Annotated in this window: 51 protein-coding genes, 1 tRNA gene, 2 pseudogenes and 1 riboswitch (1 of these 55 cut by a window edge); of the genes and pseudogenes, 16 read left to right on the top strand and 38 right to left on the bottom strand. The window is 40.5% G+C overall.

Annotation, left to right across the window (positions count from 1 at the left end; genetic code table 11):
* A protein-coding gene (locus V7201_RS11370; RefSeq protein WP_335376847.1) for a hemolysin family protein crosses the window boundary here: on the bottom strand, positions 1 to 749 show its 5' portion. It extends 556 nt beyond the left edge of the window; 749 of the gene's 1305 nt are visible here — the first part of the coding sequence; the start codon lies at positions 747 to 749; its stop codon lies off the left edge, out of view.
* A gap of 295 nt (positions 750 to 1044) precedes the next feature.
* Positions 1045 to 1830, bottom strand: coding sequence for a TerC family protein (locus V7201_RS11365; protein ID WP_335376846.1), 786 nt, complete (start codon positions 1828 to 1830; stop codon positions 1045 to 1047).
* A gap of 397 nt (positions 1831 to 2227) precedes the next feature.
* On the opposite strand from V7201_RS11365, the pseudogene V7201_RS23210 reads away from it, so the two are divergent.
* A pseudogene (locus tag V7201_RS23210) lies at positions 2228 to 3064 on the top strand (HAMP domain-containing protein); the annotation flags it as partial.
* The gene (locus V7201_RS23205; protein ID WP_438825044.1) at positions 3059 to 4006 is read left to right on the top strand and encodes a methyl-accepting chemotaxis protein; all 948 of its coding nucleotides are present in this window, start codon (positions 3059 to 3061) and stop codon (positions 4004 to 4006) included. The pseudogene V7201_RS23210 and the gene V7201_RS23205, both read left to right, overlap by 6 nt.
* A 58-nt stretch (positions 4007 to 4064) precedes the next feature.
* Here the strand turns inward: V7201_RS23205 and V7201_RS11355 are convergent, their stop codons facing one another.
* Positions 4065 to 4535, bottom strand: a complete 471-nt coding sequence (locus tag V7201_RS11355) for a hypothetical protein (protein WP_335376844.1) — start codon at positions 4533 to 4535, stop codon at positions 4065 to 4067.
* Between the two features lie 143 nt (positions 4536 to 4678).
* Here V7201_RS11355 and V7201_RS11350 point away from each other — a divergent pair, with 143 nt between their 5' ends.
* Together V7201_RS11350 and V7201_RS11345 are read left to right on the top strand one after the other, a co-directional pair.
* Positions 4679 to 5233: a tyrosine-type recombinase/integrase gene (locus tag V7201_RS11350; RefSeq protein ID WP_335376843.1), complete on the top strand. Its 555-nt coding sequence runs from the start codon at positions 4679 to 4681 to the stop codon at positions 5231 to 5233.
* A gap of 13 nt (positions 5234 to 5246) precedes the next feature.
* The gene (locus V7201_RS11345) at positions 5247 to 6749 is read left to right on the top strand and encodes a potassium/proton antiporter (protein ID WP_335376842.1); all 1503 of its coding nucleotides are present in this window, start codon (positions 5247 to 5249) and stop codon (positions 6747 to 6749) included.
* Between the two features lie 43 nt (positions 6750 to 6792).
* Here V7201_RS11345 and V7201_RS11340 read toward each other — a convergent pair whose 3' ends face one another.
* Both V7201_RS11340 and V7201_RS11335 read right to left on the bottom strand, forming a co-directional pair.
* Entirely contained in the window at positions 6793 to 7404 is a 612-nt protein-coding gene (locus V7201_RS11340) for a TetR/AcrR family transcriptional regulator (RefSeq protein WP_335376841.1), read from the bottom strand.
* Between the two features lie 42 nt (positions 7405 to 7446).
* Positions 7447 to 8979 carry a carboxypeptidase M32 gene (locus tag V7201_RS11335; RefSeq protein WP_335376840.1) on the bottom strand — a complete coding sequence of 511 codons (1533 nt, stop codon included), beginning with the start codon at positions 8977 to 8979 and terminating at the stop codon, positions 7447 to 7449.
* Positions 8980 to 9160: 181 nt separating this feature from the next.
* On the opposite strand from V7201_RS11335, the gene V7201_RS11330 reads away from it, so the two are divergent.
* Both V7201_RS11330 and V7201_RS11325 read left to right on the top strand, forming a co-directional pair.
* A complete protein-coding gene (locus V7201_RS11330; RefSeq protein ID WP_335376839.1) occupies positions 9161 to 10048 on the top strand; it encodes a hypothetical protein in 888 nt (295 codons plus the stop codon).
* Positions 10045 to 12804 carry a M1 family aminopeptidase gene (locus tag V7201_RS11325; protein WP_335376838.1) on the top strand — a complete coding sequence of 920 codons (2760 nt, stop codon included), beginning with the start codon at positions 10045 to 10047 and terminating at the stop codon, positions 12802 to 12804. Before V7201_RS11330 ends, V7201_RS11325 begins: the two co-directional genes overlap by 4 nt.
* A gap of 218 nt (positions 12805 to 13022) precedes the next feature.
* On the opposite strand, the gene V7201_RS11320 is transcribed toward V7201_RS11325, so the two are convergent.
* The 10 genes from V7201_RS11320 to fdhD all read right to left on the bottom strand — a co-directional run bounded on the left by V7201_RS11320 (position 13023) and on the right by fdhD (position 23552).
* Positions 13023 to 14558, bottom strand: coding sequence for a flotillin family protein (locus V7201_RS11320; protein ID WP_335376837.1), 1536 nt, complete (start codon positions 14556 to 14558; stop codon positions 13023 to 13025).
* A gap of 11 nt (positions 14559 to 14569) precedes the next feature.
* Positions 14570 to 15106 (bottom strand): hypothetical protein, encoded by a 537-nt coding sequence (locus tag V7201_RS11315; RefSeq protein ID WP_335376836.1) that lies wholly within the window; start codon positions 15104 to 15106, stop codon positions 14570 to 14572.
* Positions 15107 to 15295: 189 nt separating this feature from the next.
* Positions 15296 to 15907, bottom strand: coding sequence for a sterol desaturase family protein (locus V7201_RS11310; RefSeq protein WP_335376835.1), 612 nt, complete (start codon positions 15905 to 15907; stop codon positions 15296 to 15298).
* Between the two features lie 123 nt (positions 15908 to 16030).
* Positions 16031 to 16609, bottom strand: a complete 579-nt coding sequence (locus V7201_RS11305) for a DinB family protein (RefSeq protein WP_335376834.1) — start codon at positions 16607 to 16609, stop codon at positions 16031 to 16033.
* Positions 16610 to 16747: 138 nt separating this feature from the next.
* Positions 16748 to 17437 carry a DUF975 family protein gene (locus tag V7201_RS11300; protein ID WP_335376833.1) on the bottom strand — a complete coding sequence of 230 codons (690 nt, stop codon included), beginning with the start codon at positions 17435 to 17437 and terminating at the stop codon, positions 16748 to 16750.
* Positions 17438 to 17530: 93 nt separating this feature from the next.
* Positions 17531 to 19573, bottom strand: a complete 2043-nt coding sequence (locus V7201_RS11295; RefSeq protein ID WP_335376832.1) for a bifunctional diguanylate cyclase/phosphodiesterase — start codon at positions 19571 to 19573, stop codon at positions 17531 to 17533.
* A gap of 343 nt (positions 19574 to 19916) precedes the next feature.
* Positions 19917 to 20639, bottom strand: coding sequence for an amino acid ABC transporter ATP-binding protein (locus V7201_RS11290; RefSeq protein WP_438825043.1), 723 nt, complete (start codon positions 20637 to 20639; stop codon positions 19917 to 19919).
* Positions 20640 to 20667: 28 nt separating this feature from the next.
* Complete coding sequence (locus tag V7201_RS11285) at positions 20668 to 21327, bottom strand: amino acid ABC transporter permease (protein WP_335376830.1); 660 nt, start codon at positions 21325 to 21327, stop codon at positions 20668 to 20670.
* A gap of 84 nt (positions 21328 to 21411) precedes the next feature.
* Complete coding sequence (locus V7201_RS11280) at positions 21412 to 22161, bottom strand: transporter substrate-binding domain-containing protein (protein ID WP_438825042.1); 750 nt, start codon at positions 22159 to 22161, stop codon at positions 21412 to 21414.
* Between the two features lie 602 nt (positions 22162 to 22763).
* Positions 22764 to 23552 (bottom strand): formate dehydrogenase accessory sulfurtransferase FdhD, encoded by a 789-nt coding sequence (gene fdhD / locus V7201_RS11275; protein WP_335376828.1) that lies wholly within the window; start codon positions 23550 to 23552, stop codon positions 22764 to 22766.
* A gap of 470 nt (positions 23553 to 24022) precedes the next feature.
* Here fdhD and V7201_RS11270 point away from each other — a divergent pair, with 470 nt between their 5' ends.
* From V7201_RS11270 to V7201_RS11260, 3 genes are all read left to right on the top strand, one after another.
* A complete protein-coding gene (locus tag V7201_RS11270; RefSeq protein WP_335376827.1) occupies positions 24023 to 25285 on the top strand; it encodes an L-lactate MFS transporter in 1263 nt (420 codons plus the stop codon).
* 73 nt (positions 25286 to 25358) lie between these two features.
* Complete coding sequence (locus V7201_RS11265) at positions 25359 to 25715, top strand: DUF2294 domain-containing protein (RefSeq protein ID WP_335376826.1); 357 nt, start codon at positions 25359 to 25361, stop codon at positions 25713 to 25715.
* A gap of 157 nt (positions 25716 to 25872) precedes the next feature.
* Positions 25873 to 28233, top strand: a complete 2361-nt coding sequence (locus V7201_RS11260) for an FdhF/YdeP family oxidoreductase (protein WP_335376825.1) — start codon at positions 25873 to 25875, stop codon at positions 28231 to 28233.
* Between the two features lie 130 nt (positions 28234 to 28363).
* On the opposite strand, the gene V7201_RS11255 is transcribed toward V7201_RS11260, so the two are convergent.
* Positions 28364 to 28594: a hypothetical protein gene (locus V7201_RS11255; RefSeq protein WP_335376824.1), complete on the bottom strand. Its 231-nt coding sequence runs from the start codon at positions 28592 to 28594 to the stop codon at positions 28364 to 28366.
* A gap of 222 nt (positions 28595 to 28816) precedes the next feature.
* Here V7201_RS11255 and V7201_RS11250 point away from each other — a divergent pair, with 222 nt between their 5' ends.
* Positions 28817 to 29401, top strand: coding sequence for a hypothetical protein (locus V7201_RS11250; protein WP_335376823.1), 585 nt, complete (start codon positions 28817 to 28819; stop codon positions 29399 to 29401).
* A 644-nt stretch (positions 29402 to 30045) separates the two neighbouring features.
* Here V7201_RS11250 and V7201_RS11245 read toward each other — a convergent pair.
* The 8 genes from V7201_RS11245 to V7201_RS11210 form a co-directional block, all read right to left on the bottom strand.
* Entirely contained in the window at positions 30046 to 31830 is a 1785-nt protein-coding gene (locus V7201_RS11245) for an L-lactate permease (RefSeq protein ID WP_335376822.1), read from the bottom strand.
* A gap of 383 nt (positions 31831 to 32213) precedes the next feature.
* Entirely contained in the window at positions 32214 to 32990 is a 777-nt protein-coding gene (locus V7201_RS11240) for an IclR family transcriptional regulator (protein WP_335376821.1), read from the bottom strand.
* A gap of 81 nt (positions 32991 to 33071) precedes the next feature.
* Positions 33072 to 33854, bottom strand: coding sequence for a fumarylacetoacetate hydrolase family protein (locus V7201_RS11235; RefSeq protein ID WP_335376820.1), 783 nt, complete (start codon positions 33852 to 33854; stop codon positions 33072 to 33074).
* Positions 33855 to 33989: 135 nt separating this feature from the next.
* On the bottom strand, positions 33990 to 36170 hold the full coding sequence (locus V7201_RS11230) for a malate synthase G (protein ID WP_335376819.1): 2181 nt from the start codon (positions 36168 to 36170) through the stop codon (positions 33990 to 33992).
* Positions 36171 to 36329: 159 nt separating this feature from the next.
* Complete coding sequence (locus tag V7201_RS11225; RefSeq protein ID WP_335376818.1) at positions 36330 to 37799, bottom strand: FAD-linked oxidase C-terminal domain-containing protein; 1470 nt, start codon at positions 37797 to 37799, stop codon at positions 36330 to 36332.
* Complete coding sequence (locus V7201_RS11220) at positions 37799 to 39157, bottom strand: (Fe-S)-binding protein (RefSeq protein ID WP_335376817.1); 1359 nt, start codon at positions 39155 to 39157, stop codon at positions 37799 to 37801. The genes V7201_RS11225 and V7201_RS11220 overlap by 1 nt, the downstream gene beginning before the upstream one ends.
* 2 nt (positions 39158 to 39159) lie before the next feature.
* On the bottom strand, positions 39160 to 40485 hold the full coding sequence (locus tag V7201_RS11215) for an FAD-binding oxidoreductase (protein ID WP_335376816.1): 1326 nt from the start codon (positions 40483 to 40485) through the stop codon (positions 39160 to 39162).
* 47 nt (positions 40486 to 40532) lie between these two features.
* Entirely contained in the window at positions 40533 to 41225 is a 693-nt protein-coding gene (locus V7201_RS11210; RefSeq protein WP_335376815.1) for a FadR/GntR family transcriptional regulator, read from the bottom strand.
* 364 nt (positions 41226 to 41589) lie between these two features.
* Here V7201_RS11210 and V7201_RS11205 point away from each other — a divergent pair.
* Positions 41590 to 42483 (top strand): annotated as a pseudogene (locus tag V7201_RS11205) (glycerophosphodiester phosphodiesterase).
* A 40-nt stretch (positions 42484 to 42523) separates the two neighbouring features.
* On the opposite strand, the gene V7201_RS11200 reads toward V7201_RS11205, so the two are convergent.
* From V7201_RS11200 to V7201_RS11190, 3 genes are all read right to left on the bottom strand, one after another.
* Entirely contained in the window at positions 42524 to 43108 is a 585-nt protein-coding gene (locus tag V7201_RS11200) for a YitT family protein (protein ID WP_335376814.1), read from the bottom strand.
* Positions 43109 to 43334: 226 nt separating this feature from the next.
* A complete protein-coding gene (locus tag V7201_RS11195) occupies positions 43335 to 43646 on the bottom strand; it encodes a hypothetical protein (RefSeq protein WP_335376813.1) in 312 nt (103 codons plus the stop codon).
* A gap of 148 nt (positions 43647 to 43794) precedes the next feature.
* Positions 43795 to 45009 carry an NAD(P)-dependent malic enzyme gene (locus tag V7201_RS11190; protein ID WP_335376812.1) on the bottom strand — a complete coding sequence of 405 codons (1215 nt, stop codon included), beginning with the start codon at positions 45007 to 45009 and terminating at the stop codon, positions 43795 to 43797.
* Between the two features lie 274 nt (positions 45010 to 45283).
* On the opposite strand from V7201_RS11190, the gene V7201_RS11185 reads away from it, so the two are divergent.
* On the top strand, positions 45284 to 46171 hold the full coding sequence (locus V7201_RS11185; RefSeq protein ID WP_335376811.1) for a LysR family transcriptional regulator: 888 nt from the start codon (positions 45284 to 45286) through the stop codon (positions 46169 to 46171).
* Positions 46172 to 46270: 99 nt separating this feature from the next.
* Here the strand turns inward: V7201_RS11185 and V7201_RS11180 are convergent, their stop codons facing one another.
* The 8 genes from V7201_RS11180 to V7201_RS11145 all read right to left on the bottom strand — a co-directional run bounded on the left by V7201_RS11180 (position 46271) and on the right by V7201_RS11145 (position 51572).
* Positions 46271 to 47047 carry a TatD family hydrolase gene (locus V7201_RS11180; RefSeq protein WP_335376810.1) on the bottom strand — a complete coding sequence of 259 codons (777 nt, stop codon included), beginning with the start codon at positions 47045 to 47047 and terminating at the stop codon, positions 46271 to 46273.
* Positions 47034 to 47792, bottom strand: a complete 759-nt coding sequence (locus tag V7201_RS11175) for an ABC transporter ATP-binding protein (protein WP_335376809.1) — start codon at positions 47790 to 47792, stop codon at positions 47034 to 47036. The genes V7201_RS11180 and V7201_RS11175 overlap by 14 nt, the downstream gene beginning before the upstream one ends.
* On the bottom strand, positions 47792 to 48553 hold the full coding sequence (locus tag V7201_RS11170; protein WP_335376808.1) for an ABC transporter permease: 762 nt from the start codon (positions 48551 to 48553) through the stop codon (positions 47792 to 47794). Before V7201_RS11170 ends, V7201_RS11175 begins: the two co-directional genes overlap by 1 nt.
* Positions 48553 to 48843, bottom strand: coding sequence for a thiamine-binding protein (locus V7201_RS11165; RefSeq protein WP_335376807.1), 291 nt, complete (start codon positions 48841 to 48843; stop codon positions 48553 to 48555). The genes V7201_RS11170 and V7201_RS11165 overlap by 1 nt, the downstream gene beginning before the upstream one ends.
* 14 nt (positions 48844 to 48857) lie before the next feature.
* On the bottom strand, positions 48858 to 49850 hold the full coding sequence (locus tag V7201_RS11160) for an ABC transporter substrate-binding protein (RefSeq protein ID WP_335376806.1): 993 nt from the start codon (positions 49848 to 49850) through the stop codon (positions 48858 to 48860).
* Between the two features lie 117 nt (positions 49851 to 49967).
* Positions 49968 to 50075, bottom strand: a riboswitch (TPP riboswitch).
* 149 nt (positions 50076 to 50224) lie between these two features.
* Positions 50225 to 50297 (bottom strand) — tRNA-Val (locus V7201_RS11155).
* Positions 50298 to 50455: 158 nt separating this feature from the next.
* Positions 50456 to 50941, bottom strand: coding sequence for a DinB family protein (locus V7201_RS11150; RefSeq protein WP_335376805.1), 486 nt, complete (start codon positions 50939 to 50941; stop codon positions 50456 to 50458).
* A gap of 13 nt (positions 50942 to 50954) precedes the next feature.
* Positions 50955 to 51572: an NUDIX hydrolase gene (locus tag V7201_RS11145; RefSeq protein ID WP_335376804.1), complete on the bottom strand. Its 618-nt coding sequence runs from the start codon at positions 51570 to 51572 to the stop codon at positions 50955 to 50957.
* A 131-nt stretch (positions 51573 to 51703) separates the two neighbouring features.
* On the opposite strand from V7201_RS11145, the gene V7201_RS11140 reads away from it, so the two are divergent.
* Complete coding sequence (locus V7201_RS11140) at positions 51704 to 51925, top strand: hypothetical protein (RefSeq protein WP_335376803.1); 222 nt, start codon at positions 51704 to 51706, stop codon at positions 51923 to 51925.
* A gap of 37 nt (positions 51926 to 51962) precedes the next feature.
* Here the strand turns inward: V7201_RS11140 and V7201_RS11135 are convergent, their stop codons facing one another.
* From V7201_RS11135 to V7201_RS11125, 3 genes are all read right to left on the bottom strand, one after another.
* Positions 51963 to 53921, bottom strand: a complete 1959-nt coding sequence (locus V7201_RS11135; protein WP_335376802.1) for a TRAP transporter permease — start codon at positions 53919 to 53921, stop codon at positions 51963 to 51965.
* Entirely contained in the window at positions 53905 to 54435 is a 531-nt protein-coding gene (locus V7201_RS11130; RefSeq protein ID WP_335376801.1) for a DUF1850 domain-containing protein, read from the bottom strand. The genes V7201_RS11135 and V7201_RS11130 overlap by 17 nt, the downstream gene beginning before the upstream one ends.
* A 196-nt stretch (positions 54436 to 54631) precedes the next feature.
* Positions 54632 to 55624 (bottom strand): TAXI family TRAP transporter solute-binding subunit, encoded by a 993-nt coding sequence (locus tag V7201_RS11125; RefSeq protein ID WP_335376800.1) that lies wholly within the window; start codon positions 55622 to 55624, stop codon positions 54632 to 54634.
* A gap of 212 nt (positions 55625 to 55836) precedes the next feature.
* Between V7201_RS11125 and V7201_RS11120 the strand changes: the two genes are divergently transcribed.
* From V7201_RS11120 to V7201_RS11110, 3 genes are all read left to right on the top strand, one after another.
* Positions 55837 to 56562, top strand: a complete 726-nt coding sequence (locus V7201_RS11120) for an alpha/beta hydrolase (RefSeq protein ID WP_335376799.1) — start codon at positions 55837 to 55839, stop codon at positions 56560 to 56562.
* A gap of 136 nt (positions 56563 to 56698) precedes the next feature.
* The gene (locus V7201_RS11115) at positions 56699 to 57208 is read left to right on the top strand and encodes a YjcG family protein (protein ID WP_335376798.1); all 510 of its coding nucleotides are present in this window, start codon (positions 56699 to 56701) and stop codon (positions 57206 to 57208) included.
* Between the two features lie 6 nt (positions 57209 to 57214).
* Complete coding sequence (locus V7201_RS11110) at positions 57215 to 57637, top strand: GNAT family N-acetyltransferase (protein WP_335376797.1); 423 nt, start codon at positions 57215 to 57217, stop codon at positions 57635 to 57637.
* Positions 57638 to 57671: the final 34 nt, after the last annotated feature.

The following is a 57671-nucleotide window of genomic DNA, read 5'->3' as shown; positions in this document are numbered from 1 at the left end:
TAGCGGGTATATTTTTCCTGTTGGATAACATCAATAATCGTGTCTATAGTATCAGTAATATCCAAAGTGACGATTTCTGTCCTTGGTACCATGATTTCCTTAGCTATACGCTCATCAAACTCAAAAATATTATTTACATATTTCAATTCATTCTGGTTGATTTCCCCGCTTTCATAACTCTCTGAAAGCAGAATCCGCAATTCCTCTTCAGAAAGTGCCAATTCCTGCTCTGAAGCTGGTTTAAGACCAAACAACCCAGCCAGCAGACGTGCTGAATTATTTAAAACCCAAATAAAAGGATACATGATCTTATAGAATAAAATAATCGGCTTTGAAAAGGTCAGTGTGATTGTTTCTGCTTTCTGGATCGCAACTGTTTTCGGCGCTAGTTCCCCCACAACCACATGCAAGAAGGTTACAGAAGCAAAAGCAATCCCAAATGACAAAATATGTGACAGTGAAGGATTCAGGTCCCATTTTTCAAAAAGTGGATGGAGCATTGCTTCAACAGTCGGTTCACCCAGCCAGCCCAATCCTAGTGAGGTAATGGTGATTCCAAGCTGGCATGCAGAAAGGTACTCGTCCAGATGTGAGATAACATGCTTTGCAGACTCTGCACCCTTCTTCCCTTCTGAAACTAACTGGTCTATCCTCGAAGTTCTAACTTTTACAATGGCAAATTCAGTCGCCACGAAAAAGCCAGTTAATGCAATTAAAAGTGCAACTAAAAGCAAGTTTGTAATAATCACTGGGCAAGCCTTACTTATGTAAGGCGAACACCTCCTATAACAAAAAATAAGTTCATGAATAAAATGGATAGTGATTTAATTATTTTTTTAATATACCCCTATAAGAACCAACTAACGCATATTCGCTAAAAATCACATTTTTCTTCTTCTTTAGGAAATAACAATTAACAATCTCTACTTTGGAAACAATAATTCTAAAAGATGAGCGGCTAATGTAAAAAAGAAACCCCAAATTGCAGCTTACCTTTTATAGGGTCGCTGCAATTCAGGGATTCTTTTAGCTAATCTAATTGTTTCAGGATGCCTTTCGTGCTCCTTCGGCAGTCTTTTCATTCGATAAGAACCAGCCTGTTGCAGCAATACCGACTAACACTGCATAAAAAGTAAGCTTCCATTCAGTTGAGTGTGCAAAGCTTCCGCTTAAGACACCAATTGCAGGATGCGCAAGTGTAAGCACAGCAAGCTTGACTCCTACCCAGCCGACGATGCCGAATGCCGCAATTTCAAGTCCAGGTCTTTTTTCAAGTAATGTAACGAACATATTTGCAGCAAATCTCATGATGATCAATCCGATCATTCCCCCGGCAAAAATGACGAGAAACTGGCCGCCATCCATTCCGCCAATTTCCGGAAGTGGAGTTTCGGGAAGCACCACAGCCAACGCAACTGCTGCAAGAATTGAATCTACTGCAAACGCAATATCTGCTACTTCAACCTTTAGAACTGTCATCCAGAAACCGCTCTTTTTCGCTTTTTCTTTTACAGGTTTTTCTTCGGATTGCTCCATTTTCTTAAAAATTGTTTTACGGAGAATATGGTTCACTGACATAAACAATAGGTAAAGGGCGCCGATAGCCTGAACCTGCCATACATCCACAAGGAACGAAATAATGAAAAGTGATGCAAATCGGAACACAAAAGCCCCTGCTAATCCATAAAATAAAGCCTTTTTCCTTTTTTCCTCCGGCAGGTGTTTCACCATGATAGCGAGGACGAGTGCATTGTCTGCTGCTAACAGCCCTTCCATAACGATGAGTACAAGGAGTACCCAGCTATATTCGAGCAAAATTGAGATGTCCATTAAAAATCCTCCTAGTTCATTTTTTAACCAAATATTCTCCTGCCAATAGAAAAGGCCTTTACCATTATGGTAAAGGCCTAAAAATGCATAGAAAAAGACCTTTACCAAAATAGTAAAGGTCTTGCTAACAACGTCCATGTTGCCAATAAAGCCGGAGATGCAATCTCGTAATGACGACTTTATTGTAGCAGCTACTCCCCTTTAAAAAGAGAATATTTAATTACTTATAATTATATAAGAGAATAGCAGAATAGTCAATTTAGAAACAAATTGTTCATTTTTTGCCTCAAATTCCTTAACTTAGCCCAAATCTTGCCGAAAATAAATATAACTATTGAACTATCAATAACCATTCGTACGATGCATTGACAGGGGAGTGAAAGAATTGCTTTTAAAAATGAAAAACAAAGCGATTAAAAGTACCAGCAAGAAGAAACCTGACAAAAAACGGGTAAAGAAGAATATGAGCTTGAAATTGAAAGTTGTTTCCTTAAGTGTAATCTCCATGCTGATCATGGCATTGGCTACCTCGGCTTTAGCTTATTATGTCATCAAAAAGAGCAATGTTCAATCAATGGAAGCTGAATTAAATACGATATCCAGTTTATTATCAGATCAAATCACTCCAGGGAAAGCCCAGACAATCATCAACAACCCATCCAAGAACAATCCTGGTGTGACAACCATGCAGAAACAAATGGACAAGATTTTAAAAGATAATCCATTAATACATAATCTCTACTTGGTCACTTTGGATGGTGAAAAATTGACCATCCCTACTATGAGTTCCGTCATGCTCACTAAGGAGTTCACTTATGGCTCCCAGTATTCAGGCGGTAAGGCTTTCGATGAAGCTGCCCAAACAGCTGTGAAAAGTAATAAGCGAACAACGACAGATGTATATAAATCTGAAACAGGCGAAAAAGTAACTGGTTTCGCACCAATTACGGATATGAGCGGGAAAGTCATCGCTCTTTACGGAGTCGACTTTGATGTTACGCAGGTCAATAAAAAGATAAATGAAGAAGTAACACGTATATGGATTCTGGCACTTGTCATCCTGGCGATTTCAAGTATCGCCATGTATCTGCTTATTTCAATGCTGATCAGACCGCTCAACAAGATTAAGGATTTAACAGCAAATATTGCAAATGGGGATTTATCTCAGAACGACATTTTTGTAAAATCGAAAGACGAAATCGGTGCATTGGCTGAAAGCATCAATACAATGACAGCTTCACTTAGAAATGTTGTATCACAGGTACAAACTAGCTCAAAAGAAGTGACTAGCGAAACCCTTGCATTATCTAATGTTGCTTCCAGCTCAGTAGATGCAATCAAAGAGTTGACTGCAGCCAATCAGCAGGCAGCTGCCAGTACCCAGGAACAGAACGCTAACATTGAAGAAATGCAAGCAACTCTTGAAGAGATTAACGCAGGAATCGAAGAAATCAATGCTTCTGCCCAGCAGGCAAGCTACATCGCCAAGAACTCCACTGTTACGTCTAAAGAAGGAACAGTCCGAATCGATGAGATGCTTGCAGGTCTTGAACTTGTTGAAGACAATACAAATCAGCTAGCTGACATTATCATCACACTTGAAAAGCAATCAGATAAGATAACGCAATTCGTTAAAATCATAAATACTATTTCAGACCAAACAAATTTATTAGCATTAAATGCTGCCATAGAGGCAGCAAGAGCAGGCGATCATGGGAAAGGTTTTGCAGTTGTAGCGAATGAAGTCAGGAAACTGGCAGAGGAAAGCGCCAAATCAGCCTCTACCATCATTACCATCGTGAATGAGAATGTTAACAGCACTCGTGACGCAGTTGACTACATTTCTAAAACACGAGAAGCTGTTCAATACAACAAAGACCTTTCAACCAATGCCAAAAATACGCTTCATGAAATATTTGAAACTACGCTTGAGATTGAGGATAACTCCAATAACATCGCCTCTGCCATCGAGCAGCAGGTCATTGCGATCGAGCAAATCACAAACTCTCTTGACACGGTTTCCCAAGCTTCACAACAGATCGCTGCCGGCACGAGCCAAACAGATCAATCAACTCAAGAACAGTTAAGAATCGCTGAAAATGTTAATGAAACAACGAAAATTCTTCAGCAGACAGCGATGGAATTAGAAAAACTGACAGGGAACTTTAAGTTATAAGAAAAAAGGATGCCAATGCGGCATCCTTTTTTGATTAATAAGTTCCAACTGTTCGATATTACCTTTTTCTAAAGCCTTCTTCTTCTAAATATTGCTTGGCTTCATTATACGAAAGGAATGTTCCATCAAGATTCAATCCAGCGTAAACATTCCACATATCATCTTCATTCACAAGAATCAGAGTATGATTTTCTGAATTAATCCAGCGTTCTTCCTCATTGTCCTCAATAATCGCAGATTCTGCATCTGTGTTTGGGGAAAGAGATTGAATAGATTGAGTGATAATCGTTTTAAGTTCTTCTGCTGAAAAGTCCCTGATATTTACCATGCCTTTAGGATCCATATCATATCCGCCTAAAAATTCTCCATATACGAATCCATTGCCATTTGGATGCAAATGATAAACGACATTTTTCTTTTCATAAATACTTCCCTCAAAATGGAAATTAACACGCCCTAATGATACATTTTTGCGCTCAAGCTCTGGAAAAGTTTCAATGATTGCAATTTTTTCTTCAAAAGTCAGCATATTGCCTCCTGCTAATAACAAATTTTCATTACTGTTCATTATAACATTTGTTCAATGTTGTTCAAAACTCCATAGTATAAGCATAAAATTATGTTACACAAGTTAAAATAATATATAATTAAGTTACATAAGGAGGTGGCTTTTTGAAAAGCGTTGGCGCTATAAAAGAAAAGAGGCAAATCAGCAAAATGAAAGAGTATTTAGAGAAACATTCTGCCAGGGATTATAGCTTATTTTTACTTGGGATCAATACCGGAATAAAGCTGCAAGAATTACTGCACCTTCGTGTTCACGAAATCAGAAGTTCCAACGGTGATATTACAGAAATTCTACCCCTTCCCCAATACAACAGTCCTCCTGTTTACCTAAATCTCACAATAAGAAATATCCTGAAAAAATATGTAATCGAAAACGCTCTAATTGATGCAGATTATCTCTTTAGGTCCCGAAAAACAGGTGAGCCAATAACCAGGCAGCAGGCTTATCGAATCATTAACACTGCAGCAAAAGAAGCTGGAATCGAAGAGGCTGTTGGCATGACCACACTCCGCAAAACTTTTGGATACCATGCTTACATTCAAGGCATCGCCATTTCACTCATTCAAAAGCGGCTGCACCATGCCTCTCCATCCGAAACGCTTCATTTTATTGGAATTGACAGCCATTCAGAAAAAATTAAATTAAATGTAGATCTTTAAGGGGGAGTTTTTATTGCAGGAACCAATATTAAGCACGGATACATTCATTTTATTATCAGCCATATTATTTATCGTCGGAGTTTTGACCACAAGGTTTTCCTCCAGGCTGGGCGTACCATCACTAATCCTATTCATGTTGGTTGGAATGGTAATGGGGAGCGATGTGCTGGGGATTATTTATTTTGATAACGCAGCCCTGACTCAGTTGATTGGCGTCATTGCCCTTGTGATTATTTTGTTCGAAGGTGGGCTTCAAACCAACTGGAAGGATGTCCGTCCAGTAATCGTTCCCTCTTTATCACTTGCTACCATCGGTGTCTTGCTAACCTCCGGTATTGTTGCTGTTGCGGCAAAAATGATTTTAGGATTAGATTGGCTGGAATCGATCTTATTTGGAGCAATCGTCGGTTCTACAGATGCAGCAGCCGTATTTGCTGTCCTTAAAGGACAAAATATATCCACAAAGCTCGGTTCTACATTAGAAGCAGAGTCGGGGTCAAATGATCCGATGGCTGTCTTCTTGACTGTGGCGATGATTGAGCTAATCACTGTTCCTGAAGCAAGCATCACGACCTTAGTCGGCGATTTCTTCTTGCAAATGGGACTAGGTGTCTTACTGGGGGTAATATTCGGTAAAATAGCGATTGCCTCACTTAATTCCATTAATCTTGATTCTAGTGGACTTTATCCCGTTTTTGCGACTGCTTTTGCCTTGCTAACCTATGGTATTACTGCATTTTTAAACGGGAGCGGACTATTGGCGGTCTATATTGCAGCCATCCTGATTGGCAACGCTGAGATTGCATACAGGCATTCTATCTTCCGTTTTTCAGAAGGATTTGCCTGGATGATGCAGATCCTCATGTTTGTCATTCTGGGCCTCCTTGTATTCCCTTCCGAACTTTTCACTCCTGCCATTCTTATACAAGGAATCCTTTTGTCAGCGATTCTTATGTTAGTGGCTAGGCCGGTGGCAGTATATCTGTCCACAATAAATATGAATTTCACAAACAAAGAACGAATTTTCCTTTCCTGGGCAGGACTGAAAGGTGCTGTTCCCGTTGTCCTTGCTACCTTTCCTTTGCTGGCCGGAATAGAGGGCAGCCATCAAATCTTTAATGTCGTATTCTTCGTTGTTTTGACGAGTGCCCTAATTCAGGGGGCAACCATTCCATATGCTGCTGCTAAGCTCGGGTTGAACGGACCTAAGAAAACTACTCCTATGCAGTCGCTTGAACTCATTTCGCTTGGAAAAGCAGATGCAGAAATGATTGAGTATGAAATAGAAAGTGACAGCGCCATTATCGGAAAAACTTTAGCACATATCCCCTTTCCTGAAGGCTCGCTCGTCAACGCAATCATTCGTAAGGGAGAACTCATAGCACCTACAGGAAATACAAGCATCATGGCAGGTGATTTTCTTTATATTCTATCAGCCAGAAAAAATAAGGCACAACTAAAAAAGCTTTTGAAAGAAAAAGCTTTTTATAAACAAAATGTTATGGATTTAAAATAATAAAAAACCAGTGAGCAGTCTTTTCTCACTGGTTTTTAATTTATTATGCTTTAAGTTTTTCAATGAACATTGTCTGCATTTCTTTGAGGATTGCTTTGTAGTGATATTCATTCAGTATGGTTGCCTGCAAAGTAACTCCATTTACCATTGCCCAAAAGATATCAGCGTACCTTTTTGGAATGATTCCTTTATTGAACTCACCTGTTGCCTGCCCTTCTTCAATGATGCTAGTCAACAAGTTAACAAAGAAACCCTGGTAGCGGTCCGTCAGCGCTTTTTTCAATTCTGGTTTCCTTGTGGAATACAGCCTAAATTCGAAATGCACAAGCGCCTGATCTTTGTTCTCTTCGTCGTTTGGATCATTGTTTAAATAAGCATCAATCAAGAAATTCAGCTTATCCAAAGCAGATTTACATTTTGCAATCTCCCTGGTGAATTTGGTACCCGATTCATTTGTTTGCCTCTCCATGAGTGCAAGGTAAATCTCATCTTTACTTTTAAAGTAATTATAGATTGCACCCTTGCTGATTCCTGAATGAGAGACGATATCATCCACGGTCGAAGCTTCGAATCCTTTTTTAGCAAAACAGGCATGGGCGCTTTGCAATATCTCTTGTCGTTTCATTTCTTTATATTCTTCTGAAACAATTGGCATTTGTAAAACCTCTTTTTCTGACTGATTATCTGACTTCGAGATTTATAGTTTATATACCTTGCTGTACTTATTTTCTAGATATTGTACAAGATAATCCGCATTAAGCTCTTCTCCCGTAACCTTAACAATTAATTCATTGGGTGTATACAGCATGCCGTGCTGGTGGATATTTTCCTTCAGCCATTGCTGAATCACACTGAAGTTCCCATTTTCTATGCTCTCATAAAATTCAGGAACATCCTGCTGGATCTTATGCAGAATTTGTGCGGCATAGAGATTGCCAAGGGAATAAGAAGGGAAATATCCGAAGCCTCCGAACGACCAGTGAATATCCTGAAGGACACCTTCCCTGTTGCTGGCAGGTGTAATACCAAGATACTCATTCATCTTCTCATTCCAGATCGCTGGAAGGTCGCGTGCCTCGATTTCGCCGGCTATTAACGCCTTTTCAATCTCATATCGAACCATAATATGCAGGTTATATGTCAGCTCATCTGCTTCCACTCTAATAAATGATGGCTGGACTGCATTAACAGCCCGATAGAACTCATCTAACTCTACCCTGCCAAGCTGCTCAGGGAAATACTCCTGAAGCGCTGGGTAAAAATACATCCAGAACTGTTCGCTGCGTCCAACCATATTTTCAAGGAAGCGGGATTGTGATTCATGGATTCCGAAAGAAGCTCCCTCCTGAATGACAGTGCCTTCATATTCCGGATTGATGTTTTGTTCGTAAATGCCATGTCCGGCTTCATGGATCGTTCCGAAGATCGCGGAACGGACATTATTCGCCAGATACCTGGTCGTAATCCTTACATCACCGGTGTTTACAGTCTGTGCAAAAGGATGAACAGTTTCATCCAGTCTGCCAGCTTCCATATCGAAACCTATGAGCGGGAGGATATAGCGATTAAATTCTTTTTGCCTCTCCACGGAGAATGGCTGATCAAAGATCTCAGCAGAAGGTTTATTAGAAGATTGTTGTATCCTTCTTAGTAAATCAGCGCTCGACTCTCTTAATTTCACAAATAACGGATCTAACTTTTCAACTGTCAGTCCTGGCTCGTATTCACTTAACAGCGCATCATACGGGTGTTTCTCATAACCATAAATTTCTATGGCTTTTCTTTTAAATTCCACAATCTTCTCTAGATACGGCAGGAATTTTTCAAAATCATCATTCTCTCTTGCATCCTCCCAGGCATCGTTAGCCTGCGATGTCAGCACAGAAAAATCCTTGATCATTTCAGCAGGAATCCTTTTGGACCGGTTATAAAAATCTATTCGCTCCCTAACCTGTGCTTTTGTCACGTCGTCGAGGTAAGTTTCAGCTTCTGGCGTGGAAAGTGTGCCAAGCAGTTCACCCATTTCATCAGATACAGTCAGCTTGAATGCTTCTGTCCTCAGCGTACCGCTGGCCTTTGCAAATGCTGATCTTCCCTTTTTTGGAGCAATTACTTTTTGGTCCCAGCTCAACAAGCCGGAAATACTATTAAAATGCGAGATTTTTTCATCGAGCTTACGAAACTTATCAAGAGCAGAGACAATCGTTTGATTCATAACCTTCTGTTCCATATTCGTTCCCCCACAATTATTTATATTTTTAAATAAACTTTCCAGTCGGTTTATTATAATCTATATTACATTATTTTTGCAATTATCACAAAATTATTAAAAAATATTTCATAGAAAATGCAACCTTTCATAAATATACTACGTCAAATCAAAATAAAGAAAAATTTTCCAAGGGGGAACTATGAAAAAGATTATCCATTATCCATTTTTAATTTTGACCTCTGCAGCAGGTCTGTTATTTTTCATGTCATTTCCTAAACTTTTTAATTTCCGTCCAAACGGAAGCGAGCACTTAGGCTTTAAGCTAATGGACTTCTTTAAAGCTTTTATTGCTACAACCTTGCAATTTTTTGAAGCTGACAGCTGGCTTTTTTTTGAAAAATGGAACCAGGAAACAGTCATTGAAAGATATACGTACTCTTTAGAGATTATTTTGGTGAGCTTGGTTTTCACTATTTTTATAGGAAGCTGCATTGCATACATATTAATGAGCATTTCTTTTAAAAAGCGATCTAAGCTAAAACATGTTTTAAACTTTTTTGAAGGATTACCTGATTTATTGATCATCTTTATTATTCAAATGTCCCTTTTTGCTTTGTATCGTGATTTTGGAATTCGATTAGTCACAATGTATGGACTTGCAGGAAAAGAGCCTTTGATTTTCCCAATGATCATTAATTCCTTGCTGCCTTCGATGTTTTTTGCGCAATACCTATTAAAGATCATGGAAGAAGAGTATGAAAAGCATTACATCCTTTTGGGCCAGGCAAAAGGTTTGTCGAACCTGCATATCCTTTTCGTCCATCTAACAAGAAACATCGTCCCAGTAATGTCAATTCACATTAAAACGATTATTTTTATGATTACGACCAATCTTGTACTCGTTGAGCAAATGTTTGTACTTAATGGCTACACAAAAGAACTATATAATTTGCTGATCACTCGAGGGGGGTCTCCGGTGCAGGTTTTCTTTTATGTCGGAGTGTTCCTGGTACCGTTGATGCTGCTTGAACGGGTTGTCACCCTCTCTGGTAAGAAAGCCGCAAATGCACGGGGGTTGAATATATGAGAAAGCTGTTTGTTAGCAAACTTGTAAATGTCCTAGCTATGTTCGTTTTTGTGTTCAAGTATATTCATCACTTAAAACATCGGAATATGATCGTGGGCTTTGCGCTCCTGTTCATTTTCTTTTTATTGAGCTGGAATACAGAGCTGATGCCAGAAAGCAATGAACCGTTAATATTTGATGAGAATGGTAAATTTGTTGCCGCTCCTCCTGCCCCCCCATCCTTCGTTTTCCCTCTTGGTACCGATTTGGGGGCGCGAAGCATGGTGAATCTGGTCCTTGTCGGAATAAAGTACACATTGGGTGCCATTATTGGCATCACCTTGGCACGCTTAACCCTTGGAGGACTGCTGGCATTATTGACTGCCATATGGATGCCAGGATTCAAACGGTATTTCAGTGCCTTTTTCTGGCCATTCAGGTACATACCTGCTTTGCTCGCTTGTATCATTTTTATGCTTCCGATTGCAGCAGCACCACAGGGTTATTCAGCAAAAGTCATTTTGGAGTATCAGGTACTTGTACTGATTTTAATCGGTCTGCCAGGAGTTTTTTACTTTATCACCGATATGGTGGACGAAATTAAGAAGGAGTCCTTTGTCTTAAGCTCAACGCTCATGGGAGGAGGAAAACTCCATATTTTAGTTAGACATGTATGGCCGAACATTAAGTCCCATTTTTTATTGCTCACTGCACAACAAATGCTGCAATTGCTGCAGCTGCTGACTTTTATGGGCATTTTCTCGATCTATTTGGGCGGACCACACCCGACTGCACTTACTGATTCACCACGGTTAATATACAGGTCGATATCAAATGAATTAGCGGGAATGGCTGGCCAGAATTATTGGCTGATCAGGCGTGCTCCATGGATGGCTTATAGCCCAATCCTATTTATTACGGTAATTGCCCTCATTATTAATTGGATAAAAAGAGGTATCGAAGATCAAATTGCCGGTGTCATCCCTGTAAAGCAAAAGTCAGTCCAAGCAGTAGAGAGTGTAAGCAGGCCTTCATTGGTAAGGGAATCCAAGAGTTTTGTTTTGATTGGCTGCCAACACGAGACGGCAAGGGATTATAAGAGAAAAATTTATTTCAGCGATATTATTCGAAACAAGCTATTAACCCTGAGAAGATACTTTCTTAAATTCAGAGTTTATGAAGCACTTGAGAAATTCCTGTTGATAATGACTTCGTTCATCGGCAGAAAACCTAAGCCTATGCTTACTGCTCTATTAACATTGCCGTTAATCTTATGGGCTGGAGTATATGGATATGCGCAATATGCAGACAGTACAAAAGAACAGACTGCTAAACAGTCATCTGTCCAAGTTTCTTCAAAATTAGATCGAAAAGAAATCTATTACTCGGATTTTACTAATGAAGAGGTTGTCCCAACGGATTATAAAGCATACTTGACCTATAACGAAGCTGAAGGTTCACTGCAAGGTACTCTGAATGTGACAACGACCAACACTACCGGAAAGGAACAGGATAAATTATATTTCCACCTGTACCCGAACCAATTCCAGGAATCACTGGAGGGTATCGATTGGGAAATGATTCTTGGCCCTTCACCAGAACCGGGCTGGATTGAAATCAAGGATTTATATGTGAATAGCAAGAGAACAGATTTTAAAGTGGATAAAACGATTCTTGAAATTGACATGCCTAATTGGACAGACAAGCAAAAAGCCGAGGTCGCATTTAAATTCACTTTGAAACTGCCAAAAAACTATAGCAATACTAGTTTTGATTACGCAGCAGTCTGGCTTGGGAATTTTTTGCCGACCCAGGCTGTTTACGACAAAAATGGGTGGAACCTGGATCCCTTTACACCTTTCGGAAATCCATTTTACAGGGAAATAGCGAATTATGATATTACGCTGACCGCACCTGCTAAATATGAAATTGTATCTAATGCACCGGAGCCATCTGCAAAAATTGAAGCTCAGGGTGATACCGTTAAGTATGCAGTCAAGCTTGAGAATGTAAGGGATCTGTCATTGGTTCTGTTGGATAAGCAATATTACTCAAGAGAGATCTTCATGACTGATGACACGATGATCAATATCTGGTCACGCCCAACAACCGATGGCCAGGAAGCTGCACAACGTAATAATATGGCTGCAGGTCAATCAATGAAGTATTTCGAGGAGTATTTTGGTACCTATCCATACAAAGAGCTGGACATTATCCGTACTGCTGAAAGTAGCCCACAAATGTCTTATCAAGGAATGATTTTTACACCAGGGTATAATTTTTCAAATCACTTAGGCAGCATCAGTATGGCCGACGGCGTTCTCCGCCAATGGTTGTCAGGTGCTGTAGGAAGCAATGGATATAAAGAACCGTGGGTGAACGAAGCAATTACAAGCTATTTATTAAAAAAAGCCATGGTTGAAAGAGGGTACGCAGCAAGCAATTCATCCGAGCAGATTGCCCAGGTGCAGTCCGAAATTGCAAGAATTCAAGGACAGGGCCTATCCCTGAGCAGCCCGCTCGGAGATTTTAAAGAGATGAATGATTACAATATGTTAATCGCAGGAAAAGGATCAACGATGTATGAGGAGCTTGAGAAGCTCATGGGAACAGGGAAGTTCAAGAATGCATTAAAGCAATTTGCCAAGGAAAATACAAATAAAAACGCTTCTGGATTTGACCTCATTAAAACATTTGAAGAAGCCGGGGGTGTGGAAACTTCGGGATATTTTGAAAGCTGGCTAAAGTCAGCTAATGAGGAGAAGGAAAAACAATAGCTAGATATAGAGCCTGGCCATTCCGTGACCAGGCTTTTTTGTTTTCTTTTTCTTATAAAAGAAATTAAGAGATGAAAATAACATATCTCAAACTTATCAAAGAAACGTCCCATCTCATGAAAATTAGAAGCCATTATCTTTCAACTAGAAGGAAAAAGCCGGCTTGGAATTTAGCTTCCATAGCCGGCTTCATAGCTTTACGCAGAATCAAAGCAAAATTATTCAGCTGCTTTCTCAACTTCACTTTTCTTCTGGTCCCTAATTTCAGTAGCGAGTGCATCAATGCTATGTCTTACATTTGCTTTTCCCGAGAAATTCTCAATCAGGTCTTTCACATCGATTCCAGAAGATGCCTTTAAAGATTCCTGGAGTGTGGCCATTAAGTTGGTTGCATAGCCTGTAACCTTGTTCGCTCCGCCGTTTGCACCGCTTCCGCCAGTATCGACAACGGTGATCTTATCGATATTGCCAAGTGGGGCTGCAACCTGCTTCGCATATTCAGGAAGCATTTTCACGATCATGTCGAGGATTGCTGCCTGGCCGAACTGTTCGAACGCTTCGGCGATCTTTTCCTTCGCTTCGGCTTCCGCAAGCCCTTTTAAACGAATGATTTCTGCTTCAGTTTCTCCCTGTGCTCGCTCTGCTTCAGCTTTTGCAAGACCATCCATACGGATTCTTTCTGCTTCAGCACGTGCCATAGCTTCAATCCGATACTTGTTTGCATCAGCTTCAGCAATCTGCTTCGCTTTGTCTGCTGCTGCTGATTGCTCGACAGCATAGCGGTCAGCGTCTGCTTTTTTCTTAACTTCAGAATCATATTGACGCTCACGGCGCAAAATCTCTTTTTCTTCAAGCTCGATCTGCTTTTGACGTTCGATGATTTTGACCTGCATTTCCTGTTCAGTTACCTCTTGCTGTGCGCGGGCATTTTCCAGATCGTATGCCTGGTCGGCACGAGCCTTGGCGATATCCTGCTCGCGGCGGAATTCTGCCATTTTCAAACCATTAATTTTCTCAGCTTCAGCAATTTCTGTCGCTCTTTCAAACTCTGCCTTTTTCGCTTCCTTATCTGCTTCCGCTTTCTTGATGCGAGTTTCTTTTTCCGCATCGGCTGTCGCGATATCGGCATCACGCTTCACCTGTGCGATCCGCGGCTTACCGAGCGAATCGAGATAACCATTCTTATCACGAACATCCTTGATCGTGAATGATACAATCACCAGTCCCATTTTTGCCAGGTCCTGAGAAGCGACGCGCTGTACTTCCTGGGAGAACTTATCACGATTCTTATAGATTTCTTCAACCGTCATGGAACCGAGGATAGAGCGAAGATGACCTTCCAAAACTTCCTTCGCTTCATTTTCTCTGTCTTCCTTTGTTTTTCCAAGGAACTGCTCAGCAGCGGTGGCAATTTCACTGATCGACCCGCCAATCTTGATAATTGCAGTGCCGTCTGCCATTACTGGTACACCCTGTTCTGTATACACTTCAGGCGTCGTAACTTCCAGCTTACTTGATAGCAGGCTCAGCGGGCGGGACTGCTGGAATACTGGAAAAATGAAGGTACCGCCGCCGCGGATAATCTTGATTTTGTTATTTGATTCATCCATATGAACATTTCGGCTGCCTAGAAAACTTCCAGTTACGATCAAAGCTTCATCTGGTCCTGCCGTCTTATATTTCGTAATAAAAACAGCAATCAAGGCAATAATCAAGAAAACGACAAAACCAATCACAATAAACATTAAATCCATTCTATCTCCCCCTAAATGAAGTTCTCTAACTCATCGTATACTTTTACCTGAAGTACACCCTTTTCAATATCAATAATTAACACTTTTTTACCATAAGGTATCTCCGTCTTAGAGAAGCTGGTTGCCGGCTTAGATATTCGGCCGCTAATACTTTCGATCAATACCTCTCCATAACCATCAACCGGAACAGCTGTGATGACCGTTCCGACTCTCCCTCTTAAATCACTTTCCTTATACACAAGCGACTCCTCAGCATTGGATAAGGGAATAAGGACAAAAACATTCAATAAAGTCACAAGAATAAGAGCAATAAGTGCAGAAAATCCTGCGATCAGGCCACTATTCAAAGCTGTAAAAACCTCAGCTAAATAGCTGCCTGCTGAAAAAATGGTTATAAATGAAAAAATCAATGTCGGATTGATCAGTGGAATGCTTTCCATTACACCGTCTAAAAAATCACTAAAAAATAAATAAAGAATCGTGATTGCTCCAGAGATGACCAAACCATATAAATAAACTGTTTCTAGTGGCAATCCAAATAGCTCCATTCTTCTCACCCTTTTTCAAAATCTATTACTTAAAACCTATACAAGCACCTCCCCTTCTCTAATTATTTCTTACTATGTAATACGGATAAATTGGAAATTAGTTTCAATTTTTTAAAAAATTAGTCAAAAAAAAGATATCTGATCTCCCACTGAAAGGAAATTTTCAGTTAGGAAACCAGATACCTATATTTAAGCTCTTTTTTCAAGATCTCTTGCCGTCTTGCTCGTTTCGACTTCTTTTTCATCTTTGAAGGTTCCGAATAGATAATCAGCGAAGGGGGTGCTTACTCCATACCAGTAATTCTCGTTTTTAAAGTGATGGAGGATATGGACCTTTTTTACCCACCTGCCGAAACTGGTCTTGGGCTTGATCGGGCGATGTGCAACATAATGCTTCCATTCATAAATTAATAGCATCGCCAATAACCCGGTTCCAAACGCAATAGTATAATTGAAACTCTTAGAAAAGTAATAAAAGATCAATGAGAGAATCAGGAAATTAGGCAGGCTATACCATAAAGGCAGGAATAAGAGTTCGAGGTTGTTAGGATCAGTATGGTGAACATAGTGAATTCTTTTTAAGAACTTCAGAAAATAAGGGTTTTTAGGGGTCTTTAAATGAAACAGGAAACGATGCGTTAAATATTCGCTGAAAGCAAAAGTCAGCATGCCGAAGACAAGAAATAATAACATTCCCAGTGTAAGGCCCTTCCAGATTGCCACTCCAACTCCTGTTGCAATTAACGCTATTAAAATACTAATATCAGGGAAGAAAAAGAAATCCTTATAGAGCTTGTTCATCCAATTTGTGCCCTCCTGGATTATGAGTGATTTAATTATATATCGTTCTGATTTTTCAATCAATATCGCCCAAAAAAATATATACCCGCTAATACCAAGTAATAGCGGGCATTTACGATTCGATTATTCCTTCACTAATTGTTCCTTCACTAATTGTTCCTTGTTTTTTTCTGCCATGCTGTATATCTTTTTGATCATCCGGATTTGTCCGCGATGGCTGAGTTCGTCTTCGAATACATGAAACCATTTGAAATAATTGTTTCCAGGTTTGTTCCACCACCATGCTGTTTGCTCAAACAACCAATCATCGCTAAGAGATTGGAATTTTTTATAGGTTTCATTCCTCGCTGCTTGAAGATCTTCAAGGTAATACTCAAGAGAATTGCCTTTAAAAGTCGTTCTTCCCTTCTCGCCAAGTTCAAGCCCTGCCAATAATGCTTCTTCTTCTTCCTCGGTTGGATCGCGTCTCTCAAACGTGACGATTTGGTATATACGCTCCACCGCAGCCATATGGGCAAGCAGCATCCCAATCGAATTCGCTTCTTCATGCACAAGGAAATCGAGTTCCTCTACCGAAAGGCCTTCCACTGCCATTAACGTTGTTTCACGCACATAATTCATCATGGAAACCAGATGACTAAAAGTAGGAGAGTACCCGTCCTTCTGATCAATTAAATAGATCGTCGACTTATCATAGTTCATAATCTCAACTCATTTCTTTAAGACTAGAATTATAATTATTCGCTACTTTACAGAAATACCCTTTAATTCATACTCGGAATTATAAACCCCTTTAACATATTTAAGCGCCGGGGGTCAGACCCCCGGCGCTTTAATGTGTTAAATTGCTAAATCTGCTGATTTTGCTTCTTCATTGCCTCTTGGTGCAATGAACTCGTTATAAAAGGTTGCGTTGGCTGTAGAAATATAAGGGGTTAGCCATAGGAATCCGATTCCTAGTGTAAAAATAGCAATGAAGATCCAGCCAATGAAGCTGAGGTTCATAAGGAAGTATTTCCATTTGAAACCTTTCATTCTCTTTCTGCTTTCGGTGATCGCTTCTAGTGCTGAGTATTCAGGATTATCCTTCATCAGGAAAAAAGCTTGTGAATACGCAATGCCTTTAATAATTCCAGGAATAATCAATAATAAAGTCCATAGCATTGTGAAAATACCCATAAGTATAGATGTACCAATTACTTTCAATGAGAGCTCCCACTTTTTATAGACAGCGAATACTTGAGAAATCTTCGGGTCGTTCCATCTGGCAATTACAAGATAAAACCAATAGCTTGCAACTGACAGAGGGATGAAAAGGAATGAGAAAAACAAACTTATTAGATTTGCTGCGGTAGACGGTTCTTCCTCATCTACCCAGGCTGAAAATCCACCGCTCATCATCATCTCGGCCATCATTGGAACAAATGTTGTCACTAAAAAAACGGTAATCGTCAGCAGGACTCCCATGCCCCATTTTCCTTTTAATGAAGCAAGGGCCTTCTTTTTAATTTGTGAAATGCTTAAATTCATTTAGTTTCCTCCTATAGTTTAGGCCTTTTTTAGATTGACTCTAAAAAAGTAAAGTTTCAACCCATTATATTTTAATAATGAACAATTTATTTATTATACCGCTCCAGCCACCGTAGAAAATTCATCAATCCAGTCAACCAGCTCGCCAGCTCTTAACGGTTTCGAATAGTAATAGCCTTGTATTATTGGATTTTCGGAATTTGTAGATAAAAATTCAATTTGCTCTTCAGATTCCACTCCTTCAATGACTACCTTCAATTTCAAAGAATGGCCCAGGCTGATGATCGCCTTAATAATGGCAGAATCTTTATCTGATTGTGGCACGTCATCTACAAAAGATTTATCTATTTTCAGTGTGGAAATCGGCAGACGCTTTAAGTAAGACAAGGAGGAGACACCAGTACCGAAATCATCAAGGGCAACAGTAAATCCATACTCCTTGAACTCACTGACCGCCCTAATCGCATTCTCAATATTATCGATTACGCTTGTCTCAGTAATTTCAAGTTCCAGATAGTTACTTGCAATCTCATATTTAGAGACACTCTCTTTTAAAATTCCCATCAACAGCGGCGAAGTAAAATAGGAACCTGGAACATTAATGGCAATTTTAAAGCCTTTAATCCCCTGTAAATTCCATAGTGAGATTTGCTTGCACACATGGTCAATGATCCAATTCGTCACCTCGTGCATCTTGCCGTTTTCCTCAAGGATCGGAATAAACACACCTGGAGGCACCAAACCATGCATCGGATGGTCCCATCGCAGTAAGGCTTCTACTCCAAAGATCTGTTTCGTGTTTGTACATATTTTTGGCTGGTATACAACAAATAGTTCGTTCTCATTTATTGCTCTCTCAATATCATGGACGAGATGCCTTTCAAATGCATAAGTGTGAATGACAGGGTCATATTCAATGACATCATGCTTATACTTAATGCTTGAGTGATGAAGAACAGCCATAGTATTGGCAAACAAGTCAGCCTTTTCATATGCATGTGAAGAGGTAACCGCACAAACCATATCTACAACTATTTTTTTCTCATTGAATTCTAATGATCTCTTCAAAACGGAAGCGATTCTCAACATCGAAAGTTTAAGCTTCTCATAATCACGGGTATCGGCTGAGGCTACTGCGAACCGGTTTCCTTCAATCCTATAAATGGCAGTAGTCCCTGGCTTTAGGCGAACAATGATTTCGCTGACCGCCCTAATGATCTCATCGCCAAACTCGTATCCATATCTGCTGTTCCACTTCTCCAAACTATGTAAATGAATGATCGCCAAGCTGGAAACGGCAGAAGAATTCATCACTTTTTCAAAGTGCCTCCGATTCGGCAACCCTGTCAATGCATCGAAATTGTTTAAGCGGAAATCAACATAGCGGTCAAGCAGGCTGGATAGACCCGAAAGTCCTAATATAACAGAAATACCTAATGCTACAGCAATCACAAGAAGAGGCAGATTCATATGCTGCCCATGATGCAATCCTGAAGTGAATGGCTCATCCGTGTAAAATACAACAGCTTCCATCCCAGTGTAGTGCATACTTGCCACCGCAAGACCCATGATGAGCGAAGTAAGGGATTTCACATAAAAATTGCCCATGTATTTTTGCAGACTTGAAAAAATGTACAGTGCCACAAAGGAAACAACTATTGCGATAGCTATGGATAAAATAAAAATCCAGGGGTTATATACGTACTTCGCTTCCGTTTCCATCGCAGTCATACCAATATAATGCATCGCCCCGATCCCAATGCCCATAGTCATCCCTGCTAGAGCCTGGGGCCAACGTGTATGATTAATCCGATTGGAAATATAAAAAGCCAAATATGAGGCGAGGATCGCAGGCAAGACAGACAATATGGTAAGAGGAATGTTATATTTCATCGAAACGGGAAGTATAAAAGCGCTCATCCCTATAAAATGCATTGCCCAAATTCCCAGACCCATCGCAACCGAAGCGAGACCAAGCCAAAAATTGCGGCTAAAGAAACTATTCTGCTTGATTCTTTCATTCATGGAAAGAGCAGTATATGATGCAAAACACGCAATCAGAACCGAAAGGATCACAATTGGCAGAGAGTACTCCCCGTGTAAAAACAAAACATCTGAATCGGGCATTGAAAACATAATGTGCAAACATCCTTTTTTTGTTTTTCATGTTGAAAAGCCTATTTATATAAATATCGGTTTCCAGGTTATAATTGTGAACGTTTTGGCCAATAAAAAACGCTGCACAAGGCAGCGTTTCAGTTTGTAAAATTATTCTAATTTAAAATGGGGTGTTTGCCAACAGTTTTTTATTGTTCACCCTTCTTTGCAGCTTTCTTCAGCCTTATGAGGCATCAAAACAGCAGGCTGGATTGGGGAAAGGTTCCTTTTATAAAAGCAGAGACGCAGGCACTTCTCTTTCCACACTCTGACCTTTCAACACCTCAAAAATATGTGCGCATAGAATTTTTGCGTTCACACTTTAATAGGTTCTGCTTAAAAATTCTCGGGTTCGTACTTCTGCCGGATTTTCGAATATCTTATCAGGGTGGCCAACTTCTACGATCCGCCCGCCATGCATATAAACGACCCAGTCTGCGACTTCACGGGCGAATCCCATCTCATGCGTAACGACGACCATTGTCATCCCTTCTACGGCCAGCTCTTTCATTGTCGCAAGTACCTCTCCTACAAGCTCTGGGTCAAGGGCAGATGTGGGTTCATCGAACAGCATAATATCTGGTTTCATCGCAAGCGCACGGGCGATGGCTACTCGCTGTTTCTGGCCTCCTGACAGCTTGGATGGGTAGACTGTTTCTTTATCAGCCAACCCTACTTTTGCCAGTAATTCCCGTGCTTCCTTAATTGCTTGCCCCTTATCAATCCCTTTTACATGAATCGGTGCTTCGATAATATTCTCGATTACATTTTTATGCGGAAATAGATTAAAATGTTGAAAAACCATACCGATCTTTTGACGCACTTTGTTTAAATCGTGCGATTCCGCATTTATTTCCTCCCCTTCAATGACGATTTGTCCATGATCCTTAATTTCTAAAAAATTCAGGCAGCGAAGCAAGGTACTCTTTCCCGAACCACTTGCCCCTATTAGACAGACAACATCGCTTTCTTTTACCGTTATATCAACATCCTTCAAAACATGGAGCTCCCCAAAGGATTTATTCAGTTTCTTCACATCTATCATATTTCTCTCATTCACAACAAGTTCCCCCTTAATCACTTACAGAAAGTTTCTTCTCAATCAGTCCAACTAAAGCAGAAATTAAATAAACAAGGAAAAGATAATACACGGCTACGATGAGCAAGTATGTCATATTATCGAAATCGTTTGCTCCTTTAGTTGTAGCCACATTGAATAATTCATACATCCCGATAAAGGCTGCTAATGAGGAATCCTTTAGACCGATAATAAACTGGTTCCCAAGTGGAGGAAGTGCGCGGCGAAATGCCTGAGGAAGGATAATTCTTCGCATAGTCAGATTTGTGCTCATTCCCAAAGAACGTCCAGCTTCCATCTGGCCTTTATCAATTGATTGTATGGTCCCCCGGAATATTTCCGCGATATAGGCACCGTTATGAAAAGCGAGGGCTAAACCCACCGACCAGAAGGCTGAGATATTCAAGTTATTCAATCCAAAGTAAAAAATGAAGATTTGAACGATTAATGGCGTTCCTCTTACTAAGTAAATATATGTATTAGCAATCCATTCCAAAAATTTAATTCCTGATATTTTCAGGAAGGCAAAAAACAATCCTATGAATACAGCAATGAAGATTGAAACGGCTGTAACCTCCAAAGTCAGAAGCATGCCTTTGATGAAGATTTCATACGTGTCAAAAAAGACTTCTATAACATGCGATAAGCTTGGCAAAATTCATTCCACTCCCTGTGAACACGTTTTTTTATGAAGAAACGAATGTGCAGGTACACCGCACATTCGCTCCCGGATGACAGTTTATTTTTCCGGATCAGCGGTAATATCTTCTCCGAAATACTTTTCGCTAATTTCTTTCAATGTTCCATTTTGTCTTAATGTTTCTAATGCCTCGTTGATCTTCTTCAACAATTCATCGTTTTCTTTTGCAATAGCAATTCCCTGATCACTGCGGCCAAGAAGCTCCTTGCCTTCAATTTTCAAATTAGCGCCTATTGCTTCTTTCCCTGTAATAAAGTCCGTTATAACAGCGTCATGCCTACCATTGGCCAAGGCTTCTAGAGCCGTAACATCACTGTCATAAAGCACAATATTATCTGTTGCTTTTTCTGCGGTATCAGCGTATGTAGAACCTTTTGAAACAGCAATTTCTTTGCCTTCTAAATCTTTAAGTGTTTCGACATTGCTGTCAGGTCTTACGAAAATCTGCGGTCCAGAATAGTAATAAGGTGTAGAGAAATCTACATGCTTCAAACGATCATCATTGATCGTATGGCTGGCAACCGCTGCATCAAAACGACCTGTCTTAACACCCTCTACGATACTGGCAAACTTAAATTTCTTCTGATTAGGTTCAAGTCCCAATTCCTTCGCCACTGCTTCGGCAACATCAATGTCAAAACCGGTCATCTTCCCTTCACCATCTGTTACGCTGAATGGTTTAAATTCACCTGAGGCAGCATATGTGAACTTTCCTTCTTCTGCTAATTTCATTCCGCCATCCCCAGATGCCTTTTCATCCCCGCCACATCCAGCCAAGGTTCCGGCCATAGTCGCAAGCAACACGAATATTGATAATATCTTCTTCACTTTTCTACATTCCCCCTTAATTTCCTAAATGTCTATCTACCTTTTAAGCGTAACAATTTTGTAATATATCCACAAAATCCAAATTATCTGATAATTAACGATATACGTGCATATACCCGGCTCTCGTCTGCTCAGCTGGATGAGCCTCCCCATTCCCTTCATATCCTTTCAAATCCTCCCGATTCTTTATGTTGCGACAGATTTCGGCTAAATGTTCTATTTAACAAAACTGCTCTATCAAATAATAAGGCTTTGTTAAGCAAGGCTGTTGAAGTCCGTTCCAGCCGCTTCGCTTTCCTCGGGGCTGGGGCTTGCCCGCAGGACACTGAATAGCTTCCTCGAATCTGCCCACACACGATGGAAATGCGTTAGCATTTTCGGAGGTGTCTTTGCGCCTTCTACTACAATCAACAGGGGATTAAAAATCTGCATTTTGCATTAGTCAAAAAAAAAAGCCCAAAATTCCTAGACGGAAATCTGGACCTCTTAAAAATATTTACTTTTTAGTAATAATAATTTCTTAACTGTGAATCTTAAAAACGCACAACATTCATTGTCACAAACTACTCAACAATCCGCTCCGGGCAAGAATAGACATTAAAAGAACTTCCCCGGATAAAACCAACTGCTGTAATATTCAAATCCTTTGCCAGCTTAATTGCCAAGTCGGTTGGAGCAGATTTTGAAAGGACGATCCCTACCCCGATTTTCGCTGCTTTTAATAGGACTTCGGAGGAAATCCTTCCGCTGAAAACAATAATTTTATCACGGACAGGCACTCGGTTCAAAATGCTATATCCAAATAATTTATCTAAAGCATTATGCCTTCCAATATCAGTTCTTGACGCTAACAATTCTTCAGAATTGCAAAGAGCTGCATTATGTACGCCGCCTGTTTCCTGAAATACTTGTGAATTGTTTTGCATTTCGTTCATAAGAGCTATTGCTTTTGAAGCGGTAATCGTGGTTTTTGCCGTTGAAGTTTTAGCCGTCCTGGAATCATTGTGGAAATAAAATTGGCGGCTTTTTCCGCAGCAGGAACCAATAAAACGTTTAGAGTAATATTGCTGGTTTGTAGTGGTTTCCGCTTTTAGCATGACATACGCATACCCACGGCTTTCATCAATATTCATGGAATGGATATCACTATAGAAACGGATAACTCCTTCTGATGCCAGAAAACCGACAACCATTTCCTCAAAATGTGTTGGCGTACAGACCATGGTAGCAAATTCCACGTCATTCACAAAGATGGTCAACGGAAACTCGTTGACGATGACATCCTCCACATTCAGGAATTGTCCGTTTAAATATTTTGTAATGGTATATTTATCACTCATATTTTCCAACATTGTCTTCACCTTAGCTTCTAAGATTTTGAGAATATTAAAATCTAAACACAATCGAATCTTTTTCACAAGAAAAATTTACAACACATTCATAGTGTAAAATTGATATATCAATCCTAATAGTTGTTGCATCTACATTTAGTAAGTGATAGAATTTTTTTGAAGTTCACAAAACCGCCACATTTTGATTCGAGATAGCGACCCTGTCGTCGGTTAAGATGTAAAGCGGAAATGTAAGCGATTAGCAGTTGGTCCGAGAGTAGCGAAACCTGCTTAGTACTAACCGTCAATCTTTCTTTAGTCATCCCTGTTGTCAAGGGATTTAAAGAAGTTGGCGGTTTTTCTGTTTTTTACTGTCATTCTACATATTTCATTTACAGAAACGGATGTTTGATATTTAAGCATGGTATTGCTATTTGACAGATTGCATGGTTTAAAAAAACTTTTCAAAAGTGAATAAGGGGGAACAAAGGATGAAAAAAACTAAGAATCGATGGCTTATTGCAGCATCGGCAGTGGGAATTCATATTTCCATTGGATCAGTATATGCCTGGAGCAATTTTACGAATCCATTGATTGAAGAATTCGGCTGGACGTCAAAGCAGGTTCAATTTACATTTAGCCTTGCTATTCTATTTTTAGGACTGTCAGCAGCATTCCTTGGACATTTTGTTGAAAAGCATGGACCGAGGAAAGCGGGTCTTCTGGCAGCAGGCTTTTTCGGAGCTGGCATATTAGGCTCTGGACTGGCAGTAAATCTTGGCTCACTGCCGTTATTGTATATGACTTACGGCGTATTGGGCGGAATCGGCCTTGGGGTAGGCTATATTGCCCCAGTATCAACCTTAGTGAAATGGTTCCCTGACCGACGAGGTCTTGCAACCGGCCTTGCAATCATGGGATTCGGGTTTGCTGCAGCCATTTCCAGCCCGGTTATGGATTCGTTAATAAAGTCTGTTGGCACAGCTAAAACGTTTTATATTTTAGGCGCAGCATATTTCATTATCATGACGCTATCATCCCTTTACTTAGAAAAACCACCAGTTGATTGGGCACCAAAGGGCTTTAAGGAAAAAGCACAATCAGGAAAAATTAAAATTAAACAGGATTTAGCTCAGCTAACAGCTAATGAAGCGATCAAGACTTCTAGGTTTTATTATTTATGGGTGATGCTATTCATCAACGTAACATGCGGAATTGCCATATTATCAGCCGCAAAACCTTTAGCAGAAGAAAGCATTGGGCTAACTACTGCAGAAGCAGCGGCACTTGTTGGCGTAATGGGTCTCTTCAATGGTTTTGGACGCATTGCATGGGCTTCTATTTCAGACTATATTGGCCGTCCAAACACTTACACTATATTCTTTGCAACACAAATCTTATTATTCACTTTGCTTCCACATACAAAAGAAGCATTCCTTTTCCAGATCATGCTAGCGATCGTTTACACAATGTACGGTGGAGGATTTTCAGCAATTCCAGCTTTCATTGGTGACATGTTCGGAACAAAACAGCTTGGTGCGATTCATGGATATATCTTGACTGCATGGGCAGCCGCAGGTTTAGCCGGTCCAATGTTTGCAGCCTGGATGAAGGATAACACAGGCAGCTATGCGACGAGCTTAACATTCTTTGCCGGTCTATTCGTAGTTGCACTTGTAGTTTCGATTTTGATCCGCCGTGACATTCGTAAATTACGGGAACAAAATGCAGCAAATGAAAGATTGGCTGGTTAATTCTTTTTAATTGTTTCTTCGTATGGTAAAATACCTATCATCTTATAACCTGTATAGATGACAGGAGGATAGTATGAATAAATACGAGGCTGAGTTCAGCAACCTGGTCCGTTCTTTCAGAAAAAAGCATATGGGAAAAGGACCAAGCAAAATTACCACTACTTTCTGCAAAAACTGGGCAATCTGCGAAATGGAAGGAAACCTTTCTCCTGTTGAGAAATTCATTGCTACGGCGAATGAAGGAAAGCAGGCATTGAGAGCCGCCAGAACTGAAATGGTGAAAGAAATGTACCGAAAGAATCCGCCTGTTGAAATGGAAGAATTTCTTGGATGCAAGTTTGTTGAACTTTTTGTAGACATAGATATTGACCGTGATTTTGGAATGTCTATCTTTGTTTTTGATGAGGACATCCATGCAAAATTCAGTTAAAAAGGTATGGTACTTGGCAGCGATCCTGCTAAAGACTAACCACCGTCATTACTCAAAACATGGAAATTGTTTTGGGTATACGGTGGTTTTTTATTTTTTAAGACTTTAATATTCAAAGATTCAATAATTAGTAGAACCATAATGGGAGTGTTTTAAATTGGGAAAAACAAAACATCCAGGACCACAGAAAAAAGCGGTTATGCCTGCACCAAAACATTGGGTTAGCCCGATTCCTTTTGGACTAGGCAAGGTAAAGCCTAAACATATAAGAGATACGTTTAAAACCCTTTGGGATAATAGAGATAACTTCGGCTACGCAACAAATATTTTAACTAAAGGTGTATGTGATGGATGCGCTCTTGGTGTATCCGGTCTTCACGACCAGACTTTGACTGGACCACACATCTGTACAACACGGCTGAATGTTCTTCGATTGAACACTGCAGGCTCCATCGATCAGGAAATCCTGCATTCTGATATTGATGAATTAAGAAAATATGACAGTACACAACTGCGCAAACTAGGTCGCATTCCATACCCAATGGTCCGCAGAAAAGGCGAACGAAACTTTTCACGTATCACCTGGGATGATGCAATGGATATGATTGCTGAAAAAATGAAAAAGCTGGATCCAAAACAGTACGCTTTTTACCTGACAAGCCGCGGGATTACAAATGAATCTTATTATGTAGCAGGTAAAGTATCCCGATTCCTCGGAACAAACAATATCGACAACGCGAGCCGGATTTGCCACTCTCCATCGAAGACTGCCCTTAAGCGTTCCATTGGGGTTGGTGCTTCTACTTCCAACTATTTGGATTGGATCGGCACCGATGTCCTTCTGTTTTGGGGAAGTGTAGCATCAAACAGCTCACCTGTTTCATCAAAATATATGCTTGAAGCAAAGAAAAAGGGAACAAAGATCATTGTTGTTAACCCATACAAGGAACCAGCGATGGATGAGTACTGGATTCCATCGAATCCTGAGTCAGCATTGTTTGGAACAAAAATAGCAGATGATTTCTATCAGGTTAACATTGGCGGGGACATCGCTTTTATGCATGGAATCATGAAGCACTGGTTCGACATGGAAGTAACGAAATACGGTTCTGCAATCAATCATGAGTTTGTTGATCAGCACGTAAATGGATATGAAGAATTGAAGGCAAAAGTCCAGGAACAGTCATGGGAGGACATTGTCACTTCTTCAGGCGTAACGAAAGAACGCATTATTGAACTCGCAGAGCTGCTAGCAAACAGCAAAAATGCAGTTTACGCATGGGCTTTAGGCTTGACGATGCATTCTTTCGCAACTGACAATATTTCACAGGTTGCAAATCTTGCTCTCCTTCGCGGACATCTTGGAAGGAAGCACGCTGGATTAATGCCTTTCCGCGGCCACTCATCCGTTCAAGGCAGCGGAGAAATGGGAGCTGACCCATTCGTTCTTCCTGGCGGAGATTTTTATGGGGATAATATCAGGCGCATTGAAGATATATGGGGATTCGAACTGCCTAAATGGCAAGGAGATATCGTCGGAATGACGCTTGAAAACATCCTGCTGCCAGAAGATCATGAACGCAAGATTAAAATGTATTATTTATCTGGAGGAAATTTTCTGGAAACAATGCCTGATCCTAACTTTGTTGAAAAAGCATTGTCTGAACTTGATATTCGCGTACATCAAGATATCATTCTGAATACCTCTACTCTTGTTGATGCAAAAGAAGCTGTCATTATCCTCCCTGCTAAGACTCGCTATGAGCAGGAAGGCGGCGGTACATCTACCTCCACGGAACGAATGGTTTATTTTAGCCCGGAAATTGAGGGCAATAAAAACCAGGTTGAAGAAGCACGGGCCGAGTGGAAAATTTACATCGATTTAGCTAAAAGGGTCAAGCCTGAAACTGCTCATTTGGTCGATTTTAAAGATGCTCAAGAAATTCGAAAGGAAATCGCGATCGCAAATCCAAATTACGATGGAATTCAACATCTAAGCAAATCAGGAGATGTGTTCCAATGGGGTGGTGCATGGCTATGTGAGGATGGAATCTGCCCTACTCCTGACGGCAGAGGAAACCTCATTAATGTTGATATACCTAACCTCGGGAAAAAAGAAGGCCAGTTCATCGTTACCTCCCGCCGAGGCAAGCAGTTCAATTCCATGGTTTATAATGAGGTCGATCCACTAAACGGCGCTGGCCGTTATGATGTATTGATGAATGCAGAAGATGCCCAGAAACTTAGCATTGCAGAAGGCGAAGGAATTGTCCTTTACAATGGCTTCGGAGTTTTCCAGGGAAGAGCGAAATTCGTTGATATTTCAAGTGGAAATGTACAGGTCCACTTCCCTGAAGGAAACTTCCTGTTGCCAAGAGGAAGATATGAGAAATATGCAGGGATTCCTGACTACAACATTACCGTTACACTTGAAAAAGCAGATCGGTTCAATGCGCGTAAAGATGTTGAACATCATGAAAAACGGATTGAAGAAGATGAGCTGGATGCACCAGCATAATAATAGAAGAAAAAAGCTTGCAGACCATTTTAAATGTCTGCAAGCTTTTCTATTTTACAGAATGTTCTTCATGCTTTCATTCAGGCTGCATCATCGAATGTCAGTTGCCCCTGAAATTTGCTGTAGTTAATCAATAATACGGATAGCCGAAACCTCCTGGGTATCCGAAACCTCCTGGGTATCCGAAACCTGGGTATCCCACCCCAGGACCGCAACACCCTACCGGCGGGTATCCGTAAAACGGCCGTGGATAAAATAATGCACTGCCTAGAAGTCCACCCGCAAGACCGCCAAGGAATGGCAATCCAAACCCTATAAATCTCTGGTCTCTTGCTGGATGTAGATTTCTGTAACGATACATAATGACCTACCTCCTTAATCTATTTATGTTTACACTAATTTTATATGCGTTCACCCACAAATCTGCTTGGGCTAAAAACCTTTTAAAAACCGTCTGATGTCATCCCTTCTATTTAAAGATGACAAGCATCTATTCTCAGTTATCTTCACATTTTCTGCATATTCTTCCTGCCCTGCATGGTTTGTCTGCACCTCTCATAAGATAGTGAAAAGGAGGTTCAACATGATTACGTTTCATTTTTATATCTTTTTTACTCTTGGTGTCGTACTCTTACTTTCTATCTTTCTAACTGATAAATACAAAACGAGAATGACAGATATGATGGGAATGACCATCTCTATGTTTTTAAGTATGAATGTTGGCCTAACTTCTGGAATATTCCTAGGTACACTCCATCAAGGTGATCTGTTCTATTCAACAATTATTGCTATGATTATAGGAGCTGTATCTGGAACTATATGTTGTTTTAAATTTGGGATATCATCTTCAATAGAAGGCTTCATGGCAGGTTTGATGGGCGGAATGATGGGAGCAATGCTTGGGGAAATGCTCGTTCCTGGCAAATCGCTGGTTCTTATCTATATCTTTCTGACACTTTCGATATGTTCGTTATTTTTATTTAAAATCTTACCCGATTCAACCAGCCGTATCAATTCGTTAACTGAATTAATCAAACCAATTATGATGTTCATTTTCATTTCAGCTTATCTCTTAGTTGGAAGCCAGTTAGGGAAAGACTGGGCTGAAAATCCTCAAGGGGACTCTGGCAGCCACAAGGAACATCAGGATGGAAATCATGGACACTAATGGATATAAGAACAAATTTTATAACCAATATATCAAGAAACGGTTATTAATCTTAACGGGTTCGGATATCTGTCACTTTTTATAAAAATACATAAAGTATCTGCTTATATTTGTTATACATTTTGTCCTGTAAAATGCAGGGCTTTTTGTTATGTAATAATATTGCACGGGCATTTAATGTATCATGCGTTTTATGGGCAAAGTTCTGTTATTAAACTGAACTGTATTAGAAAAATAACCGGAAAAATTCCGTTTTATATTGGGAAATACCCATATTTCCTTAAGAATAAGCGGAGTTTTTTCGCTTATATGATCCAAACCTTTGAATTTTGGTTTATTTAAAGCAGATAACCGGAATTCCTCCGCTTATCTTGGGTTCATAAGCCTCTTCTATATACATTAGCCGGAAATTCTCCGCCTATTCATTCTCATACCTATACGAAAATCATCATTAAGCTAAAACAGAGCCTTTTATTTACAGTGGAAGACACACTGCAGATTGGAATCACTATGAACTTTTCCCGTACCTTATATTTTTTCTTTCCTTCTATTATATTTCTTTGCATTCGATGAAAAAAACTGCACCACCAATTGTTAGTCATGGCAAACAATTGGGATGCAGTTTTATAAAATTTAATATAGCTTTATTGTTTAACTACAGGCTGTGTCTCCTGTAAAAGCAAACCGGACCTTCTGTTGTTTGTCACAATAATGTATACCGCTGCAACCGCAATGGCAACTGCAATGAACGATCCGATATTGAAAATTCCTTTTTGGGAATACCAGACAATTGAATAGCCTACTGAGCCTGAAAGCAATGCGTAATAGGTGAATGGGAAGAGCGTTTTTCGAATGACAGCGCCTTCTTTTCCTACCAAGCCAACCACAGCTGAGGCAGCTACGACGTTATGAACACATATCATATTTCCTGCTGCTCCTCCTACTGCCTGTAATGCAACAATCCAAGTAGGATCTACGCCTATCTGGGAGCCAACATCGTATTGGAAAAGCGAGAACATCATGTTACTGACAGTATTACTGCCTGCAATAAATGCTCCAATTCCTCCAATGAAGGTTGAGAATAGCGGCCAGTTATCCCCAGCTAATGCTGCTACGCCATTCGCAAGTTCAATCGGCATTTTATCAAAACCTGCTGCCCCGCTACCTGTATTCAGGAACACCTGGACCATTGGAACTGTAAAAATCAAGGCTGTTGAAGCAGCGATCATCGTTTTTCCAGACTGAGACCACGCTTTCTTGTATGCGCTTCCATTCATGCCATGAAGGAAAAATGTAATCAAAGATATCATGATGAAAATTGTTCCCGGCGAGTATAAAGGCTGGAAGCTGGAGGTAATCCCCGAACCAAAAATATCTTCCAGTGCTACAACCTTTGATTTTAACCATTCTGCGATAGGAAGGGAATTCAATCTAGAAAGCACAAGGAATACACCTACCAAAACATATGGAGCCCATGCGCGCATCATGCTCATACTGCCACTTTTATGAGCGATATCCTTAATCTCCAGCTGGCCAATCCATTCCGGATCCCATTTTGATTTCTCTTCAAAATCCCATGCTTCTTCTTTTGGCGGCATAAGGAATCCTTTTTTAGCTGCAAAAATCACAATAACCAAACCTGTCAAACCGCCAATCATGGACGGGAATTCCGGCCCAAGCACGTTTGCTACAATCAAATATGGAATCGTCATAGCAAAGGATGAGAAAAGTGCGAACTTCCAAATCTTTATTCCTTCAGAGAATGACTTGTTTTTGCCAAAATACCTTGTCATTAACGCTACAACAAATAATGGCACAAGCGTTCCTGCAATCATGTGGAGCAAGGCAACTTTCACTGCGATTATATCAACAAGACCTAAAAAGTCATTTGTGATTCCAGTGTCGGCTGATAGACCAGTAAAGACGCCTACGAGCATAGGTGTTCCAACTGCCCCGAATGATACTGGTGTACTTTGAATAACCATCCCGGCAACTACTGCTGCCATTGCGGGAAATCCTAGTCCCACAAGCAAAGGCACTGCAACCGCAGCTGGTGTTCCGAATCCAGCAGATCCTTCGATGAATGAGCCAAACAGCCAGGCGATGATAATTACCTGAATTCGGCGATCCGCTGAGATATCAGTGAACCCCTGGCGGATCGTTTTAATTCCACCGCTTTCCTGCAAAGTATTTAACAGTAAAATTGCTCCAAAAATAATGTAAAGAAGTGTTGCGGCTACAATTAGTCCGTGAACGGAAGCGGCAGCTACATTGGCTCCAGGCACCTTCCAAACGAATAAGGCAAGTCCAATTGCAATTACATAAGAAATTGGCATTGCTTTACTTGCTGGCCATCTAAGTCCGACCAGGAAAATTCCTACCGCAAGAATCGGCAGTAAAGACAAAAAAGCTAATACTCCAGTACTCACAAAACATCATCTCCCTTTTGTTTGGTAATAAAAAACATGATTTCATTTCGTTGCGTATTGCGAAACATTGTTATATAACTATAGAAATTTTGTTATACAACACCTATTACTAATTATACAAACCATAGAGAGAAAATATCAACAATTTTTCGAAAATTTAGATTATTATATTATAAAAGTAATATTAATTTACATGTTTTTATTACACGGTTAATCTTTTTCATAGAGAATGTTTCTGTACAGATTAAAGCCTTTCTTTATTTTCCAATAAGTTGGAATCTGGATATTTAATTTATTTAATGCTTTTTCAATTCACTTTTTACTTAAAGAAACAAAAAAAGTTTGCCTAAAATAACAATTTGTTATTCAGGCAAACTTTTTGATTAAATCATTTGCTTTGTATATCCTAGCCTTGTTGAAATTTGAGAACCAGTGTGGATGATCTTGTCTTTCAGCTGCCGCAGCCTTTCATCAGTCATTCTCATCGTCGGTCCTGAAATACTTACTGCGGCTGCTACTTTACCCAGATGGTCAAATATTGGAACGGCAATACATGTGATTCCATTCTCATTTTCCTCCAGGTCAAGAGCATATCCCTCTTGTTTTACCTGAACTAACTCCTGAAAAAATGTATCTTTATCTGTTATCGTTTTTTCTGTATGCATTGGCATGCCTTTTCGGTCTAGGACTTCATGTACGACTCCGGATAGCTGGTGTGCAAGAATTGCTTTACCTACGGATGTACAGTGCATAGGTGCCCGCTTCCCGACTTTGGAATGCATTCTCAATGTTTCATTACCTTCCAATTTTTCAATATACACGACCTCTCCCTGGTCATACACTACAAGATGGATCACTTCATTGGTGTCATTCTCAAGCTCCTGGAGAAATGGTCTTGCTTCTGCTCTTAAGTCTATGGAATCAAGAAGCTTAGAGCTGACCTCCAAAAATTTGTACCCCAATTTATACTTTCCCGTTTCAACATCTTGTTCTATATAGCCATATTGGGCAAGCGTAGACAAAATACGGTATACAGAGCTCTTATTGATATCTATTTGTTTAGATATCTCAGTTACTCCTAGACCGCCTTTTTTCATACCAACTAAATGAATGATATCAAGTGCCCGGCTAACGGACTTGACGACATTTTCTCTTTCCATTCCACTCACCTCAAGTACTGCCTCACTCTTTAAATTGTGCTTTATATGCCACCTAATTGTAGCACACTATGTTTACAGCTTTTAACGGTGTGCGGTTGACTTTTCCTTCACAGATGCGAACACATTTTTAAGAGTTCCTATCTCTTCAATTTCACATTCTATAACATCATCTGCTCCGACAAACTCTGCCCCTACCGGACTCCCCGTGAGGATGACATCTCCTGGTTTAAGTGTCATAACCTTTGAAAGATATGAAATCATTTTGCGAATCGGGATAATCATGAGGTCAGTTGGACTGTTTTGTTTTTCGATGCCATTAAGCTTTGCTTGTACATTTACAGTAAACGGATCAAGTTCTGTTTCAATAACTGGGCCCAATGGAGTGAAGGTGTCAAAAGACTTCCCGATTGTCCAGTGCCCAGCTTGATGGAAAAACTTCGGGGCAGTTACGTCGTTTCCAATCGTATAGCCAAAGACATAATCGAGAACATTTTCTTCAGCAATGTTTTTTGCTTCCTTACCAATTACGACAGCAAGCTCTGATTCGAATTTTACCTGTTCTGCCCCCTCTGGAATGATGATTTCCTTTTCTGGTCCAATAACAGAGGATACGGGCTTATAAAAGAATACCGGGATTTCAGGAAGTTCGGCTGGCAAATCTTCTTTTTTTGCCACGAAGTTCGCTCCAATACCTATTACTTGATTAGGAACGAGCGGCGCTAGCAAGCTTACCTCATCCAATGCGAAAACCTTGCCCGTGTAATCCCAGCTGCCAAAAATGTCACCCGTAATTACCTTAATCATTTCTTCAGCAACAACACCTGAATATTCTTTTGAATCGATCGTAAATCTAGCAAATTTCATTTTGCTGCTCCTTTCGAATTTCAATTTTATAGAGAGCTATGTAAATGAGCTCAAGTTTTTCTCAGGTTGTTTCTATAATTATATATAAGGGCACTCTAATCTGAGTTAGAATGCCCTTATAAAAGATAGATGAAATTAATTTTTCACCGCAAACTTCGCTTTCGCTTCTTGGCGGCGGCGATGGAGAATTGGTTCAGTATAGCCGCTCGGCTGATCATACCCAAGGAAGACAAGATCACACGCAGCCTGGAACGCAACAGAATTGTCATAGTCAGAAGCCATTGGCCGGTAATCTGGATCTAATTCATTCTGTTTATCTACGACTTTTGCCATACGCTGTAAAGTTTCAAGGACTTGCTCTTTCGTGCAAACACCGTGGTGCAGCCAGTTTGCCATATGCTGGCTTGAAATCCTTAGAGTAGCCCGGTCTTCCATCAGCCCTACATCATTGATATCAGGAACTTTGGAGCAGCCGATACCCGATTCAACCCAGCGAACCACATAGCCCAGGATTCCCTGTGCATTATTATCAAGCTCCTCCTGAATTTCTTCAGCTGTCCACTGTGGGTTTTCGGCAACCGGTATTTGAAGGATTTCATCTCTGTAGTCTTTTGATTCGTTTGCCAGTTCATTTTGCACTTCGAATATGTCTACCTCATGGTAATGAAGAGCATGCAATGTAGCGGCAGTTGGAGATGGTACCCATGCTGTGTTTGCTCCAGCCTTCAAGTGGCCGATCTTTTGTTCGAGCATTGGCCCCATCAAATCTGGCATTGCCCACATACCCTTTCCGATTTGAGCATGTCCCTGGAAGCCAACGTCCAGCCCTGTAGCAACATTCGATTTTTCATAGCCCTGCAGCCAGACGGACGATTTCATGTCATTCTTACGGATCATCGGGCCCGCCTCCATGGAGGTGTGCATTTCATCCCCAGTGCGATCCAGGAATCCTGTGTTAATAAACACGACTCTGTCTTTTACTTCACGAATACATGCTTTCAAGTTAAGGCTAGTGCGTCGTTCTTCATCCATTACGCCAATTTTAAGAGTGTGGCGTTCTAGCCCAACAAGATCCTCTACACGATCAAACAGTTCATTGGCAAATGCCACTTCCTTAGAACCATGCATTTTTGGCTTTACAATATAGATGGAGCCTTTTGATGAATTCTTAAATTTGGTATTACCAATAACAGAGTGTTTTCCAATCAAGCCTGTAAACACAGTATCCAGGATTCCTTCCGGAACTTCGTTTCCTTCTTCATCCAGAATCATATTGCTTGTCATCAAGTGGCCTACATTGCGGACAAACATGACAGAGCGTCCGTTAAGGCTGAATTCTTCCCCATTTGGAGCTTTGTATTGCCTGTCTGGATTCATCGTCCTTGTCATACTGCGACCGTTTTTATTGAAATCCGCTGAAAGATCTCCTTTTTGAAGGCCAAGCCAGTTGCGGTAAACTACCACTTTATCCTCGGCATCGACGGCGGCTACAGAGTCTTCGCAGTCCATAATCGTTGTCAATGCAGCTTCGAGCAAGATGTCTTTTACTCCCGCTTTATCGGTCTTGCCAATTGAATGGCTTGGATCAATTTGGATTTCAAAGTGTAAACGGTTATTTTTAAGCAAAACAGCGGATGGATTCTCAGAATCTCCCTTATAGCCAACCAGCTTATCCTCATCTTTTAGCCCTGTTGTCTTACCGTCTGTCAATAAAACAGTGAACTTCCCGTCTACAATGTAATATTTTTCGGCATCTTTATGTGAGCCTTCAGCAAGTGGAGCTGCCTTATCAAGGAATTGGCGGCCATAGGCAATGACCTTGTCACCTCGAACTGCATTGTACCCTAAACCACGTTCTGCTCCATCCTCTTCGCTGATGGCATCTGTACCGTAAAGGGCATCATACAAGCTTCCCCACCGGGCATTCGCTGCATTAATCGCATAGCGGGCATTATTTACTGGAACAACAAGCTGTGGTCCAGCCTGGAATGCAACCTCTTCATCTACTGCCTCAGTGGTAACTTTGTAATCATCAGCTTCTGGCTCAAGATAGCCAATTTCCGCAAGAAATGTTTTATATTTTTCAAAATCAAAGCCTTCGCTGTTTTCGCGGTGCCAAGCATTCAGCTTGCTCTGGATTTCATCACGGATCTGTAATAATTGTTTATTTCTCGGCGCCAGATCTTTAACTAAACTGCCCAGTCCTGACCAAAACTGTTCCTGATCAACCTCCGAGCCCGGAATAACTTCAGAATTGATAAATTCATAGAGTTCTGATGCTACTTGTAGATTTCCCGCTTTTACATAGTCTTCCATGTGTTTCGTTTCCTCCCTTTTATTAGCCAAGATTAGCAGTGTCGCAAATTTGTTTCTTATTACAAAACGCTGTTTCAAATATTCTTTAAAAAAATCATACCATGCTTCTAAAAGAATTTTCAAATAATTTAACTAAATTTTTTTCTATTTATTTACCGCTCATCCAATAGATGAAGCTGCAGCAATTTCCTTCTTAACCTCAGCACAGCGCCCCGGTGACGGAAATAGTTTTCCAGCATTCAAAAGATTTTTCGAGTTAAAGACTTGCCGGATTTCTGTTTGTGCCAAGATTTCTTCATCAGTGAACACAAAACGCATTTCTTCTCGTTTTTCAATGCCCACTCCATGCTCTCCGGTTATGGTGCCTCCAACATCAGCACACACCTTAAGACATAAGCTGCCTGCCTCGAGGGCCTTTTCGATTTCACCTGGTTTTCGGGCATCAAATAGAACCAATGGGTGAAGATTTCCATCCCCAGCATGAAAAATATTGGCGATGCGGAGTCCGAATTCATCACTGATTTCATTGATCCGCTTTAGCACTTCCGGCAGCCTGCTCCTTGGGATGACCCCGTCCTGAACTAAATAGTCAGGTGAAATTGCTCCCATTGCACCGAAGCCTGTTTTGCGGTTTGCCCACCATCTCGCCCGTTCTTGTTCACTCTGTGCAGCTTTTACTTCTCGGACATTATTATTATTGCAGACCTCAAGAATCTGGTTGATTTGCTCATCAATCCCGGCGGCAATACCGTCAACTTCAATCAGGAGCACCGCTTCAATATCTTGGGGATGCCCAACTGGAAATGCTGCTGCCTCCACGCCTTCAATCGCCGTTTTATCCATCATTTCAAGTGCAGCTGGTACAATTCCAGCTGAAATGATATCTGACACGGCTTTGCTGCCGTCAGCTACCTTGTCAAAATAGGCCAGTACTGTCTGCTTGCCTTCTGGATTTTTTAAAATCCTCACGGTAATTTTCGTCACAATTCCCAACGTTCCTTCTGATCCAGTCAATAATCCCAGCAGATCATATCCTGGCAAGTCCGGAACTCCGTTTTTCCCTATTTCGATTATGTCCCCATTCGGCATGACGACCTCTAAACCAAGAATATGGTTTGTCGTTACCCCATATTTCAGGCAATGCGCCCCGCCGGCATTTTCAGCTACGTTCCCGCCAATCGTGCAGCAATATTGGCTTGAAGGGTCCGGAGCGTAGTAATAGCCCTTATCTGAAATAGAGTTGGTGAGCTTAAGGTTGACAAAACCAGGTTCAACAACTGCTCTTCTATTCTCAAAATCCACGCTTAAAAGCTTTTTCATGCGGACCATGCTAATGATTACCTCGCTGTTCAGCGGAATCGCTCCGCCGCTCAGTCCAGTGCCAGCTCCCCTTGCCAGAAATGGCAAGTCATTTTCATGGCAGTATTTAACGATCGCTGCTACTTCAGCTGTATTTTTAGGAAAAACGACTACCTTTGGCAAATGTTTATGGATGGTAAAGCCATCGCAATCGTAAGCCAGAAGGTCTTCCTTCTGATAAAGGATTGACTTTCGGACTGGATCATCACCGACGATCTTAGCGAGATTTAAAATGTGTGGATCCTTCGTTTGCATGCCTTTGCGAGCCATTACTTTCCCTCCTTCAGGCTGTCTTCTTTTTGATATGCCCAGTCAAGCAGCTGAATCGTATGCACAACTTTTTGGTTTCTTCCGTGCTTTTGTACGCCAACGGCCATCTGAAGCATACAACCTGGATTCCCCATTGAAATCATTTCAACATCTTCCGGAACATTTTCCATCTTGCTATCAAGGATGGCACCTGCCATACCGGGGTTTGTTATGTTATAGATCCCTGCGCTTCCGCAGCAGCGGTCGGAGTTTGGCATATGGACCATTTCTACTCCAGGGATATCAAGGAGAATATCACGAGGCTCCTGTCGTATTCCCTGACCGTGTGCAAGGTGGCAGGCATCATGATAGGTCATCCTGACCTTCATTTCTGCTTTAGGCTTTTCATATCCGGTGTCGTGAAGGTATTTAGAAATATCTTCTACCTTTTCGGAGAATTCTACAGCTTTGTCATGCCACTCAGGATCATCACGGAACAATTCATGGTATTCCTTCAGCATACTGCCGCACCCGGCTGCATTGACTATGATTTTATCAGCATCCTTGAAAGCTTCAATGTTTTTCTTGGCAAGCTTCCTTCCTGTTTCCCTGTCACCTGCATGGACATGCAGTGCCCCGCAGCATGTTTGATTTCGCGGAATGATGACATCATTGCCATTACGAGTCAAAACATTAATGGTTGCTTCATTCACATCGCTGAACATGACATCCATTACGCAGCCAGTAAGCATCGCTACTTCATTCTTAGTTTCCGATTTAGCTTTGATTACGTCCACATTCTTATATTTTTTTCGAACAGGTTCATTGACTTCTGGCATGATTGCTTCCATCTCAACAAGGTGCTTAGGCATGATGTTGATCAGTCCTGTTTTTCTGACTGCCTTCTGCATGCCGCTCTTTTGGTAAAATTTCAGCAGGCTGCCTAATGAATTCAGTCGATTTTGATGTGGAAATAATTCCTGAAGGAAGAGTTTATTCACTGCTCCTTTCCAGCCTGTTAATGGCATTGCCTGACGAATTTGCCCACGAGCTTCTTCAATCAAACCGCCCACATTTACATCTGCTGGGCAGGCAGTAGTACAAGCACGGCAGTCAAGACATGCAAATACCGGATCCATGAATTGCTCGTTGACCGTCAGCTTTCCTTCTGCCACCGATTTGATCAGATGGACTCTTCCACGTGGGGAATGCTGCTCCTGACCAGTAAGTTCATAGGTTGGACATGATTCAAGACACATTCCGCAATGGACGCAATCTGCCCATTTATTTTCATCCGGTGGATCGCTCCAGAGATAATTGCTTAAACTGTTGGATGTGCAAGTTGGTTCCTGCTTCAAATCTAACTCTCTTAAACTCACAATTATATCCCTCCCACAAAACGTCCAGGATTCAGGACTCGATTTGGATCGACTTTTGCTTTTATTCCTTCTAATAAAAACTGGTAAGCTGGCTTTTCTCCCCAAACATCGACTTTCTTGCGTAAAGCTAGTGGCAAATGCTTAACAACGACGTAACCGCTCTGGAGTGCTGCTTTTTCCCTTAATAGGCTGATGGCGGATAGCACGTCTGCTTCTGCTCCCCGCAGCACCACCTGTGATAATCCATGTCCCAGCCCTCCATGAGCTTCAATCAGGAGGTTATGGGAATCCTGTAATGACTCGCACTCTTTCAGTACCTCGATCACATCCATATTAACGGTTCCTATTTTCAAGGTTGCTTCTATAGCATTTCCATTAATAGGTAGAGCCCCATTTGGCACATTCCCATAAAAATCATTCCAAAATGATCTTGCTGCCTGCTTCTGAAGAATGTCCAGCTTGGTACCTGGCGGCTGTATCTTCCGGACGAATTCCTCCTGGTATTTAACGGAGCTTTCAACATCTTCAAAGCCTATTGCAAGAGTGAATACCCTTTCATTTAAAAGTTTTTCTGATAATGAAGGATTCATCAGTTCGAGAGCAACAGGCTCAACCACCGTATCCAAAAGCTGAACAGCAAAGGCCTTTGCCTTTTCCAGGCTTCCGTCAGTGAATTTTATCAACAACAGGCTTTCATCTTTTGTTATCGGCCTCAATTTCAAAGAGATCTCGGAAATGACTCCAAGAGACCCCATCGCACCAATATAAAGTTTGTTCATGTCATAGCCAGCAACATTTTTCACTACTTTTCCACCGGATCGAATTACTTTTCCGTCAGGATAAACTATCCTCAGCCCGATTACCGCATCACGTGCAGAACCATAACCAAGACGCTTGGGACCGCTTTCATTTGCAGCAATAATTCCTCCAATCGTTGCTTGGGCAGGTAAAAACGGATCAAGTGCTATTCTTTGGTTAAACTCCTGCAGATAATCCTGAAGCTCTTTAAAGGTGCTGCCAGGTTTGACAGTAAGCGTCATATCGCCTGGTACATGTTCGACAATTCCTTTATAGTCTGCCATTGATATAAGGATATCGGCTCCTTCTTCCGTTACTCCAAATCCTCTTTTCGTGCCACAGCCAATCACATTTATCGTTTTATTTGTTTCATTTGCATATTTTAAAAGACTTGCAATCTCCTCTTCAGTATTAGGGAATACTGTAATCGAACCCCCATTGCCAAAAGCATTCGCTTCAAAACCTTCTTCTAAAATTTGAGCTTCAGGAAAAAAAGATTTCAGTTCCGTTAAAATCCCGGCGGTTATCATAGCAGCCCTCCAACTGTTTCTTAGCAAGAAACAAAATTAATTTGTTATTAGACATTTAACACCGAACTGGTTTTTAGCAAATCCTCTACATATTCCAAGTGTTCTTCCATCATTTGCTTTGCTTGTGCGCACTCTTTGTTTTGAATCATCCGGAAAATCTGGGAGTGCTGACGAGTGATTTCTTCAAAAACGATACGATCCTCTTCAATACATTGATGAAATCCAATCATCGTCTTTTTCATCGAAGCTGAGATGAATTCGAGGAGCTGGACCAGTATCTCATTCCCTGCTGCTTTGGCTATTGCCAGATGAAAGTTATAATCAGCCTCCCAGCTATTATCTTCCTTTCCATAAAGGAGCCCTTCCATCAGCTTCAAATCTTTCTCTGACCGATTTTTCGCGGCTATTTCAGCAATCCCTGGTTCAAGAAGCTTTCTGACTTGAAAAAGCTGACTGATATCTTTTGAGCTTGGCAGCAGGATATGGTTGTTAAAGAGTTTTCCAGAGTCAAACTTACATATGTAAGTACCTTCTCCCTGCTTCACTGTCACTGCCCCTTTCCCTTTAAGGGTAGTGATTGCATCCCTGACAGCAGAACGTCCTACACCGAACATATCGCAAAGCTCACGGACGGAAGGAAGTTTCTCACCGGGCAGGAATGTTCCGACTTCAATCAGTTTCTCGATTTGTTCTGTTACTGATTCAGATACTTTTTTCGTTGAAATTCGTTCGATTTTCACAAAACCCCCCCTTTCTTTTCAGATATCACATATCTGATAAGTGAAAACTTACCTTTATTTTAAACATCGAAGTGGATATTTATCAAGTAAATAGTTTGAAAATATTCAAAAATCAAATTAATCAGTTTTTTAATATAACTTTTTTCTTTCTTTTGTATGTTTTCGTAACTTTCTTGCAAGTAAATTAGTTTTGATTTCCTCTCTAGCACGCTCCCTTTCTGGTCTAATTTATAGGGTTTTCTTACTCTGGATACCTTACCTGTTTTCAAATACAAACTCTTAACTTATCTTAACGGTTAATTTATATTCTCTTAATCTTTGGGAATTAGTCTAATAGTGAAGATCATTTGAAAGGGGAATTTACATGAAGCCAATTTTCAGAAATATTATGATGTCAGCTGCCCTGTTTGGGGCTGGTGCAGGAATGGTTGGACAAGTGCAAGCTGCCGGTACAAGTCACCCTGCATTAACAGATAAAAAAATTCTAAATGTTGCCCATCGAGGCGCTTCAGGATACGCCCCTGAACATACCCTTCTTTCATATGAATTAGGAGAGGCTATGAAAGGCGATTACATTGAAATCGACCTTCAAATGACTAAAGATGGTGAACTCATCGCCATGCATGATGAAACATTAGACCGCACAACCAATGGCACAGGACTTGTCAAAGACTATACCCTTGAAGAAATCAAGCAGCTGGATGCTGGCTCTTGGTTCAATGAAAAATACCCTTCATACGCAAAAGAAGAATACGCTGGCCTGAAAGTGCCAACTCTTGAGGAGATTCTCCAAAAATTCGGGAAAGGTGAACACTATTATATTGAAACGAAATCACCAGAAGTCTATCCTGGAATGGAAGAAAAGTTATTAAAAATACTGAAAGAATATAAGTTAACCGGTACAAATGTTCCTTCTAGCAAAGTATTGATTCAATCATTCAGTCCGGAAAGCCTAAAAAAAGTCCATGCCTTAAATCCTGATATCCCGCTAGTACAATTATTGTGGTATGACGAAACAGCCGCCATTACAGACAATGAATTAGAGGAATACAAAAAATACAGCATTGGGCTTGGAATGAATTTCGACAAAATTGATGAAGCGTATGTGCAAAAAGTTCGCGAGCATGATTTACTCATTCACCCATACACCGTTAATCAAAAATAAGATATGCGCAAGCTCCTGGATTGGGGTGTAACAGGAATGTTTACAAACTTTCCAGACAGGCTTCAAGAGGTTCTAAGGGAAAATAGACAGTAAGGCGAAAACACAGGATAGGGACCACCTATCCTGTGTTTTTTCAATGGGTGGAGATCGATATGGACTTTATCGAAGTCAGCAGTAATGCAATAGACCCTACAAACGCAACTATTACAAGAGAATAAAGAAAAGTTAAATCTTTAAAAATAACAACCCCGCTTAGAACGATAAAACTATCTACCAAGAGGATGATCAACCCTACGTTAACTGAGAAAAACTTAGATGCCATTAACGCGAGTAAATCCAGACCTCCTGGGCTTGCATGAATTCTTAACATAAGGCCTACTCCGCATCCAACAAAAATCCCTCCTAAACAAATATTTAAAAGGAACGGAAGGTGGAATAACCCATTCAGTGGATGTAAAAGGCTGATGATAATTGCGGAAATGAACGTACCAATTAAGCCATAAAAGAAATAATGTAAATCGTAATAGATGGCTATGAAGTAAATAGGGACATTGAGACAGGTAAATATAACTGCCAGTTTCCAGCCCCATATATAATTAAGCAACAGACTGATGCCCCATATGCCTCCATTTATTAAATGAGAAGGTATAATAAAACCGTTAATCCCGATTCCAATTAAAATACTTGCAATGGTTATTGTCATTATTTTTCCTGCCAATTCCCCTTCTCCCCCCTGCGTGCCTGTGGATACTATATTCTATTTTATTTTCTGAGCATCCATCACACTTATTTTTCCAGAGGCTGAATAAGTACTTCTTTTATATCGTCCCTTATGAAAATAGCTGCATTTAGGAAGGGAACTCTTTTTATCTCATTTATACTTCCGTACAAAAAGGCGTTTCCCATATTGGAAAACACCTTTTATTCAATGCTAATTCTTCTTTTTACACTGCTTTATTTGTTAATTGATCCTCTTTAAATAACGATGGATAGTCTTTTAAAATCGTTTCTCGAATCGTTCTTTCATCCATACAATCGATTGGATATGCTTTGATTTTTTGCAAAGTAGAATACGTACTTCCTCTGAAAAGAGTGATGCTTTTTTGTATAAAACGATCTTTTACAATGAAATAATTATTCCTTATATCAATCTGTTTATTTTCAACTTCTTCATAAATTACAAGGAAATTTTCAATGAATTCTCCAGGAAGCACTTCCTTCGTGTCTATCACTTCATGTACTTTCATCTGATCCATTCTCCCTTCCTTTTTACTCCTTATAAAGGAAATCAAAGCATTTCTGAATGATGTAATGAATGCTTCCCCCAAGGCAAAAATCAATCTGGAATTACCAGCTTGTTTTCCTAAGTCAGACCATACTATTAAGCTCGTGAAATGAAATGCTCTACCCCTGGATGTTTACTAAATCACTGCGGTATATCTCTTTACGCGCCACACCTGTTTCCTGGGCAGCCCTCGCAACCGCCTCTCTTACAGCTGAAACTACTCTGCTGTCTAATGGGCCTGGTATTACATAATCCTCTGACAATTCATCACTCTCTATTAAACCAGCAATCGCATTCACTGCTGCAGCCTTCATCTCATCATTAATATCGGTAGCGAACACATCTAAAGCACCCCTGAATATGCCGGGAAACGCCAGGACATTGTTCACCTGGTTAGGCAGATCCGAACGTCCTGTTCCAACAATTCTGGCTCCTGCTTCCTTTGCTTCCACTGGCATGATTTCCGGTACTGGATTTGCCATAGCAAAGATGATGGCATCCTGAGACATCTTTCGTACCATTTCCTTTGTCAGTGCTCCGGCTGATGAGACGCCGATAAACACATCAGCACCTGCTATCACATCTGACAGCTGTCCCTTCAGCATATTTTGATTAGTCATTTTTGAAACGGATTCCTTCAGTGAATTCATCCCTTCCTGTCTGCCTTCATAAATTGCTCCCTTTGTATCGCACATAATTAAATTGTTCACGCCCATATTCCTTAATAGCTTAATAATGGCGATTCCCGCCGCACCAGCCCCGTTAATTACTACCTTAATTTCATCGATCTTTTTATTAACCAGTTTCAGGGAGTTCACTAAACCCGCAGCAGTTACGATTGCGGTCCCATGCTGGTCGTCATGAAATACAGGAATGTTCATTTCTTTTTTTAGCGTCTCTTCAATGTAAAAACAATTCGGTGAGGCGATATCTTCTAAATTAATTCCTCCAAATGTGGGCTGAAGCAATTTAACTGTCATTATTATTTCTTCAGGATCTTTCGTATCAAGGCAAATAGGGATCGCATCAATCCCTGCGAAGGCTTTAAATAGTGCGGCCTTCCCTTCCATTACTGGCATAGCGGCTTCTGGTCCAATGTCTCCCAGACCAAGCACAGAGGTACCGTCCGATATAACGGCAATTAAGTTCCCTTTAATTGTATAATCATAGACTTTTTCCGGATGAGCATGAATCTGCTTGCATGGTTCAGCAACACCTGGAGAATAGGCTAAACTTAAATCCTTCATATTATTTAAAGGCATTTTCACATCCACGGATAATTTCCCTTTAAATTTTTCATGCAGCAACAGAGATTCTTTCTGTAAATTACTCATTCTAACATCTCCTTTTCTAATTTACCGAAAAATTAATAATTTTCAGTATTATTACTTCACAGGAATCCTTCTAAATTTAGTTCATTATATAATGGTTTCACTTTATAAATAAAATACATATTTTCTATATTCTTTATGCGTTTTGGCTATAAAGCCGCCTGAAGTTTATAAAATAACATGCCCAATCTATAGACGGACGACTCGATTTTCTTTAAAATGTTAGAATATTGTAAATATAAAACGTGTCTTTATTCGATTCAGGAGGTGAAGTTATATGGACATACGTCATTTGGAGTACTTTTCCGAAGTCGCGGAGCAATTAAGCTTTACAAAGGCCTCACAGACGCTTCACGTTTCGCAGCCTTCCATTAGTAAAGCGATCAAAAATTTAGAAGGAGAACTAGGAGTGCCTTTATTTTACCGTTCTTCGAAGCAGCTTGAATTAACGGATGCAGGAAAAGCTGTATTAATGAACGCTAAAAAAGTATTAGAGGCATTCAAAAACCTGACTCTGGAATTAACTGACCTGATGGATCTTAAAAGCGGTGAAATACGAATTGGCATTCCTCCAATTGTTGGCGCAGCCTTTTTTTCAAAGTTAATCAGCCAATACAAAGAGAAATACCCTCTCGTTAAAATAACCCTGACGGAGGTGGGTACAAAAAAAATAAAGCAGGGGGTAGAGGAAGGCTCACTGGATATCGGTCTTATCTGCACACTGCCTGCTCAAGGCAGCAGTTTTGAAATCATCAATGTCATAAAGGATCCGCTGATGTTAATCGTTCATCGTGACCATGCTTTAGCATCAAAAAAAGAAGTTCATTTTTCACAATTAAAAAATGAACCATTTATTTTATATCGAAAAGACTTCACACTTTATGACCTAATTATAGAAGAATGTTCGAAAAACAACTTCCAGCCTAATATTGTATGTGAAAGCTCTCAGAAGGATTTTTTGCTCGGAATGGTCGAGGGAAAAATGGGAATAGCCCTTTTGCCCAGCAAGATTTGCGAGAATATTAATAATAAGGAAATTTCAGTCCTTCCCTTTCAAAAATCAGCTGTCGATCTAGAACTAGGTCTTATCTGGAAAAAAGATAAATACCTAAGCTTCGCTGTACGGGAATTCATCTCTACATCACAACAGTTTCTGGTTATCTGAAATGGATTAATTATGGAAGGAGAAATAATGGGGTCAGCTCTAGCAATAATTTTTCATTTAAAAATGCCCGGACATCAAAATGCATGACCGGGCACTTCCTTATATCTGATAGAACTGCTTCACTTTATTGAAAATAGTAGAATATACTTCTTCGATTGCGATTTGTTTAATTGCAGAGATTTCTTTCATGACATCGTGAATCATCGTAGGCTGAGTCATTTTCTGATGAAAAATTCCAACAAAAGGCCACGGCCCATCTGTTTCTGCCATGGTTAAATGCAACGGATATGCTTTTACCACTTCTCGCGTCTCTTCTTCATAAAGGATATCAGGTGTAAACGATACCACATATTTATTTTCTGCCATTCTTTCGATGGTCTTTCGATCACCCTTGAACCAATGAAAATGAGCCTTAACGATACTGTGCTTCTCCAGTAAATCACAAACCACTGAAGCATCCTCGTAAACTGCATGCAGAATAATCGGTTTGTTAATTTTTTTTGCTAGAAGAATAAATCGTTCCAATACTTCTACATACCCTTTATAAGGGAAATTCCCGCTTTTCTCTCTGGACCGAAGATAATAAGGCAGGCCGACCTCGCCAACCGCGACCATATATTCTTGGTTGTCGTTAATCCATTTTAACAGTTTATCCAGTTCTGCTTCAGAAGGCAAAGGCTGTTCTGGATGGTAGCCAAATGCTGGATGAACTTTAGAGTTATTTAATGCCACCCTCAAATTTTCTTTGCACGACGGAAGATTCATCGAAACAGTAATCAAACCCTCAACATTATTTGTTTCTAAACTTTTTATGATTAAATCTTTATCACTTTCTTCATATTGATCAAAATGGATGTGGGAATCAAATATTTTCATGCAATCCCCCCGCTTTTAACTGGTCATATATCTGTCTTTTCAGCTCGAGAAATTCTTCCTCCATGATCAGATGTTCCCTTCTTGGTCGCTGAAATGGCACCACAATTTCCATTATGATTCTGGCTGGCCGCGGGGATAAAAGATAGATTCGGTCAGATAAAAAGAGGGCCTCTTCAATATTGTGGGTAATAAAAAGAACCGATTTCCGCTCCTCTTCCCATATTGATAACAGCCACTTTTGCATATCAAATCGGGTGAACTCATCTAATGCAGAAAATGGCTCATCGAGCAGCAAAACAGATTTTGGGCTTAGGAGCGCTCTTAAAAATGCCACTCTCTGCTTCATCCCACCCGAAAGCTGATTCGGATAAGCCTTGGCGTATTGTGATAAGCCTACTTTTGCTAACCATTTTTCCGCTTCCTCTTCATCCGGCTTTTGGAATAGCTCCTGTCCAAGCAGTACATTAGCCAATACAGACCTCCAAGGTAAAAGTGCCGGCTGCTGGGGCATATAGGCGATGTTCCCTGTCTCCCCATTTATCTTTCGATCATCAAGAAAAAGTTCTCCTTGTTCAGGCTGAACCAGACCGCCGATACATTGAAAAATAGTGCTTTTTCCGCTTCCCGACGGACCTAGGATGGAAACAAATTCGCCTTCTTTCACTTGTAACGATAGATGATCGAGTACTAAGCCCGTTTCCTTAAAAGATTTTGAGATATTTACGAGATTAATTTTTGCTTTCATCACTTCTCTCCCTCAGGCAGCCATTTAATGATTCTTTTTTCAATCAACACGATGACACTGTAGAACAGCATGCTGAAAAAAATGATAATGAAAATAGCAATGAACACACGATCTGTCCGAAACGCAGATGACGATAAGGTCATGAATACACCAATTCCTTTTTCTGCTCCCAGCCATTCAGATATGACAGCTCCCATAACACTGTATGTAGCTGCAATTTTCAATCCGGAAAAAAGTGGCGGAAGTGCATTTGGAAGCTCTACCTTCGTGAAGGTTTGCCTTCCCGAGGCACCTGACATTTTCATGTAATGCTTGAGATCCTCCGGGGCATTTTTAAACCCATCTAACGCAGCAATCGTAACCGGGAAGAAACAAACTAAAATAATAATGAGCAATTTCGGCAAAAAACCGAATCCAAACCAGATCACCAATAGAGGAGCCAGAACGATAATGGGTACATTCTGAGATAAAATTAATAATGGATAAAAAGCATTCTGAAGTGCAGGAACTAAGTGAAGCATCATGGCAATCAGGAAACCAAACGCTGCCCCGAGCAAAAGCCCAGCAATTGCCAATTCTAGTGTTGCCCCGACATCGGGTAAAAATAATGAATAACTCTCCATCGCTTCTTTTACTATGACAGAAGGGGCGGGTAACAGCCATTCAGGAATCTCCATAAAACGGGTGATTCCTTCCCAAAACATAAAGAAAAGGAGGAGAACCAAAAATGGTCTCCAGCCCTTATTCCAGATTGACTTCATTAGCGGTACTTCTCCGTCAGTGTATTCATTGTGATTCCAGTTGGCTGATACAGGATTTTCACCTGTGAAATAACATTAGGTGAACCCAATTCAACCATTTTTTTATTCATCTCAGCAATCACCGATAAGAGTGTTTCAAGCTCACCTTCCATCGTTGTTTCCAAAGGATGGACTTCATATTTCACTCCAGTTTGATCAATAATACTAATTGCCTCATCTACCAATTTTATGACTTCCTCTGTTGAAGAAGCCTTTGGGATAATTTGTACACTTACAAGTGCATTCGCCATTGTCCGTTCCCTCCTTATTCTGGTAAAAATTCATTCGTAAAGGCTTTTTTAGCATCCAATTCCTTCTCCAGAAGCCCGTTTTCTAACATCCATTCACTGTAATTCTTCCAAACCTCCAGCTTTTGCTCTCCCCAGCGATCTGCATCATCCTGATACTTTGGAGAAAGCCATTCCTGGCTTTTCTTAACCAGTTCTTTATCCAGATCAGGTACGGCCTTGATCAGGATATCGGCACTTTCTGACGGATGATCGATTGAAAATTGATATCCCTCTGTGAGTGCCTCCATGAACGCCTTAATGGTTTCCGGATCATTCTTGACCATCTTTTCATTTGTGCTTATGACAGGTGTATAATAATCAAGCTTCTTCGAGTAGTCTGTTAAATACACCATATTGATTGGTTCATTTCTCAACTCTGCTTCTACACCAGTCCAACCATAATAAATCCAGGCAAAATCAATATCCCGTTTTACCGCTGTGAAAAAGTCTGAGTTCCCCATATTAACAATTTTCACTTTTTCTACATCAGCATTTTCCTGTTTCATTAATGAACTGATCACTTCTTTTTCAATGGGCGATCCCCAGCCTCCATACGTTTTGCCTGCAAAGTCCTTTGGCGAAACAATGTTTTTAGCTTTCGGTGATGCAAAGCCTGAGGTGTTATGCTGGATAACAGCAGCCAGCGATACGAGTGGAATTCCCTGAATCCTAGCCTGAGTAATTCCTTCCTGATAACTTACACCAAACTCTGCCTTCCCTGATGCGACCAGCTGATCAGCTCCCGCTTCACCAGGTAAAAGAATTTCTACATCCAGTCCATGCTTCTTGAAGTATCCTTTTTCCTTTGCAACATAAATTCCTGTATGATTCGTATTCGGAGTCCAGTCAAGCACGATTGAAACCTTTTTCAATGAATCCTTTTCCTTGGCTGTCGGTTCATCCGATGAACAGCCGGCAAGACTCCAAATGTATAAAAATCCGAAAAACAACACCAATAATTTCTTCATGATTCTCCCTCTTCCTGTATTTACTTGACAATGAAGGTGGAAAGGAAGGCTTAAACAAACAGAAAAATGCGCTCGGGGAATCCCAAGCGCATGAAAAAATCCATAATAAACGATAAACGTCTATCAGAAGATGTTCCCTACGCTGGTACTAACCAGATCAGGTTAAAGGGTCAGCATCTATGGACACTTTCTCAGCCGGCACCACCGGCTCCCCTACATTTCCAATTCTCCAATTGTCAATTCTACTATATAGAAAGTTTTTTGATTCGTCTAGGAAAATAAAAATATCTTATGGTTATCAAGTATCAGACTAGATGAAAATTCTATAAAAAAAAACGCGAATCCCTTTAATAGGAATTCACGCTTCTCAAGTATGATTCCTACTGGGTTCGAACCAGCGACCTCTACCCTGTCAAGGTAGCGCTCTCCCAGCTGAGCTAAGGAATCGTTATTCTGTTTGTCCTTATTAGCGAGGACATTTATTAATATATAATGGAATGATTCTAATGTCAATATAATTTTCCTAATCAGACTTATCGATCCGCTAATCATTTCGCATTAAGTTAGTTGACGGCTTAATTGATTTTAGTCGATTAAAAATCGCACTAACCTTGCTCGTTTTGAAAAAGACCGCGCCCGATGAAGTTCGCTGTCACTGGCTGCTTTCCAATCTCCCTTGCCCAGACTGAAATTTGCCCAATGTGGTGAATTTCATGTGCAAGGGTATGTCTCATAATCTCACCCCAGGTGAAGATAACGCTGCTGCCATCTGACTCTCGAAGCTGTAAGATTCGGTTTTCCATCTCACCATTCCAGGCAAGAACGAACTCTTTTACCTCAGCTTTAAATTTTGCATCCAATTTTTTCACCTTATCCAAGGTATTATAAAGCTCAAAGTTCTCCTGGAAATCGTCTTTTCCCTGAAGCAAGCGAATCCAGCTCCATTCCACGTCAATAATATGAAAAAGGGTCTGTAATACACCTCCCATTCCTCCTGTCCGTGCAGCGAGCAGTTCTCCCTCACTAACCCCTTCACACCACTTATACCAATCATCCCGGACTGCCCAATTGTAGTTAAACAACATTTTCATTCAGCATCCCCCTCTAAATCTCCCTTATTGCTTTGATCACACTATTAATATATTCATCCTCATGCGGGACAAATTGATCTTTTACTACCTTCAAAACCAGAGGTTGCTTTTGACCATCGGGATTTAGTGTAAAACCCTCTGCCTCCAATTCCCTCACTTCTCCAAACCAGAGCTTTTCAAAAGCGTCGAGACTGGTCCTTATTATTCCTGAGACTTCCTCTTTTTGCAGGCTGTATTTCTCTAAAGGGACATGCTTGTTATACACATACACATGGCACATTTCTTTATCGATAAAATTTGAACTAACAAGTGAAGCCTTGATTGTCCCCACGAAAAATAACTCATCCAACCCAATGTCTATTCCCAGCTCTTCCTTAACCTCCCTTAAACCATCAACTGTATCTTCATTTGCTAAAAGATGGCCAGCAGCAGTGATATCCAATAGATTTGGATAATCCTTTTTAACAGAACTGCGGATTTGGAAATAAATAAAGTCCTCTCCTGCTATCCTCTCAGTAAACCAACAATGAAAGGTCTCATGCCAATGTCCTTCTATATGTACTACAGACCTTGGTGCTGTGCCAATTTCCTTTCCTTGTTCATCAAATATTCTCAGTAATTCGCTTTCCATAAAACTTACCTCCATTTTTATAAAATTATACCATTTCCCCCTTAAAAAAACTCAAACGTTAGTTCTTATTTTATTGAATAAAGAACAAATGTTCGGGTATAATAAATATATATAATAAAGGAGTGAGGGACATGAATAACCTTCTTTTAAAGTCACTTAAAACGAATCAGCCAGTCGAGATGATCTATCTTTCGGCAAACAACGAAATCACACATCGAAAAATCGTTGTGAAAGAACTGTACGGAAGCTATTTCAAAGCATTTTGTTTCCTGCGCAATGATAACCGCATGTTCAGGTTAGAAAATATTCTTTCCGTTATGCCAGAAAAACATAAATACTTAAAAACAAGCTAAAAAAAGAAGCCCCCAAAATGAGGACTTCTTCGTGAAATCAGCTTGCAGGGCGTGGTTCAGGTGTATCGTCTCGCTTAATCAATAATTGAAGAGCGATAATGAGTACGAACGAACCGAGACCTATAATGTCAGAAATTTTTTCCGGATAGATTAGCATCAAACCGCTTACTACACCGATTATTCTCTCATACCAGAACAACTTCCTCAGCCAGAATCCAATAATTCCAGCACCAATTAATAGCATTCCAGCGAGCGCAGTGAATACTACCCAGATTAAGTAATACCACGTCGTATCAATCATTAACAATTCTGGTGACAATACGAACATGTAAGGAATGATAAATGCAGCAATTGCCAGTTTAGACGAATTGACACCTGTCTTGATTGGCTCTCCGCCTGAAACACCAGCCGCAGCAAAGGCAGCAAGTGCTACTGGTGGAGTTATATCAGCGATAATCCCGAAATAGAACACAAACAAGTGTGCTGACAAATCAGGTACTCCTAAAAGGATAATTGCTGGAGCCGCAATCGTTGAAGTAATGACATAGTTTGCTGTTGTAGGAGAACCCATCCCAAGAACGAGTGAAGCAACCATCGTAAACGCCAGGGTAAGCAGCAAATGTCCTCCTGCAAGATCAAGGAGACCATTAGCAAGTTTTAAGCCCAGACCCGTTTTGGTTACGACACCGACAATAATACCTGCAGCTGCAGTTGCCGCCGCCACTCCAAGTGCGGTACGTGCCCCATCGACCAGAGCATCAATCATATCTCTGAATCCGATACGCGTTTCTTTCCTGATTGCACTTACAAGTACTGTGATGACAATACTCCAAAGTGCCGCTCTCATGACACTCATTCCGCTTACCATAAGGATAATGACAGCCAAAATCGGAAGCAGCAAATAAATTTTTGCCAGTACTTCTTTTCGGTTCGGCATTTCTTCATCCCTCAAGCCTCGAAGGCCGACCCTTTTCGCCTCAAAGTGGGTCATGATCCAAATCCCGGTAAAATAAAGCAGGGCAGGAATAGCTGCTGCTTTTGCAATATCCCAGTATGTTATTCCTCCGCCAATGAATTCAACCATCAGGAAAGCTGCAGCTCCCATGATTGGAGGCATCAGCTGGCCGCCAGTTGATGCCGCTGCTTCAACAGCGCCGGCAAACTCCTTGCGGTAACCGAGTTTTTTCATCATCGGAATCGTAAATGAACCAGATGTTACAACATTCGCTACAGAACTTCCACTGATTGTTCCCTGAAGTGCACTTGAGAAAATCGCTACTTTAGCAGGGCCGCCTACTCTTTTACCCGCAATGGAAACAGCCAGATCATTAAAGTATTGACCAACTCCAGTTTTAACAAGGAATGCTCCAAACAGCAGGAACAAGAAGATAAATGTGGAGGAAACTCCTAATGGGGTTCCCAGAATCCCTTCAGTTGTAAAGAACATAGTCTGAATTAAACTTTCAAGCTCCAATCCTCTGTGTGCAAGGAAGCCAGGCATGTAAGGTCCGTATAGGGCATAACCCATAAATAATACAGCAATAATTGTGATTGGCAGGCCAACTGTTCTTCTTGTAGCCTCTAATACGAGTAGGACAGCAGCGAGTCCAATATAAAAATCCATTGGTGTAAGTCTGCCAACCCTGTTAACAAGTTCATCGATCATTAATGGCCAATAAGCTCCAACAGCAATTGCTATAATAGCCAAAATGAGATCGTACCAGGCAACTTTATGACTGATACGGTCTTTCTTTCGTGCAGGAAATAAAATGAAAATCAATGCCAGCGCAAAGCCTAAATGGATTGATCTTTGCAGCTGTGCAGTTAAGATACCAAAAATAGATGTATAAAGCTGGAACAGTGAGAATGATAGCAATAATACAAAAGCGATTATTCCCATTATGCCTTTAAGTTTCCTTGATGCTGATTCGGGATCATATTTTTCCAGAAGCTCCTGCTGTTCTTCCTGCGAAAGCGTTTCATGTTTTGTGCTCAAGGATATTCACTCCTTCCATTTGTTGAATAAAATTAATTTTTTTTACCTGTATCCTTACCCTCGCCCCTGGTTCGATAGCCCCTGATAATGGAAAGGATACATCCCCCTGGATAAAAGTGTGATTTGCCCGGACCTTTCCGACCCGAAGGAGGAAATTCTCAAACGTTCTGTTCATATTCTTAATATAGTATTTGCCATTCTTCATTTCAAAATGTTCACCTTTAGCAGCTTCCGAAGGCATACCGATCGCAAAGTCTTCATATTCCAACTCATATTGGCGGATTTCATTATGCTTAGTTATTTGATAGCTTTCTATTACATCCGTGAGATGGATGGAATGTGTATATTTTATCTTGAATGTATCACCTGCTGACATCGGTACATAGCAGACTATTTCATCTCGTTCCGGCAGAACAAAAACAAGAGCTTGCTTATATGGTATGTACATTGCGATTATGGTCAAAAAGATGAGGAGTAACAGAACGAAGAATTTGTTTCTTTTTTTTAATTCCATATAATTCTCCCTCGCCTGTCCAATGATTAAACTAAAAAACCTTATTCTAAGAAAGTAGAATGAGCTGCCAATAAAAAAGACCGTAAGAGGTTCGGTCAATTGCTTTCGGGGATCTCACCGGAGTACTGAACCCTCCTGAATATGAATTGACCGGGCACAGTCCCCTAAAGGACTATGTCCGGTCATGGTCAATCTATTACTCCGCTGCTTTAATTCCTTTTTCATCAAAGTACTTTTTAGCACCTGGGTGGACGTCAATGCCAACGCCATTTAAAGCATTTTCAGCCTTGATTTGTTTCGCTTTAGCATGTTGTACCTTGTCAAGATTTTCAAAAATTGCCTTTGTGATATCATAAACAACTTCATCTGGAAGGTCCGCTTTTACAACAAGCATTGCCTGAACTGCAACAGTTGGAACTGCTGAGCCGATTTTGTATGTTCCGCTCGGAACTTCCTCTTTTGTATAGTATGGATATTTTTCGATAAGCTTATCAGCCTTATCCGCATCCACAGGAACGATTACAACTTTTTCAGTTGCCGACAGTTCTTCTACAGCAGCAGTTGGATGTCCAGCCGTAACGAACGCAGCGTCAATATTGCCATCTTTAATTCCACTTACTGACTCATCGAAGCTTAAATCCTGCTTTTGGATATCATCGAGAGACATACCGTAAGCTTCAAGAATTTGCTCAGCATTCGCAGCAGTACCTGAACCTGGTGCACCGATTGAAACTTTTTTGCCTTTTAGATCATCTACAGTCTTGATTCCGGATTTTTCAGTTGTAACAATTTGAATGGTTTCAGGGTACAGTGTTCCGATTGCTTTGATGTTGTCAATTTTATTACCATCAAACATTAGCTTTCCTTCTGTTGCATAAGAAGCGATGTCTGTTTGAGTGAAAGCAATCTCACCTTTGTTATCCTTAATGCTCTGCATATTCTCCGCTGATGCACCTGTTGTTTCAGCATTTGTGTCAATGCCAGTAGCATCGGAAACGATTTTAGCAAATGCGCCGCCTAACGGGAAGTATGTACCACCTGTCCCACCAGTAAGGATACTCATGAATTTTGGTTTTTCTGCTGATTTTCCGTCGCCGCCCTTTTCATCAGAGCCGCCTCCACAAGCCGATAGCACCATAGAAAGCGCCAACATAAATGTGGTGAACAAAAGAAACTTTCTTTTTTTCATCAGATTTCCCCCTTATTATTCTATAATTACTCACCATAATCTTAACATAAGACTTCACACAATTGTCAAACATCTTACTTGCTTTCTAACCAGTTAAGTAGTATCTTTCCCCTAATAAATAGTTTGCCAGATAGGCTTTTTATAAATACATATGCTAAAATCGTGATGTAAAGAGGAATACAGAGTAGACTGATGGATTTGGAGGTTTTGAAATGGATTTTCCTATTGGCAAGATTCAAGAGATCACACTGAAAAGCAAGGAATTAGGAGAAGAAATGACAATGTTGGTGTATTTGCCAGCGAATTATTCTCCTTTATATAAATACTCATTGCTGATTGCTCAGGATGGACGAGATTATTTCCAGCTCGGAAGAATCGGGCGTATTGCTGATGAACTTTTAGGCCAGAAAGAAATTGAAAACGTCATCATAGTAGGCATCCCCTACCAATCTGTTGAGGACCGCAGAAGAAAATATCACCCTGATGGTGAACAGCATCAAGCCTACATAAGGTTTCTCGCTCATGAGCTGGTCCCTTACCTGGATCAGGAATTCCCTACATACCAAATGGGAATGGGACGTGCATTGATTGGTGATTCACTGGCAGCAACGGTTTCACTGCTCGCCGCCATGCAGTATCCGCATACGTTCGGCAAAGTGCTGCTGCAGTCTCCATTTGTGAATGAACACGTATTGTCTGCTGCATTAAACTTCAGTGAGCCTTCCCTGTTGAATGTCTATCATACTGTCGGGGAAAAAGAAACAGTAGTGAAAACAACCTCATCGAGCGAAAAGGATTTTCTAACTCCAAACAGGAAACTATCTAAAATTTTCAAGGAAAAGGGTTACTCTTATTTTTATGATGAATTTGCCGGTGATCACACATGGACCTACTGGCAGCCTGACCTAAAAAGAGCAGTCAAAATGATGTTTTCATGATTTTAATAGGACATAATATAATAAATGTTTCTTTATATTATATATTTAGAAAATTTGTTATAATGAATGGCAAATCATTAATTCGTTTACTTCAATAATTTATATAACACCACACATTTGAAACGGGGGTATTGAGATGAAATTTGGTATTGTCATTTTTCCATCGAAAAAAGTACAGGATTATGCAAATTCATTAAGAAGACGCTATGACCCGCATTACGCATTAATTCCGCCTCATTTGACCCTGAAGGCTGCATTCGAGGCAACCGAGGAAGAAATCAAGGAGATTGCAGATAAAATCTATACGATTGCAAGGAATTTTGGCCCTGTTGATATCAAGATCAATAAAATTGGTTCTTTTAAGCCTGTAAATAACGTTATTTATTTAAAAGTGGACTCACCTGAAGAATTAGAAAAACTCCATATTGAACTTAAAACTGCTTTCGAAGGGGATCAGGAATACAATTTTGTTCCTCATATTACGATTGGACAAAAGATGTCAGATGATGAGCATTCTGATGTTTATGGTTCTTTGAGAATGAATGATATTAATTTCGAAGATACAGCCGACCGAATCCACTTGCTGTACCAGCTTGAAAACGGTTCATGGACAGTTTATGAAACATTTCGTCTTGGAAAGGAATAATGATAAGTGGAAGTTAGAATCGTAGAAACAGAACAAGAATTAGCAGATGCCTTTGATGTTCGCCGTACGGTGTTTGTCGACGAACAAAACGTACCTGAAGAAGAAGAAATCGACCAGCATGAATCCGAAGCTGTACACTTTGTTTTATATAATGAAGGAAAAGCGGCTGGCGCAGGAAGATTCAGAGTTTTAGATGGAATCGGTAAAGTGGAACGAATTTGTGTTCTAAAGGAAAACCGCAAAACAGGTTCCGGGGTCGCTGTCATGAATAAAATTGAAGAGTATGCTAAGACACAAGGCATTTCTACTTTGAAATTAAATGCACAGACGCATGCTATACCGTTTTACAGCAGACTTGGCTATGAAACGGTTTCGGAAGAATTCCTTGATGCAGGCATTCCGCATAAGACGATGAAAAAAACAATCTAATTTAGAAAAGCGTAAGCGCCTTGGTCAGCCCCGA

It is taken from the genome of Bacillus sp. JJ1122 (genome assembly GCF_036964885.1).
GTDB lineage: Bacteria > Bacillota > Bacilli > Bacillales > Cytobacillaceae > Mesobacillus.
The sequence above is the reverse complement of the archived record's forward strand: the minus strand, read 5'-3'. Positions and strand labels throughout refer to the sequence as shown.

What these genes read in the sequence shown, in the direction of transcription:
- V7201_RS11270 (WP_335376827.1), top strand. Translation starts at nt 24,023, where the DNA reads ATGAAAAAAACTAAGAATCGATGGCTTATTGCAGCATCGGCAGTGGGA.
- V7201_RS11165 (WP_335376807.1), bottom strand. Translation starts at nt 48,843, where the DNA reads ATGGCGAATGCACTTGTAAGTGTACAAATTATCCCAAAGGCTTCTTCA.
- V7201_RS11240 (WP_335376821.1), bottom strand. Translation starts at nt 32,990, where the DNA reads ATGGAAAGAGAAAATGTCGTCAAGTCCGTTAGCCGGGCACTTGATATC.
- V7201_RS11300 (WP_335376833.1), bottom strand. Translation starts at nt 17,437, where the DNA reads ATGAATTTAAGCATTTCACAAATTAAAAAGAAGGCCCTTGCTTCATTA.
- V7201_RS11330 (WP_335376839.1), top strand. Translation starts at nt 9,161, where the DNA reads ATGAAAAAGATTATCCATTATCCATTTTTAATTTTGACCTCTGCAGCA.
- V7201_RS11140 (WP_335376803.1), top strand. Translation starts at nt 51,704, where the DNA reads ATGAATAACCTTCTTTTAAAGTCACTTAAAACGAATCAGCCAGTCGAG.
- V7201_RS11315 (WP_335376836.1), bottom strand. Translation starts at nt 15,106, where the DNA reads ATGGAGCTATTTGGATTGCCACTAGAAACAGTTTATTTATATGGTTTG.
- V7201_RS23205 (WP_438825044.1), top strand. Translation starts at nt 3,059, where the DNA reads ATGACAGCTTCACTTAGAAATGTTGTATCACAGGTACAAACTAGCTCA.
- V7201_RS11175 (WP_335376809.1), bottom strand. Translation starts at nt 47,792, where the DNA reads ATGAAAGCAAAAATTAATCTCGTAAATATCTCAAAATCTTTTAAGGAA.
- V7201_RS11160 (WP_335376806.1), bottom strand. Translation starts at nt 49,850, where the DNA reads ATGAAGAAATTATTGGTGTTGTTTTTCGGATTTTTATACATTTGGAGT.
- V7201_RS11280 (WP_438825042.1), bottom strand. Translation starts at nt 22,161, where the DNA reads ATGGCCGGAACCTTGGCTGGATGTGGCGGGGATGAAAAGGCATCTGGG.
- V7201_RS11365 (WP_335376846.1), bottom strand. Translation starts at nt 1,830, where the DNA reads ATGGACATCTCAATTTTGCTCGAATATAGCTGGGTACTCCTTGTACTC.
- V7201_RS11125 (WP_335376800.1), bottom strand. Translation starts at nt 55,624, where the DNA reads ATGAAAAAAAGAAAGTTTCTTTTGTTCACCACATTTATGTTGGCGCTT.
- V7201_RS11355 (WP_335376844.1), bottom strand. Translation starts at nt 4,535, where the DNA reads ATGCTGACTTTTGAAGAAAAAATTGCAATCATTGAAACTTTTCCAGAG.
- V7201_RS11130 (WP_335376801.1), bottom strand. Translation starts at nt 54,435, where the DNA reads ATGGAATTAAAAAAAAGAAACAAATTCTTCGTTCTGTTACTCCTCATC.
- V7201_RS11320 (WP_335376837.1), bottom strand. Translation starts at nt 14,558, where the DNA reads ATGGATTTAATGTTTATTGTGATTGGTTTTGTCGTTTTCTTGATTATT.
- V7201_RS11325 (WP_335376838.1), top strand. Translation starts at nt 10,045, where the DNA reads ATGAGAAAGCTGTTTGTTAGCAAACTTGTAAATGTCCTAGCTATGTTC.
- V7201_RS11120 (WP_335376799.1), top strand. Translation starts at nt 55,837, where the DNA reads ATGGATTTTCCTATTGGCAAGATTCAAGAGATCACACTGAAAAGCAAG.
- V7201_RS11115 (WP_335376798.1), top strand. Translation starts at nt 56,699, where the DNA reads ATGAAATTTGGTATTGTCATTTTTCCATCGAAAAAAGTACAGGATTAT.
- fdhD (WP_335376828.1), bottom strand. Translation starts at nt 23,552, where the DNA reads ATGTTGGAAAATATGAGTGATAAATATACCATTACAAAATATTTAAAC.
- V7201_RS11215 (WP_335376816.1), bottom strand. Translation starts at nt 40,485, where the DNA reads ATGATAACCGCCGGGATTTTAACGGAACTGAAATCTTTTTTTCCTGAA.
- V7201_RS11255 (WP_335376824.1), bottom strand. Translation starts at nt 28,594, where the DNA reads ATGTATCGTTACAGAAATCTACATCCAGCAAGAGACCAGAGATTTATA.
- V7201_RS11290 (WP_438825043.1), bottom strand. Translation starts at nt 20,639, where the DNA reads ATGATAGATGTGAAGAAACTGAATAAATCCTTTGGGGAGCTCCATGTT.
- V7201_RS11310 (WP_335376835.1), bottom strand. Translation starts at nt 15,907, where the DNA reads ATGAACAAGCTCTATAAGGATTTCTTTTTCTTCCCTGATATTAGTATT.
- V7201_RS11335 (WP_335376840.1), bottom strand. Translation starts at nt 8,979, where the DNA reads ATGGAACAGAAGGTTATGAATCAAACGATTGTCTCTGCTCTTGATAAG.
- V7201_RS11190 (WP_335376812.1), bottom strand. Translation starts at nt 45,009, where the DNA reads ATGAGTAATTTACAGAAAGAATCTCTGTTGCTGCATGAAAAATTTAAA.
- V7201_RS11195 (WP_335376813.1), bottom strand. Translation starts at nt 43,646, where the DNA reads ATGGATCAGATGAAAGTACATGAAGTGATAGACACGAAGGAAGTGCTT.
- V7201_RS11180 (WP_335376810.1), bottom strand. Translation starts at nt 47,047, where the DNA reads ATGAAAATATTTGATTCCCACATCCATTTTGATCAATATGAAGAAAGT.
- V7201_RS11305 (WP_335376834.1), bottom strand. Translation starts at nt 16,609, where the DNA reads ATGAACTATGATAAGTCGACGATCTATTTAATTGATCAGAAGGACGGG.
- V7201_RS11145 (WP_335376804.1), bottom strand. Translation starts at nt 51,572, where the DNA reads ATGGAAAGCGAATTACTGAGAATATTTGATGAACAAGGAAAGGAAATT.
- V7201_RS11230 (WP_335376819.1), bottom strand. Translation starts at nt 36,170, where the DNA reads ATGGAAGACTATGTAAAAGCGGGAAATCTACAAGTAGCATCAGAACTC.
- V7201_RS11235 (WP_335376820.1), bottom strand. Translation starts at nt 33,854, where the DNA reads ATGAAATTTGCTAGATTTACGATCGATTCAAAAGAATATTCAGGTGTT.
- V7201_RS11265 (WP_335376826.1), top strand. Translation starts at nt 25,359, where the DNA reads ATGAATAAATACGAGGCTGAGTTCAGCAACCTGGTCCGTTCTTTCAGA.
- V7201_RS11250 (WP_335376823.1), top strand. Translation starts at nt 28,817, where the DNA reads ATGATTACGTTTCATTTTTATATCTTTTTTACTCTTGGTGTCGTACTC.
- V7201_RS11170 (WP_335376808.1), bottom strand. Translation starts at nt 48,553, where the DNA reads ATGAAGTCAATCTGGAATAAGGGCTGGAGACCATTTTTGGTTCTCCTC.
- V7201_RS11225 (WP_335376818.1), bottom strand. Translation starts at nt 37,799, where the DNA reads ATGGCTCGCAAAGGCATGCAAACGAAGGATCCACACATTTTAAATCTC.
- V7201_RS11150 (WP_335376805.1), bottom strand. Translation starts at nt 50,941, where the DNA reads ATGAAAATGTTGTTTAACTACAATTGGGCAGTCCGGGATGATTGGTAT.
- V7201_RS11340 (WP_335376841.1), bottom strand. Translation starts at nt 7,404, where the DNA reads ATGCCAATTGTTTCAGAAGAATATAAAGAAATGAAACGACAAGAGATA.
- V7201_RS11295 (WP_335376832.1), bottom strand. Translation starts at nt 19,573, where the DNA reads ATGTTTTCAATGCCCGATTCAGATGTTTTGTTTTTACACGGGGAGTAC.
- V7201_RS11185 (WP_335376811.1), top strand. Translation starts at nt 45,284, where the DNA reads ATGGACATACGTCATTTGGAGTACTTTTCCGAAGTCGCGGAGCAATTA.